General features: G+C 63.3%; 48 protein-coding genes and 3 pseudogenes (2 of these 51 cut by a window edge). 22 read left to right on the top strand and 29 right to left on the bottom strand.

The features are described 5' to 3' along the window. Together CCOS864_RS25070 and speA are read left to right on the top strand one after the other, a co-directional pair. On the top strand, positions 1-227 hold the 3' portion of the coding sequence (locus CCOS864_RS25070; protein ID WP_010221702.1) for a translation initiation factor Sui1. The gene continues 145 nt to the left of window position 1, outside the view; only the last 227 of its 372 coding nucleotides appear in the window; its start codon lies beyond the left edge, outside the window; it ends in the stop codon at positions 225-227. A 153-nt stretch (positions 228-380) separates the two neighbouring features. Next, positions 381-2,294: an arginine decarboxylase gene (gene speA, locus CCOS864_RS25065; RefSeq protein ID WP_115088960.1), complete on the top strand. Its 1,914-nt coding sequence runs from the start codon at positions 381-383 to the stop codon at positions 2,292-2,294. Between the two features lie 136 nt (positions 2,295-2,430). Here speA and CCOS864_RS25060 read toward each other — a convergent pair whose 3' ends face one another. Then, a complete protein-coding gene (locus tag CCOS864_RS25060; RefSeq protein WP_115088959.1) occupies positions 2,431-3,771 on the bottom strand; it encodes an MATE family efflux transporter in 1,341 nt (446 codons plus the stop codon). 146 nt (positions 3,772-3,917) lie between these two features. Between CCOS864_RS25060 and CCOS864_RS25055 the strand changes: the two genes are divergently transcribed. After that, entirely contained in the window at positions 3,918-8,879 is a 4,962-nt protein-coding gene (locus tag CCOS864_RS25055; RefSeq protein ID WP_115088958.1) for an alpha-2-macroglobulin family protein, read from the top strand. Positions 8,880-8,958: 79 nt separating this feature from the next. Here the strand turns inward: CCOS864_RS25055 and CCOS864_RS25050 are convergent, their stop codons facing one another. After that, complete coding sequence (locus CCOS864_RS25050) at positions 8,959-9,252, bottom strand: hypothetical protein (protein WP_038997361.1); 294 nt, start codon at positions 9,250-9,252, stop codon at positions 8,959-8,961. A 104-nt stretch (positions 9,253-9,356) separates the two neighbouring features. Between CCOS864_RS25050 and pbpC the strand changes: the two genes are divergently transcribed. Then, complete coding sequence (gene pbpC, locus CCOS864_RS25045; protein WP_166675735.1) at positions 9,357-11,711, top strand: peptidoglycan glycosyltransferase PbpC; 2,355 nt, start codon at positions 9,357-9,359, stop codon at positions 11,709-11,711. A gap of 98 nt (positions 11,712-11,809) precedes the next feature. Beyond that, positions 11,810-13,477 carry a ShlB/FhaC/HecB family hemolysin secretion/activation protein gene (locus tag CCOS864_RS25040; protein ID WP_115088957.1) on the top strand — a complete coding sequence of 556 codons (1,668 nt, stop codon included), beginning with the start codon at positions 11,810-11,812 and terminating at the stop codon, positions 13,475-13,477. A gap of 42 nt (positions 13,478-13,519) precedes the next feature. Here the strand turns inward: CCOS864_RS25040 and CCOS864_RS25035 are convergent, their stop codons facing one another. Both CCOS864_RS25035 and CCOS864_RS25030 read right to left on the bottom strand, forming a co-directional pair. Then, complete coding sequence (locus CCOS864_RS25035; RefSeq protein WP_115088956.1) at positions 13,520-13,927, bottom strand: response regulator; 408 nt, start codon at positions 13,925-13,927, stop codon at positions 13,520-13,522. Positions 13,928-13,988: 61 nt separating this feature from the next. After that, positions 13,989-14,201: a Flp family type IVb pilin gene (locus CCOS864_RS25030; protein ID WP_115088955.1), complete on the bottom strand. Its 213-nt coding sequence runs from the start codon at positions 14,199-14,201 to the stop codon at positions 13,989-13,991. A gap of 316 nt (positions 14,202-14,517) precedes the next feature. Here CCOS864_RS25030 and cpaB point away from each other — a divergent pair, with 316 nt between their 5' ends. Genes cpaB through CCOS864_RS25005 form a run of 6 tightly spaced genes read left to right on the top strand, consistent with a single transcriptional unit; the run spans position 14,518 to position 19,827 of the window. After that, positions 14,518-15,435, top strand: a complete 918-nt coding sequence (cpaB, locus tag CCOS864_RS25025) for a Flp pilus assembly protein CpaB (RefSeq protein WP_115088954.1) — start codon at positions 14,518-14,520, stop codon at positions 15,433-15,435. Between the two features lie 20 nt (positions 15,436-15,455). Continuing rightward, the gene (locus CCOS864_RS28300) at positions 15,456-15,608 is read left to right on the top strand and encodes a hypothetical protein (protein ID WP_166675734.1); all 153 of its coding nucleotides are present in this window, start codon (positions 15,456-15,458) and stop codon (positions 15,606-15,608) included. After that, a complete protein-coding gene (locus CCOS864_RS25020) occupies positions 15,605-16,795 on the top strand; it encodes a CpaE/TadZ family protein (protein ID WP_115088953.1) in 1,191 nt (396 codons plus the stop codon). The genes CCOS864_RS28300 and CCOS864_RS25020 overlap by 4 nt, the downstream gene beginning before the upstream one ends. Then, complete coding sequence (locus CCOS864_RS25015; RefSeq protein WP_010221716.1) at positions 16,792-18,060, top strand: TadA family conjugal transfer-associated ATPase; 1,269 nt, start codon at positions 16,792-16,794, stop codon at positions 18,058-18,060. The genes CCOS864_RS25020 and CCOS864_RS25015 overlap by 4 nt, the downstream gene beginning before the upstream one ends. Then, positions 18,057-18,938, top strand: coding sequence for a type II secretion system F family protein (locus tag CCOS864_RS25010; protein WP_115088952.1), 882 nt, complete (start codon positions 18,057-18,059; stop codon positions 18,936-18,938). Before CCOS864_RS25015 ends, CCOS864_RS25010 begins: the two co-directional genes overlap by 4 nt. 1 nt (position 18,939) lies before the next feature. Continuing rightward, complete coding sequence (locus CCOS864_RS25005) at positions 18,940-19,827, top strand: type II secretion system F family protein (protein ID WP_115088951.1); 888 nt, start codon at positions 18,940-18,942, stop codon at positions 19,825-19,827. Between the two features lie 87 nt (positions 19,828-19,914). Here the strand turns inward: CCOS864_RS25005 and CCOS864_RS25000 are convergent, their stop codons facing one another. Both CCOS864_RS25000 and CCOS864_RS24995 read right to left on the bottom strand, forming a co-directional pair. Beyond that, positions 19,915-20,697 carry a response regulator transcription factor gene (locus tag CCOS864_RS25000; RefSeq protein ID WP_115088950.1) on the bottom strand — a complete coding sequence of 261 codons (783 nt, stop codon included), beginning with the start codon at positions 20,695-20,697 and terminating at the stop codon, positions 19,915-19,917. A 134-nt stretch (positions 20,698-20,831) separates the two neighbouring features. Continuing rightward, positions 20,832-21,302, bottom strand: a complete 471-nt coding sequence (locus tag CCOS864_RS24995; RefSeq protein ID WP_115088949.1) for an A24 family peptidase — start codon at positions 21,300-21,302, stop codon at positions 20,832-20,834. 75 nt (positions 21,303-21,377) lie between these two features. Here CCOS864_RS24995 and CCOS864_RS24990 point away from each other — a divergent pair, with 75 nt between their 5' ends. Both CCOS864_RS24990 and CCOS864_RS24985 read left to right on the top strand, forming a co-directional pair. Continuing rightward, the gene (locus CCOS864_RS24990) at positions 21,378-21,821 is read left to right on the top strand and encodes a TadE/TadG family type IV pilus assembly protein (protein ID WP_115088948.1); all 444 of its coding nucleotides are present in this window, start codon (positions 21,378-21,380) and stop codon (positions 21,819-21,821) included. Then, positions 21,818-24,517 carry a PAS domain-containing sensor histidine kinase gene (locus CCOS864_RS24985; RefSeq protein ID WP_115088947.1) on the top strand — a complete coding sequence of 900 codons (2,700 nt, stop codon included), beginning with the start codon at positions 21,818-21,820 and terminating at the stop codon, positions 24,515-24,517. The genes CCOS864_RS24990 and CCOS864_RS24985 overlap by 4 nt, the downstream gene beginning before the upstream one ends. Here CCOS864_RS24985 and CCOS864_RS24980 read toward each other — a convergent pair. The 7 genes from CCOS864_RS24980 to CCOS864_RS24950 all read right to left on the bottom strand — a co-directional run bounded on the left by CCOS864_RS24980 (position 24,502) and on the right by CCOS864_RS24950 (position 30,886). Then, on the bottom strand, positions 24,502-26,226 hold the full coding sequence (locus CCOS864_RS24980; protein WP_244211951.1) for a pilus assembly protein TadG-related protein: 1,725 nt from the start codon (positions 26,224-26,226) through the stop codon (positions 24,502-24,504). The two genes, CCOS864_RS24985 and CCOS864_RS24980, sit on opposite strands and share 16 nt — an antisense overlap. 99 nt (positions 26,227-26,325) lie before the next feature. Next, complete coding sequence (locus tag CCOS864_RS24975; protein WP_115088946.1) at positions 26,326-26,886, bottom strand: DUF4136 domain-containing protein; 561 nt, start codon at positions 26,884-26,886, stop codon at positions 26,326-26,328. 19 nt (positions 26,887-26,905) lie between these two features. After that, complete coding sequence (locus CCOS864_RS24970; protein WP_115088945.1) at positions 26,906-27,541, bottom strand: DUF4136 domain-containing protein; 636 nt, start codon at positions 27,539-27,541, stop codon at positions 26,906-26,908. Between the two features lie 23 nt (positions 27,542-27,564). Continuing rightward, positions 27,565-28,314, bottom strand: coding sequence for a methyltransferase domain-containing protein (locus CCOS864_RS24965; RefSeq protein ID WP_115088944.1), 750 nt, complete (start codon positions 28,312-28,314; stop codon positions 27,565-27,567). Continuing rightward, entirely contained in the window at positions 28,311-28,616 is a 306-nt protein-coding gene (locus tag CCOS864_RS24960) for a MazG-like family protein (protein ID WP_115088943.1), read from the bottom strand. Before CCOS864_RS24960 ends, CCOS864_RS24965 begins: the two co-directional genes overlap by 4 nt. Positions 28,617-28,676: 60 nt before the next feature. Then, positions 28,677-29,531 (bottom strand): MaoC family dehydratase, encoded by an 855-nt coding sequence (locus CCOS864_RS24955; RefSeq protein ID WP_115088942.1) that lies wholly within the window; start codon positions 29,529-29,531, stop codon positions 28,677-28,679. Positions 29,532-29,533: 2 nt separating this feature from the next. After that, positions 29,534-30,886 (bottom strand): 3-oxoacyl-ACP reductase, encoded by a 1,353-nt coding sequence (locus CCOS864_RS24950; protein ID WP_115088941.1) that lies wholly within the window; start codon positions 30,884-30,886, stop codon positions 29,534-29,536. 117 nt (positions 30,887-31,003) lie between these two features. Between CCOS864_RS24950 and CCOS864_RS24945 the strand changes: the two genes are divergently transcribed. Next, the gene (locus tag CCOS864_RS24945; protein WP_115088940.1) at positions 31,004-32,281 is read left to right on the top strand and encodes an acetyl-CoA C-acetyltransferase; all 1,278 of its coding nucleotides are present in this window, start codon (positions 31,004-31,006) and stop codon (positions 32,279-32,281) included. A gap of 100 nt (positions 32,282-32,381) precedes the next feature. Further along, positions 32,382-32,456 (top strand): annotated as a pseudogene (locus CCOS864_RS28555) (hypothetical protein); the annotation flags it as partial. 3 nt (positions 32,457-32,459) lie between these two features. On the opposite strand, the gene CCOS864_RS28855 reads toward CCOS864_RS28555, so the two are convergent. Together CCOS864_RS28855 and CCOS864_RS28850 are read right to left on the bottom strand one after the other, a co-directional pair. After that, positions 32,460-33,188 (bottom strand): methyl-accepting chemotaxis protein, encoded by a 729-nt coding sequence (locus CCOS864_RS28855; RefSeq protein ID WP_371857248.1) that lies wholly within the window; start codon positions 33,186-33,188, stop codon positions 32,460-32,462. 129 nt (positions 33,189-33,317) lie between these two features. After that, a pseudogene (locus CCOS864_RS28850) lies at positions 33,318-34,406 on the bottom strand (HAMP domain-containing protein); the annotation flags it as partial. A 280-nt stretch (positions 34,407-34,686) separates the two neighbouring features. On the opposite strand from CCOS864_RS28850, the gene CCOS864_RS24930 reads away from it, so the two are divergent. Further along, positions 34,687-35,580 carry a PA4780 family RIO1-like protein kinase gene (locus CCOS864_RS24930; protein ID WP_115088934.1) on the top strand — a complete coding sequence of 298 codons (894 nt, stop codon included), beginning with the start codon at positions 34,687-34,689 and terminating at the stop codon, positions 35,578-35,580. 6 nt (positions 35,581-35,586) lie between these two features. On the opposite strand, the gene cueR is transcribed toward CCOS864_RS24930, so the two are convergent. Genes cueR through CCOS864_RS24915 form a run of 3 tightly spaced genes read right to left on the bottom strand, consistent with a single transcriptional unit; the run spans position 35,587 to position 38,831 of the window. Then, positions 35,587-35,991 carry a Cu(I)-responsive transcriptional regulator gene (gene cueR, locus CCOS864_RS24925; RefSeq protein WP_115088932.1) on the bottom strand — a complete coding sequence of 135 codons (405 nt, stop codon included), beginning with the start codon at positions 35,989-35,991 and terminating at the stop codon, positions 35,587-35,589. Beyond that, complete coding sequence (locus tag CCOS864_RS24920) at positions 35,988-38,390, bottom strand: heavy metal translocating P-type ATPase (RefSeq protein WP_115088930.1); 2,403 nt, start codon at positions 38,388-38,390, stop codon at positions 35,988-35,990. Before CCOS864_RS24920 ends, cueR begins: the two co-directional genes overlap by 4 nt. A 54-nt stretch (positions 38,391-38,444) precedes the next feature. Then, positions 38,445-38,831, bottom strand: coding sequence for a hypothetical protein (locus CCOS864_RS24915; protein WP_115089510.1), 387 nt, complete (start codon positions 38,829-38,831; stop codon positions 38,445-38,447). A 147-nt stretch (positions 38,832-38,978) separates the two neighbouring features. On the opposite strand from CCOS864_RS24915, the gene CCOS864_RS24910 reads away from it, so the two are divergent. Further along, positions 38,979-39,176, top strand: coding sequence for a heavy-metal-associated domain-containing protein (locus CCOS864_RS24910; protein WP_115088928.1), 198 nt, complete (start codon positions 38,979-38,981; stop codon positions 39,174-39,176). A 114-nt stretch (positions 39,177-39,290) separates the two neighbouring features. Beyond that, positions 39,291-40,472 carry a multidrug effflux MFS transporter gene (locus CCOS864_RS24905; protein ID WP_115088927.1) on the top strand — a complete coding sequence of 394 codons (1,182 nt, stop codon included), beginning with the start codon at positions 39,291-39,293 and terminating at the stop codon, positions 40,470-40,472. On the opposite strand, the gene CCOS864_RS28295 is transcribed toward CCOS864_RS24905, so the two are convergent. After that, positions 40,456-40,620, bottom strand: coding sequence for a hypothetical protein (locus CCOS864_RS28295; protein ID WP_166675732.1), 165 nt, complete (start codon positions 40,618-40,620; stop codon positions 40,456-40,458). The genes CCOS864_RS24905 and CCOS864_RS28295 overlap by 17 nt on opposite strands. Positions 40,621-40,745: 125 nt before the next feature. Then, complete coding sequence (locus CCOS864_RS24900; RefSeq protein ID WP_115088925.1) at positions 40,746-41,759, bottom strand: zinc-binding alcohol dehydrogenase family protein; 1,014 nt, start codon at positions 41,757-41,759, stop codon at positions 40,746-40,748. A gap of 116 nt (positions 41,760-41,875) precedes the next feature. Here CCOS864_RS24900 and CCOS864_RS24895 point away from each other — a divergent pair, with 116 nt between their 5' ends. After that, on the top strand, positions 41,876-42,784 hold the full coding sequence (locus CCOS864_RS24895) for a LysR family transcriptional regulator (RefSeq protein WP_115089509.1): 909 nt from the start codon (positions 41,876-41,878) through the stop codon (positions 42,782-42,784). A gap of 537 nt (positions 42,785-43,321) precedes the next feature. After that, positions 43,322-44,037, top strand: a pseudogene (locus tag CCOS864_RS24890) (ArsR/SmtB family transcription factor). A 318-nt stretch (positions 44,038-44,355) separates the two neighbouring features. Here the strand turns inward: CCOS864_RS24890 and CCOS864_RS24880 are convergent. The 9 genes from CCOS864_RS24880 to CCOS864_RS24840 all read right to left on the bottom strand — a co-directional run bounded on the left by CCOS864_RS24880 (position 44,356) and on the right by CCOS864_RS24840 (position 54,068). After that, positions 44,356-45,309 carry an adenosine deaminase gene (locus tag CCOS864_RS24880; RefSeq protein WP_115088922.1) on the bottom strand — a complete coding sequence of 318 codons (954 nt, stop codon included), beginning with the start codon at positions 45,307-45,309 and terminating at the stop codon, positions 44,356-44,358. 188 nt (positions 45,310-45,497) lie between these two features. Continuing rightward, on the bottom strand, positions 45,498-46,853 hold the full coding sequence (locus CCOS864_RS24875) for an 8-oxoguanine deaminase (protein ID WP_115088919.1): 1,356 nt from the start codon (positions 46,851-46,853) through the stop codon (positions 45,498-45,500). 115 nt (positions 46,854-46,968) lie between these two features. Further along, positions 46,969-47,655, bottom strand: a complete 687-nt coding sequence (locus CCOS864_RS24870; RefSeq protein WP_115088917.1) for an SDR family oxidoreductase — start codon at positions 47,653-47,655, stop codon at positions 46,969-46,971. A gap of 337 nt (positions 47,656-47,992) precedes the next feature. After that, positions 47,993-48,577 carry an IMPACT family protein gene (locus tag CCOS864_RS24865; RefSeq protein ID WP_115088916.1) on the bottom strand — a complete coding sequence of 195 codons (585 nt, stop codon included), beginning with the start codon at positions 48,575-48,577 and terminating at the stop codon, positions 47,993-47,995. 9 nt (positions 48,578-48,586) lie between these two features. After that, positions 48,587-49,249 carry a TetR/AcrR family transcriptional regulator gene (locus CCOS864_RS24860; protein ID WP_115088914.1) on the bottom strand — a complete coding sequence of 221 codons (663 nt, stop codon included), beginning with the start codon at positions 49,247-49,249 and terminating at the stop codon, positions 48,587-48,589. Between the two features lie 62 nt (positions 49,250-49,311). Continuing rightward, entirely contained in the window at positions 49,312-50,226 is a 915-nt protein-coding gene (locus CCOS864_RS24855) for a LysR family transcriptional regulator (RefSeq protein WP_115088912.1), read from the bottom strand. Between the two features lie 48 nt (positions 50,227-50,274). Beyond that, positions 50,275-51,294: an AbrB family transcriptional regulator gene (locus tag CCOS864_RS24850; RefSeq protein ID WP_115088910.1), complete on the bottom strand. Its 1,020-nt coding sequence runs from the start codon at positions 51,292-51,294 to the stop codon at positions 50,275-50,277. Positions 51,295-51,298: 4 nt separating this feature from the next. Beyond that, positions 51,299-52,663 (bottom strand): FAD/NAD(P)-binding protein, encoded by a 1,365-nt coding sequence (locus CCOS864_RS24845; protein ID WP_115088908.1) that lies wholly within the window; start codon positions 52,661-52,663, stop codon positions 51,299-51,301. Between the two features lie 178 nt (positions 52,664-52,841). Next, the gene (locus CCOS864_RS24840) at positions 52,842-54,068 is read right to left on the bottom strand and encodes an ATP-grasp domain-containing protein (protein ID WP_115088906.1); all 1,227 of its coding nucleotides are present in this window, start codon (positions 54,066-54,068) and stop codon (positions 52,842-52,844) included. A 458-nt stretch (positions 54,069-54,526) separates the two neighbouring features. Between CCOS864_RS24840 and aptA the strand changes: the two genes are divergently transcribed. Both aptA and CCOS864_RS24830 read left to right on the top strand, forming a co-directional pair. After that, positions 54,527-55,873 carry an omega-aminotransferase AptA gene (aptA, locus tag CCOS864_RS24835; RefSeq protein WP_038997314.1) on the top strand — a complete coding sequence of 449 codons (1,347 nt, stop codon included), beginning with the start codon at positions 54,527-54,529 and terminating at the stop codon, positions 55,871-55,873. 72 nt (positions 55,874-55,945) lie between these two features. Beyond that, positions 55,946-57,091, top strand: the 5' portion of a protein-coding gene (locus CCOS864_RS24830) for a CoA-acylating methylmalonate-semialdehyde dehydrogenase (protein ID WP_115088904.1). The gene runs 348 nt beyond the window's last position; 1,146 of the gene's 1,494 nt are visible here — the first part of the coding sequence; it begins with the start codon at positions 55,946-55,948; its stop codon lies beyond the right edge, outside the window.

Here is a 57,091-nt window from a genome sequence, read left to right as displayed (position 1 = left end):
GCGTGCGCCGCGAAAGCAAGGGCCGTGGCGGCAAGACGGTGACGACCATCAGCGGCGTGCCGCTGCCCCTGGAACAGCTAAAGGATCTGGCCAGCACGCTCAAGCGCCGCTGCGGAACCGGCGGCGCGTTGAAAGACGGGGTCATCGAAATCCAGGGCGATCATGTCGAGCTGTTACTGGCCGAGCTGATCAAACAGGGCTTCAAAGCGAAAAAGTCCGGCGGCTGAAGACTGCATCGCGATTTTTTGCAATTCGCTTTCTAAACTCGTTCCCGTAGGAAGGGTCTATCCCTGAACACGGATAATCGTCACTTTCAGGTTTTACACTGCGCCCGCCCCATGCCGGCCAGTGTTTTTCGACTTTCTATATAGGGGACTTCAATGTCCGTACGACGCACACGCAAAGACGATGGCAGCCAATGGACAGTTGCGGACAGCCGCAGTGTTTACGGCATTCGCCATTGGGGGGCCGGTTACTTCGCAATCAACGAGGCCGGGCGCGTCGAAGTCCGCCCGAATGGGCCAGAGAGTGCGCCGATCGACCTGTTCGAACAGGTCGACGAGCTGCGCAAGAGCGGCCTGTCGCTGCCATTGCTGGTACGTTTCCCGGACATCCTCCAGGACCGCGTGCGCCAGCTGACCGGCGCTTTTGACGCCAATATCGCGCGACTGGAATACCAGAGCCAGTACACCGCGCTGTACCCGATTAAGGTCAACCAGCAAGAAGCGGTGGTGGAAAACATCATCGCCACCCAGAACGTCTCCATTGGCCTTGAAGCCGGCTCCAAGCCCGAGCTGCTGGCCGTGTTGGCGCTGGCGCCGAAAGGCGGCACCATCGTCTGCAACGGTTACAAGGACCGCGAGTTCATCCGCCTGGCATTGATGGGCCAGAAGCTGGGCCACAACGTCTTCATCGTCATCGAGAAAGAGTCGGAAGTGGCCCTGGTGATCGAAGAAGCCGCCGAGCTCAAGGTCAAGCCGCAGGTCGGCCTGCGCGTGCGCCTGTCGTCGCTGGCCTCGAGCAAGTGGGCCGATACCGGTGGCGAGAAGTCCAAGTTCGGTCTTTCGGCGGCGCAACTGATTTCGGTGGTGCAGCGCTTCCGCGATGCCGGCCTGGACCAGGGTATCCGCTTGCTGCACTTCCACATGGGCTCGCAGATCGCCAACCTGGCCGACTACCAGCACGGTTTCAAGGAAGCCATCCGTTACTACGGCGAGCTGCGCGCGCTGAACCTGCCGGTCGATCACATCGACGTCGGCGGCGGCCTGGGCGTTGACTACGACGGCACCCACTCGCGCAACGCCAGCTCGATCAACTACGACATGGATGACTACGCCGGTGTCGTGGTCGGCATGCTCAAGGAGTTCTGCGATGCCCAGGGCCTGCCGCATCCGCACATCTTCTCGGAAAGCGGCCGCTCGCTGACCGCACACCATGCCATGTTGGTGGTGCAGGTGACCGATGTCGAGAAGCACAACGACGAAGTGCCGCTGATCGAGAACAAGGAAAACCTGCCCGAGACCGTACAGTGGCTGGCCGACCTGCTGGGCCCGACCGATATCGAGATGGTCACCGAGACCTACTGGCGCGCCACTCACTACATGAGCGATGTCGCCGCCCAGTACGCCGACGGCAAGATCACCCTGGCCGAAAAAGCCCTGGCCGAGCAGTGCTACTTTGCCGTTTGCCGGCGCCTGCACAACTCGCTCAAGGCCCGTCAGCGTTCGCACCGCCAGGTGCTGGACGAGCTCAACGACAAGCTGGCCGACAAGTACATCTGCAACTTCTCGGTGTTCCAGAGCCTGCCGGACACCTGGGCGATCGGCCAGGTGCTGCCAATCCTGCCGCTGCATCGCCTGGATGAAGAGCCGCTGCGCCGCGCCGTGCTGCAGGACCTGACCTGCGACTCGGATGGCAAGATCAACCAGTACGTCGACGAGCAGAGCATCGAGACCAGCCTGCCGGTGCACGCGATCAACGAGGGTGAAGACTACCTGCTGGGTATCTTCCTGGTGGGTGCCTACCAGGAGATCCTGGGGGACATGCACAACCTGTTCGGTGATACCGACTCGGTGAACATCTACCAGAACCCGAACGGCAGCGTGTACCACGCCGGTATCGAGACCCACGACACCATCGAAGACATGTTGCGTTATGTGCACCTGTCGCCGGAGGAGTTGATGACTCATTACCGCGACAAGTGCGCCAGCGCCAAGATCACTGCCCGTGAGAAGACCCAGTTCCTCGACGCGCTGCGTCTGGGGCTGACCCGCTCGTCGTACCTGTCGAGCTGATCAGTGGTGCGGGTCGCGTGCAGTCGCTGGCTGCGCGTCGACCCCATCGCCGGCAAGTCCGGCTCCCACAGGTGCAGTGCCGCACTCTTGTGGGAGCTGGCCTTGCCAGCGATGGGCTGCGCAGCAGACCCAGAAACTACCGCACAAACCACCCATCCCGCCGCTGCAACCGCCAGCCCATCACCCCCAGCGTCACCCCGCGCAAGGCCATGAACAGCAGAAACCCCAACCACAAGCCGTGGTTGCCCAGGTCGCGGGCGACATAGGCGACCGGCAGGGCGATGAGTACGCTGAGCAGCATGCCGTTGCGCATCTCCCGCGCCCGCGTGGCGCCGATGAACAAGCCATCAAGCAGATAGCTCCACACCGCAATCAACGGCAGCAGTGCCAGGTACGGCAGGTACTGGTAGGCGGTTTCGCGTACGTTGGCGATGTCGGTCTGCATGTTGATGAACAGATGTCCGCCCAACAGAAACAATACGGCAAAGCCGGAACTGGCCAGCAACGACCAGCCGCAGGCAACGGTGAGCGAGCGCCTTAATGCCTGGCGATCGCCGGCACCGATGGCGTGCCCGCACAGCGCCTCGACCGCATGGGCCAGACCATCGAGGGCATAGGCGGTGAGCAACAGGCCATTGAGCAGCAGGGCGTTGGCCGCCACTGTCGCTTCACCCAGCCGCGTGCCTTGTACGGTGATCAGGAAGAACACCGCCTGCAGCGCCAGGCTGCGGATGAAGATGTCGCGGTTGACGCTGAGCAGCGGCCGCCAGCTCTGCCAGCGCGCCAGCAGCGCCCAGGCGATCTGCCCAGGGTAGGCGCGCAGGGCCGGCCGGGTCAGGGCCAGGCCGAGCAGGGCGGCGCTCCATTCGGCAATCACCGAGGCGCGGGCCGAACCGATCACGCCCCAGTCCAGGCCGAGCACGAACCACAGATTGAGGGCGATGTTGAGCAGGTTGGTAGTCAACAGGATCGCCAGCGGCGCCTTGGCGTTCTGGGTGCCGAGGAACCAGCCGACCAGGGCGAAGCTGGCCAGCGCCGCCGGCAGCCCGAGCAGGCGAGTCTGGAAGAAGTCGTGGGTCGATTGCTCCAGCGCCGCCGTCGGTTGCATCAATTGCAGGGCCAGGTGGCTGAACGGCAGGGCCAGCAAGCCTAGCAACAGGGAAAAAAGCAGCGCCAGCAGCAGGCCTTGCAGCAACACCTGGCGTAATGCCGCACCGTCGGCACGGCCCGCAGCCTGGGCGGCGAAACCGGTCGAACCCATGCGCAGAAAGCCCATGACCCAGGCCAGGAAGGTGTACAGGCTGGCGCCCACCGCCACCGCACCCAGTTGATGGGCATGGGGCAGGTGGCCGATTACGGCGCTGTCGACCAGGGCCACCAATGGTACGGAAATATTCGAAAGTATCATCGGCGCGGCCAGCGCCCAGACCTTGATATGGGTCGGGCGGTCGCGCCAGTCGGTCAGCAAACGGGACATGGAGGCTCCTGGCAAGCCGGCATTGTAGCCGCTGTGCTAGTAAATCGTGCGAAGGCCGTCTCACATCCGCTCGCCGTATCACCGTTGCTGCGCGGTTGATATATAGTGCACGCCTAAGATTCCGCTGCCCGAGAGTTACTACTCCCATGCTCAACAAAGGATTGTTGCTGGCCTGCGCGCTGGCCTTGCTCAGTGCCTGCGATTCGTCTGCCCCGGATAAACCGGCTTCGGCGCCGGCCACACCGCCAGCGCAGACGCAGGATCAACCCGCGGCGCCAGCCCCGGCCCCGGCAGCTGCCCCCGCAGCGCAGCCGGAAGCGGAAAAAACCGCTCCGGCCAAGGAAGATGCCTCAACCCTGGCCAAGCGTTATGCCGGCCGCGAGCTGAGCGTGGTGGATGTCTCGGAAGTGCAGGTCGATGGTGCCAGCGCGCTGTCCCTGACCTTTTCGATTCCCCTGGATGACCAGCAGAACTTCGCCGACAAGGTGCACCTGGTCGATACCGTCAAAGGCAAGGTCGACGGTGCCTGGGAGCTCTCCGCGAACAAGATGGAGTTGCGCCTGCGCCACCTGGAGCCGCAGCGCAAGCTGGTGCTGACCATCGACGCCGGCCTGCTCGCGGTCAACGGCAAGCGCCTGCCCGGCGAGTCGATCAGCCGCCTGGAAACCCGCGACATGCAATCGACCATCGGCTTCGCCAGCCGTGGCTCGCTGCTGCCGACCCGCCTGGCCGAAGGCCTGCCGGTGATCGCCTTGAACGTCAACAAGGTCGATGTCGAGTTCTTCCGCATCAAGTCGGACAAACTGTCGCCGTTCCTGGCCACCTGGGGCCGCAACAGCAGCTTGTACTACTACACGTCCAAAGAAATCCTGGACATGACCGATCTGGTCTACAGCGGCCGCTTCGACCTCAACCCGGCGAAGAACACCCGCGAGACCGTGCTGCTGCCGATTGCCGGGATCAAGCCGCTGCAAGAGCCAGGCGTGTACATGGCGGTGATGCGCGCCTCCGGTACCTACGACTACACACAACCGGCAACGCTGTTCACCCTCAGTGACATCGGCGTCTCGGCGCACCGTTACCAGAACCGCCTGGACGTCTTCACCCAGGGCCTGGAAGGCGGCAAGGCGCTAAGCGGCGTCGAACTGGAACTGCTCGACGGCGAAGGCCGCGTGCTGGCCCAGGCCAAGACCGACAGCGACGGCCACGCCCAGTTGCCGACGCCACCCAAGGCCGAAACCCTGCTGGCCCACCAGGGCGTGCACACCACCATGCTGCGCCTGAACAGCGCAGCCCTGGACCTGGCCGAATTCGACATCACCGGCCCCCAGGCCAACCCGCTGCAGTTCTTCGTGTTCGGCCCGCGCGACCTGTATCGCCCGGGTGAAACCGTGTTGCTCAACGGCCTGTTGCGTGACCAGGACGGCCGTCCGCTCAAGCCGCAACCGGTGACGGTGGAAGTACGCCGCCCGGATGAACAGATCAGCCGCAAGTTCGTCTGGGAGGCCGATGCCAATGGCTTCTATCAGTACCAGTTGCAACTGGCCGACGAAGCGCCGACCGGGCGCTGGCAGTTGCTGTTCGACCTCGGCGGCAAGAAGCAGGTGTTCGAGTTCCTTGTCGAAGACTTCCTGCCCGAGCGCCTGGCCCTGGAACTGAAGGGCAGCGACAAACCGCTGAGCCCGGATCAAACCGCGCAGATCAAGGTCAATGGCCGTTACCTGTACGGCGCCCCGGCGTCGGGCAATCGCCTCAGCGGCCAGGCCTATGTGCGCCCGTTGCGTGAAGCGGTGCCGGCACTGCCGGGCTACCAGTTCGGTTCGATCACCGAGGAGGAACTGAGCCAGGACCTGGAGCTGGACGAAGTCACCCTGGACAGCGCCGGCAAAACCACCCTGAACATCGAAAGCAAATGGTCCGAGGCCCGTTCGCCGCTGCAACTGACCGTGCAGGCCAGCCTGCAGGAGTCCGGTGGCCGGCCGATCACCCGGCGCCTGGAACAACCGATCTGGCCGGCCGGGCGCCTGCCTGGCTTGCGCGGTCTGTTCGAGGGTGAGGAGGCCGACGAAGGCCCGGTGGAATTCGAAGTGCTGGTGGCCGACCCCCAAGGCAACAAGCTGGCGGTCAACAACCTCAAGGTGCGCCTGGTCCGCGAGCGCCGGGACTACTACTGGAACTACTCGCAGAGCGACGGCTGGAGCTACAACTACAACGAGAAATTCCTGATCCAGAACGAAGAGACGGTCAACGTCAAGGCCGGCTCCACCGCGCGGGTGAACTTCCTGGTCGACTGGGGCCCGTACCGTGTCGAGGTCGAAGACCCGCAGACCGGCCTGGTGTCGAGCGCGCGCTTCTGGGCCGGCTACCGCGCCCAGGACAACGCCGATGGCGGCGCCGTGCGTCCGGACCAGGTCAAGCTGGCCCTGGACAAACCGTCGTATAGCGATGGCGCCACTGCCAACATCACTGTCACCCCGCCTGCCGCAGGCACCGGCTACCTGATGGTCGAGTCCAGCGAAGGTCCGCTGTGGTGGGAAGAAATCGACGTGCCGGCCGAAGGCAAGAGTTTTGCCGTCAAACTCGATCCGAAGTGGGCGCGCCACGACCTGTATGTCAGTGCCCTGGTGATCCGCCCGGGCGAGCGCAAGGTCAACGCCACACCGAAACGCGCCGTGGGTGTACTGCACCTGCCGCTCGATCGCCACGAGCGCAAGCTGGCGGTGACCCTCACTGCCCCGGAAAAAATGCGCCCCAAGCAGCCGCTGACCGTCAAGGTGCAAGCGCGCAACGCCGACGGCAGCGTGCCCAAGCAGGTGCATGTACTGCTGGCAGCGGTGGACGTGGGTATCCTCAACATCACCGAGTTCGAAACGCCTGACCCGTTCACCGGCATGTTCGGCCGCAAGGCCTATGGTGCTGACCAACTGGATATCTACGGCCAGTTGATCGAAGCCGGGCAGGGCCGTCTGGCCAGCCTGGCCTTCGGTGGTGACGCGGCCATGGCCAAGGGCGGCAAGCGCCCGAACACCACGGTGACCATTGTTGCCAAGCAAAGCGCCCCGGTGACCCTCAATGACAAGGGCGAGGGTGAAGCGACGGTCGATATCCCCGACTTCAACGGTGAGCTGCGGCTGATGGCCCAGGCTTGGACCGACGAGCGCTACGGCATGGCCGAAGGCAAAACCGTGGTCGCCGCGCCGTTGATTGCCGAGCTCTCGGCGCCGCGCTTCCTCGCCGGTGGCGACCGCACGACCCTGGCCCTGGACCTTTCCAACCTGTCGGGCAAGGCGCAGAACCTGACCGTGCGCCTGAGCACCGAAGGCCAGTTGAACCTGCTCGGCGCCGCCGAACAGACCCTGAGCCTCACCGAAGGCAAGCGCGTCACCCTGCTGGTGCCGGTGCAGGCCAGCGGTGGCCTGGGCCAGGGCAAGGTCAAGGTCGAGGTGCAGGGCCTGCAACTGCCGGGCGAGTCGGCCACAGCCTTCAGCCGCGACTGGACCCTGGGCATTCGCCCGGCCTACCCGGCGATGCTGCAGCACTATCGTGTTGCCCTCAAAGACCAACCCTGGACCCTGCCGGAAGCTGACCTGGCGCTGTTCGAGCCGTCGGGCCTGGAAGCCTCACTGGCACTGTCGAGCCGCCCGCCGCTGAACCTGGCCGAGCAGATCCGCGCCCTCGAAGCCTACCCGTACGGCTGCCTGGAACAGACCACCAGTGGCCTGTATCCGTCGCTGTACGCCGATGCCGCGACGCTCAAGCGCCTGGGTATCAAGGGTGAGCCGGCCGACGTGCGCAAGCGCAAGATCGAGATGGGCGTCGAGCACCTGCTGGGCATGCAGCGCTACAACGGCAGCTTTGGCCTGTGGAGCTCTGATGACCAGGAAGAATTCTGGCTGACCGCCTACGTCACCGACTTCCTCCTGCGTGCCCGCGAGCAGGGTTACGCGGTACCGCCCGAGGCCCTGAAAAAGGCCAGCGAGCGACTGCTGCGTTACCTGCAGGAGCGCAACCTGATCGAGGTCAACTACAGCCAGAACGCCGAGCACAGCCGCTTCGCCGTGCAGTCTTATGCGGCCCTGGTGCTGGCGCGTACCCAGCAAGCGCCGCTGGGTGCCCTGCGCAGCCTGTTCGAGCGGCGCAGCGATGCGCGTTCCGGCCTGCCGTTGGTGCAGTTGGCCATCGCCCTCGACAAGATGGGCGACAAGCCGCGTGCGCAACAGGCACTGCAGGCCGGCCTGGCCGTCACCCGCAACGAGAACACCTGGCTGGGCGACTACGGCAGCCCAGTGCGTGACCAGGCGCTGATCCTGTCGCTGCTCACTGAGAACAACCTGGCCAGCGACAAGCTCGATGCACGGCTGTTCGAGCTCTCCGACCAGATGGCGGGTAACCGCTGGCTGTCGACCCAGGAGCGCAACGCACTGTTCCTTGCCGGTCGTGGCCTGCTGCGCAAGCCTGAAGGCAACTGGTCGGCACGCCTGGACAGCGCCGGTGAGGTGCGCGAATTCAACAACGAGCAATCGGGGATGAAACTCGAAGGCGCGCTGCTGGCCTCACCGCTGACCATCCAGAATGAAGGCAGCGAGACGCTGTTCCAGCAACTGACCCTGTCCGGTTATCCGCGCCAGGCCCCGGTTGCCCGCGGCAGTGGCATGACCATCCGCCGCGAGTTCCTTGGCATGAATGGCCAGGCCCTGGATATCAAAGCGCTCAAGAGCGGTGACCTGGTGCTGGTGCACCTGGCGGTAACCGCCAACACCCAGGTGCCGGACGCCCTGGTGGTCGACCTGCTGCCGGCGGGCCTGGAGCTGGAAAACCAGAACCTGGCGCAAAGCGCGGCAAGCCTCGAGAACGCCAGCAGTGCGGTGAAGGAATGGCGCGAGTCGATGCAGAACGCCGCTGTCGTGCATCAGGAGTTTCGTGATGACCGCTACGTGGCGGCGCTGAACATCGACCAATACGCCACCACCCACCTGCTGTACCTGGCCCGTGCGGTGACCCCGGGGACCTACAAGGTACCGCCACCGCAGGTCGAGTCGATGTACCGGCCGAACTACAACGCGGTGGGCGAGTCGCCTGCCGAACTGGTGGTCAAGGGCCGCCTGTAGGAGCGGGCTTGACCCGCGATAGGGCCACACTGGCCCTATCGTGGGACAGGTCGACTCCTCGCACCGCCGCTCCTGCTGCTCAGTGAATGATCCAGCTCAGCACCCACAAACCCAGCACCAGCCAGATGATGCCGAGTATGATCGAAGCGCGCATGAAGGCGCGGATCGCCGAGTACAGCAGCATCAGGCCGATGATCAGGGCGAGGATGCTGACCAGCGAAGTGTCCATGCCCAGGGTGCGTGACAGGCCCTCGATGAAATTGCCGCCGGCGTTGGCCAGCAGGTTGAACAACCCGCTCAGGCCGTCGACGATAAAACGGATCACCGCCCCCAGCGCCTGGCCGAGCCACTCGAAAAAACCTTCTACATGCATAGTTGCTTCCTGATGATCAATTCGGCGAATGCGCCGTTGCCAAGCCTTTGGCCATGCCTTGGCCGGGTCGGTTCCCTGCGTAGCTGTTACGCCAGGAGAGCCTGATGCACATCTTAGCGCGCCTGCGTGGCGCAATCAGAAAACCACTGGGCTTGCTGCTCGCCATCCCGTTGCTGCTGATTGGCCTGTTATGGCTCGCCGACCGCATCTGGCCGTTACCGATGCCGGCGGATGACCTCGCCCGTGTGGTGTTGGCCGAAGACGGCACGCCGCTGTGGCGCTTTGCCGATGCCGATGGTGTGTGGCGCTACCCGGTCAGTGCCGAGCAGGTTTCGCCCTATTACCTGGAGGCGTTGCTGACCTACGAGGACCGTTGGTTCTACCATCACCCCGGGGTCAACCCGCTGGCGCTGACGCGCGCGGCCTGGCAGAACCTGCGCGGTGGCCGGGTGTTGTCCGGTGGCAGCACCTTGTCGATGCAGGTGGCGCGTCTGCTCGATCCGCATTCGCGTACGCTGCCCGGCAAGTTGCGCCAGTTATGGCGTACCGCGCAACTGGAGTGGCACCTGTCGAAAGCGCAGATCCTCGAGATTTACCTCAACCGCGCGCCGTTCGGTGGCACCTTGCAGGGCGTCGCCGCGGCCAGTTGGGCGTATCTTGGCAAGTCGCCGATGCACCTGACACCTTCGGAAGCAGCGTTGCTTGCGGTGTTGCCCCAGGCTCCCAGCCGCCTGCGTCCGGATCGTCACCCTGAACGCGCCCAGGCGGCGCGCGACAAGGTCCTGCAGCGCCTGGCCGAATATCAGGTATGGCCGCAGCAGCGGGTTGCCGAGGCCGCCGAGGAACCGCTGTTGCTGGCACCGCGTCAGGAGCCGGCGCTGGCGCCGCTGTTGGCGCGTCGCCTGAATCGCCCGCACAGCCCGCCGTTGATTCGCACCACCCTCGATGCCTCCTTGCAACGGCGCCTGGAAGACCTGCTGCTGGGTTGGCGCGCCCGGCTGCCAGAACGTACCTCGGCGGCGATCCTGGTGGTCGAGGCGCAGAACATGGCGGTGCGCGCTTACCTGGGTTCGGTTGATCTCAACGACGAGCGCCGCTTTGGCCATGTCGACATGATCAGCGCCCTGCGTTCACCTGGTTCGACCCTCAAACCGTTCCTCTACGGCATGGCCATGGACGACGGTCTGATCCATTCCGAATCCTTGCTTCAGGATGTCCCGCGACGTTACGGCGACTATCGGCCGGGCAACTTTTCCATGGGTTTCAGCGGGCCGGTGGCGGCCAGTTCCGCCCTGGCCCTGTCATTGAACCTGCCTGCGGTGCAACTGCTTGAGGCCTACGGGCCGAAACGCTTTGCCGCGCAGATGCGCAGTGGTGGTGTGCCGTTGATCCTGCCGCCGCTGGCCGAGCCGAACCTGTCGCTGATTCTTGGCGGTGCCGGTAGCCGCCTGGAGGATCTGGTCGGCGGTTATGCGGCGTTTTCCCGCGATGGCCTGAGCGCGCCGATCCGCTTGCAACCGGATGATCCATTGCTTGAGCGGCGTCTGCTCTCGCCGGGCAGTGCCTGGATCATCCGCCGTATTCTCAGCGGCCAGGCACGCCCGGATCGCGACCCTCATGCCGAACTGGTGCAGCGGCCGCAACTGGCCTGGAAGACCGGCACCAGCTATGGCTTTCGTGATGCCTGGTCGATCGGCGTGGGGCCGCGCTACCTGATTGGCATCTGGATCGGCCGCCCCGATGGCACGCCGGTGCCGGGGCAGTTCGGCCTGGCCTCGGCGGCGCCGTTGATGCTGCAGGTGCATGACGTGCTGAGTAACCGCGACAGCCAGCGCGGCATCACCACATCGGTGGCGGCGGTGCCAGCCAACGTGGGGGTGGCGGCGATCTGCTGGCCGCTGGGGCAACCCATGGCCCGCCAGGACCCCAACTGCCGCCGCCAGCGCTTCGCCTGGACCCTGGATGGCACCACGCCGCCGACCCTGCTGGCCCAGGACCAACCCTTGAGCGTCGGCTTGCGCGAGACCGTCTGGGTCAACGCCCAGGGCTTGCGCGTCGATGCCACGTGCGCCGGCGCGCAGGCGCGGGAAATCGCCCTGTGGCCGTCGCCACTGGAACCCTGGCTGCCGCGGGTTGAACGCCGCGAGGCGCGCTTGCCCAAGGTCGATCCGCAGTGCCCACCGCAGGTACCGCCCAGTGCGCCGCCGTTGTCCATCGTCGGTGTGCGTCAGGGCGATCAGTTGCGCCGTCCGGCCACCAGCAGCGAGCCGTTGCGATTCAAGGTCTCGGCCCTTGGCGGTAACGGTCGGCACTGGTGGTTCCTCAACGGCGCGCCGCTGGGCGAAACCAACGGTCAGGAAAACCTCACGGCGAGCTTCGATCAGGCCGGGCGCTTCGAGTTGAGCGCCCTGGATGAAAGCGGTGAAACCGCCCGGGTCGAGTTCCAGGTCAACGAGTGACAGCGCGGATTAGACGATGCCGGGGCCAGCACCTACGCTTGGATTGACGAGGCCGCCGCCCTGGCGGCCTTGTACTGTTCGGGATCATGGAGTGTCCGATGCGTGCGTTGGCTGTCGCGATTGTTGGGTTGTCCTGGACGAGCGTGGCCAGTAGCGAACCCCTGCCGCGCTTTCTCGACAGCCACGAAATCGAACGAAACCTGCCCGCCCCAAACTTGCCGGCCGATGCCTATCGGCCGAGTAACCCGGGGGTTCTGCTGCCCATCCCGGTCACCCAGGCCCAGCCGTTGCTGCGCGGCAGTCGGATCATCTTGCGCAAGGTGCGTTTCGAAGGCGGCAGCATCTATCCGTTGAGTGACCTGCGCGATAACTATCAGGGCCTGATCAACCGTGAAGTCAGCCTGGGCGAACTGATCGACGCCACCCAGCGGCTGACCCAGCGCTACCAGCAGGACGGCTACCTGCTGTCCCATGCTTATCTGCCCGCGCAGGACTTCGCCGATGGTCGGGTGCGGGTGGTCCTGGTCGAAGGTTACATCGACAATTTCGAGCTGCACGGCGACGTTGGCCCGGCGGCGGCCTATGTGGAAAAACTGGTGGGCAGGCTCAAAGCCGAGCGGCCGCTGACCCGCGCGACCTTCGAGCGCTATGTCGCCCTGATGAGTCGCCTGCCGGGCTTCAGCGTACAGGCGCGGTTGTCGCCGGCAGATGCCGGCAGTGGCACCAGCCAGCTGATCGTCGAGGCCACGCGTCGGCCTTTGAGCGGCACCCTGACCGTCACCGATGGCACCCGTGATGATCCCCAGGCGTTACTCGCCGTGAGCAGCAACGCGCAGACGGCGCTCGCTGAACAGTTCAGTTTCACGACCCTGGCGCCGCGTGGGGAGGATCACGAAAGCTATTTCCGCCTGGATTATTCCCAATACCTGGACGATCAGGGCAGCCAGCTGCACCTGTCGGCGTCGCGTTACGAAAGCGACCCCAGTGCCCAGGTGCTGCTCGGCGATGGCACCCAACTCAAGGCCCATCGCGAGAATGACCGTTTCTCGGCCGGCCTGAGCCAGGTGCTACTGGCCGCGCCCGGTGAATCGCTCAACGTTGCTGCGCGCTTTTACATGGTCAATGACGATGTCGTGTATCGCGCGGTCGGTGCGCCCCTGCGGCTCAGCAATCGCACCGATGTGCGCGCCCTGGGGTTTGAAGGTGAGTGGCGCAAGGCCGATGCCGGCCAGCTGCGGATTGTCAGTGGCGGTGCCTATCAGGGCCTCGATTACTTGGGGGCGAAAACCAACAGCGACTTTGACCTGGATTTCCTCCGCTTGCGCCTGTCCGGGTTGCAGAGCGACCGCTTGTTCGGCAACTGGCAGGGGGTGGCGTCGGCGGCCTTGTACTGGAGTGGTGACAGCCTGCCCGACAGCGAGCGGGTGGTGTTCGGCGGGCAGAGCTTCGCCCGTGGTTACCCCGCCGACCAGGCCTTGGGCGACAAAGGCTGGGGCCTGGCGTATGAGGTTAACTACAGCTTCAACGGGGATGGTCGCTGGGTGAGGCTGCTGCAACCTTACGGCGTGCTGGATACCGCGCGCACCTGGTTCAATGAAGTGGACCTGCGCGATGCGCACCTGTCATCAGTGGCAGTGGGGCTGCGCATCGGTGATGGGCGTTTCTACAACATGGCGCTGGAACTGGCCAAGCCGCTGTCGGACGTCGCCCTCGACAGCTTTGACCGGGAACCGCGGGTGAGTTTGAGTTTCAGTTTTCAGCTGTAGGCCGTTCCTACTTTGTGGGAGCGGGCTTGACCCGCGATGCTTCTACTGCACCAGTTGCATCCGCGGCTTGGGGAACAGGTTGTCCAGGGTTTCCAGCAGGCGGGTGTGGTAGATCGGCTTGCGGAACAGGTCCAGCACCTGCAGGCGCAACAGGTCGCTGACGTCGTCCATGTCGGCATGCCCGGAGGTGACGATCACCGGCAGGTGCTGGCGCGCGGTGTGTTCGCGCAAGCGCTTGATCAGTGATATGCCGCTTTCCTCGGGCATGCGCAGGTCGGTGATGACCAGGGCCACGTCCGGGTGGCGGGTGAGCTGTTGCAGGGCGAGTTTGACCGAGGTAGCCGTGTGACAGCAAAACCCCTCACCCTCCAGCAATTCGGCAAGCTCCAGCAAGGCGTCCTCTTCGTCATCCACCAGGAGCAACTGTTGACGGGGGGAAGAGGTAGGCATAAGGCAGTCCTGTGATGGAGGCGTTGTTCAGTACGTTAGCGTGAACCCATGAATCCATTCGTCAATTGCTACCACTGCTGCTCGAAGCTGGTGGGGCTTTTAGCGCATTTTCAACCTTGGTCATGACTCCAGTGACATTGGTGGAAATAGGCGTAATGAACGCCGTCAACGCTACCGCGACCATTGCCGCGATAATCGCGTACTCAATGCCGGAGGCGCCATCCTTGCGGTAGAAGAATTCTTTGCAGCTTTTGAGGACACGGGAAAGAGGCATGGCATTTCTCCTTGCGCCGCAGGCGCAGGTGGCAGGGGTATTGGATGATTCCCCTTTGCCATCACAGCATCGTCAACGGGTCATACTTCGGCAAATGTAAGAAGGGATTAATACTAAAGTTATAACCAGATGTCGGCGCCAATAAGCTGTTGTTTTATGGTGCTGCCGGTTTTGCGACGGAAAAAAATCTGACGGGTAATGGCATTTTGTCCTAGCTACGCTACCGTCAAATAGCGAAATAGTTGTTTCCGACTGCAGTGCTGTGGGCCATTTCACATAAAGGGCCGAAAGAACGCTGAGGGGAAGGAGGACCGGCATGAGCAGTCGCATTACCATCATCCTCGCAGGCTTTTTTCTGCTCGGTGCGTTGCTGGCCGGTTACTGGGGCCTGGCCCTTAGCCGCTCACCCAGTGAACCGCTTGCCGCCCCTGTACCGACGCCCGTTGAGCAAGTGGCACAAGACGCCGCTGACGAACTGCGCAAGCCGGTGGTGGTGTTGCGTCGCGATGTTGCCGCGTATGTGCCGCTGACGGCAGACGACCTAGTGGTAGAACGCTTGCAGGTGGCGCCGCCCGGCAGTTTCCAGACCCCTGAGCAAGTGCTCGGGCGCAGCAGTTGGCGCGCGTTGAGTGCTGGAACCTGGCTGGAGCAGGGCAGCTTTGACGCCGGTGGCCCGCTGGCACGGATGATCCACCCCCATGAGCGCGCGCTGGCGGTAGCTGTGGATGAGGTGGTGGGTGTCGCCGGGCAGTTGAGTCCGGGCGACTATGTCGATGTCTTGCTGTTTCTGCGCGAAGAGACCCGCAACCCGCAAGCGTCGGCTCAGGTGATACTGCCTGCACTGCGTCTGCTCAGTGTCGGCGAACAGTTGGGCCTGACCAATGACGGCAAGCCCGCGCAGCCGCCAGTGAATGAAAAGAGCCAGCCGCAGCAACCGTCACAGGCTACGCGCACGGTAGTGCTTGCCGTTCCCGAGGCACTGGCCAGCCGCTTGTTGCTTGCCGCCCAGGCCGGCAGTTTGCGCCTGGCCGTACGCAGCGCCGAAGAGAAGCGCCTGGCCCGCTACTGGGCGGACCCCAAAGCCGGCGGCAAGGAAGTCGATAGCGCCAATCGCAAACTCTATCGCTTCAGTCAGCTTGCCCAGGCACCAGCCGCCCAGCCGGTGGCCAGCGTCGCGCCGTCGCGCGGCATAGAAATCATCCGCGGAAATCAAGCCAGACAGCCCACTCCCTGACCAAGCAAGGATGCCCTTCAATGAGCAGTCGTTCCGAGCGGGTAATCAAGCAGATGCTCTGTGCCTTGCCGTGCACTGCGCCGCAGGTGCCAATGGCGCACGACCCGATCCGGGGCCGGCTGGTGTTCCTCGAAAACAGCGATTTCGAACGTCGCAGCGGGTTATCCCTATGAGTGAAAACCTGAGCCAGACCTTCCTTGCCATTACCCGCAACGATGGCGACTTGCAGTGGTTGCAAGGTGCGCTGGCGCCCTTGGGGCAGGTGGTGGGCGCCGGCAGCGGCAGCCTTGACGAGTTGCTGGCGCTGGTCGATGTCACCTTTGCCAGTTTGGTGTTCGTGGGGCTGGATCGTGAGCAGGTGGTCAATCAGTGCGCACTGATCGAGGGGGTGCTGGAAGCCAAACCGATGTTGGCAATCGTCGCCCTGGGCGATGGCATGGACAACCAGTTGGTGCTCAATGCCATGCGTGCCGGGGCGCGGGACTTTGTCGCCTATGGCTCGCGCTCCAGTGAGGTCGCAGGGTTGGTGCGGCGCTTGAGCAAACGCCTGCCGCCAGTAACCAGCAACCCCAGCCTTGGGGGGCTGACGGTACTCTATGGCGCCCAGTGCACCGCAGATGGCGCCTTGCTGACCACCCATATGGCGCGGGTGGTGCAAACCAGCGGCCAGCAAACGTTGCTGCTGGACCTTGGCGTGCCTCGTGGTGACAGCCTGGCATTGCTCGGCCTGGAAGCCTCGTTTCATTTCGGCGATGCCCTGCGCCACCTGCGCCGGCTCGACAATACCCTGATCGACAGCGCCTTCACGCGTGAAAGCTCGGGCCTGCGCCTGCTGGCCTACGCCGAGACCGACGAACCGCTGGAGCGCACCAGCGCGGCGGAGCTGTACATGCTGCTCAGCGCCTTGCGCCAGCATTTCCAGCACATCGTCGTGAACCTGACCGGGCAGGCTGACAGCGAAGCCCTGCGCACCTTCGTCAGCCATTGCGACAAGCTGATCTGGTACACCGACCAGAACGTCCTCGATTGCCGGCGCAACCTGGAGGTACTGACCCAATGGCGCGAGAAGGGCATGAAGCTCGAACACGCCAGCCTGCTGGTCGACCGCTACCTGCGCGGCGTCGCACCGGACTCCGAAGCCCTGGGCAAGCGCTATGGCTTGCCGGTTCTGCGGGTCTTGCCCTACAGCCCAGAGGTGCGCCTGAATGCCAAGAACCAGGGCCTGACCTTGTTCGAACTGGCGCCGCGCGAGCAGCTCACCCAACATTTGAAAGCGCTCGGTGAACGGCTGGCGCGCCGCTCCGAGGGCAACCCTGTGGTCAGCGCCAACTGGCTCAATCGGTTATGGGGGCATAAATGAGCGGTGACGAACTGTTCGGCGGCCCGCGGCACAATCTGGGGGCCGACCCGCAAGGGCTCAAGCGTGCCTTGCATCGTTACATCATCGACGCCATCGAGGACAGCGGGCGCAACCTGCTCGAAGGCTCGCGCCCGGCCCTGGCGCAATTCGTGGTGGAGCAGGTCGGCGACTATATCGCCCGATTGCACCTGGCCCTGTCGCGCTACGAGATGGAACGCCTGGCCGAGGAAATCGTCGACGAACTGACCGGCTTCGGTCCGCTTGAAGTGCTGTTGCGCGATGCCAGCGTCACCGAAATCCTGGTCAACGGCCCGCACCGGGTGTTCATCGAGCGGGCCGGCCTGTTGCAGCAGACGGATCTGCGCTTTATCGATGCCCACCATGTCGAGCGGGTCATGCAACGGATTCTCGCGCCCTTGGGCAGGCGCCTGGATGAATCGTCACCCATGGTCGATGCGCGCATGCCCGACGGCAGCCGGGTCAATGCGATCATTCCGCCGGTGGCGCTGGACGGCCCGTGCCTGTCGATCCGCAAGTTTCGCAAGGACATGCTCAAGAGCGCCGACCTGCTGGCCACCCGGACCATCGACCAGGGCATTCTCGACTTCATCCAGTTGGCGGTGGCACGGCGCTGCAACATCCTGGTCAGTGGCGGCACCGGCACCGGCAAGACCACCATGCTGAATATCCTCAGCCAGTTGATTACGCCCCGCGAGCGCCTGGTGACCATCGAAGACGTGGCCGAGCTGCAGCTCGATCACCCTCACGTGGTGCGTCTGGAAACCCGTCCGCCGAATGCCGAGGGGCATGGCGAGATCAAGGCCAGCGAGCTGATCCGCAACGCCTTGAGGATGCGCCCCGACCGCATTCTGCTCGGCGAGATCCGTGGCGTCGAAGTGCTCGATGTGCTCACCGCGATGAACACCGGTCACGACGGCTCAATGAGTACCGTACATGCCAACACCGCCCAGGACGCCTTGCTGCGTCTGGAAACCCTGGTCGGCCTGACCGGCCGCCAAGTGGCCGAGAAAACCCTGCGGCAAATGATCTGCGCCGCACTGGATGTGGTCATTCAATTGACCCGTCTGGCCGATGGCCGCCGCTGTGTCAGCGAGGTGTTGGAGGTAGTCGGGGTGCGCGATGATGTGTACGTCACCAATACCCTGTTCCGTCTCGATCGGCACAACGGCGAGGGTTTCTTGCGGGAGGCGCCGAACCCTGCCGGCGACAAGCTGCGCCGCGACTATTCGGAACTGCAGCCGTGATTGCCGCAGTACTTGGCTTGATCTGCCTGGCCTTGCTGGGGGTATCGGTGCGCTTGTTCTACAGCGGCATGCGCAAGTCGGGTGAGGAGCGGATCCTGCAGCGTCTTGGCCAGGTTCAGGAGTCCTCGGCGCTTTCGCCCAGTCGCCGCGACTGGCTGGACCGCCTGTTGCAGCGTGCCGGTATCGAGCGGCGCAATGACCGGCTGCTGATATGGCTGGCGATCGGCCTGCTGACAGCGCTGCTGTGTGGCCGGATCCTGGGGTGGGCTGCAGGCGTCGGGCTGGTGCTGCTTGCGCCGTTGCTGATCTGGTTGTACCTGGGCTGGCGCTATCGTCGACGGGTGCAGCGGATGATCGAACAGTTGCCGGTGTTGCTCGATCACAGTGTGCGCAGCCTCAAGGCCGGACGAACCTTGAACGATGCCGTGCTGGGGGCCATCGATGCGTCGCGTGATCCTTTGCATGGCGCTCTGCAGCGGGTGCGGCGCAATGTGCAGATGGGCGTCAGCCTGGACGATGCCATGAGCGACCTGGCCGAACTGTATGAACAGGATGAGCTGCGCCTGTTCGCGTTGGGCCTGCGTATCAATCATCGCTACGGCGGCAACGCCAGCGAGCTGCTGGAGAACCTGATCAAGCTGATTCGCGAGCGCGAGCAGGGTAGCCGTCAACTGCGCGCCATGACCGGTGAAACCCGCATGACTGCGACTGTCCTGGGCCTGTTGCCGGTGGGTATGGCCGGCTATTTCCTGATCAGCAACCCCAACTATTTGCTGGCTATGTGGCAGGACGGCAACGGTCAGTTCCTGCTGCTCGGCGCGTTTATCCTGCAAGTGGTGGGCTGCCTGGTGTTGTGGCGCATGTTACGGAGTATCTGAAATGGCTTGGTTGCTCTGTGCCCTGATGTTCTTCGCCGCATTTGTCTTGCTGGCAGGCCAGTTGCTGCACCAGCGTCGTCGCCAGCGCCTGGTTGCTCGGCGTCTGCAGGGCCAGCTTGGCAGTGAGAACCGCTTGGGCAACTGGCTGCAACAGATCGGTAGCAGCCGGCTGGGCCAGCGTTCGCTGAATCTGGATAGTGAGACCCGTCTGCTGCTTGACCGCATGGGCTGGCGGCGGAGTCGGCAACGGGCGCTGTTTGCCGCTTGCCAGGTTGGCGTGCCGTTCCTCGCCCTGGGGTTGGGCGTAGCGCTGCAGGAGAGCCTGTACCGCGATAGCCAGTTACCGTGGCTGGTAGTGCCGTTTTGCGCCATGGGCGTGGGCTATCTGCTGCCCAAACGCCTGCTGGCGCGGGCCGCTGTGCGTCGCCAGCAACAGGTCGCCGGCGAAGTCTCGACCTTCATACCCTTGCTGAGGATTCTCTTCGAGTCGGGCCTGGCGGTGGAGCAAACCTTGCGTGTCCTGAGTCAGGAGTCGCGACAACTGTTGCCAGTGTTGAGCGAGGAGTTGCGGGCGATTCTGCTGCGGGTCGACTCCGGTTTGGCCTTGGCTGCGGAGCTTGAGAAAACCGCGCAGTTGCTCAGCGTCGACGAGTTCAGCGACACCTGCGTGATTCTCCAGCAATTGCTGACCCAGGGCGGTGGCGCAATGAAGTCGCTGTTGGCGCTCAAGCAACTGCTCGATGACCGTCGGCTGACACGCATGCAGGAACGGATTTCGAAGATGTCCGGGAAGATGTCGATGGTGATGATGGTGTTTCTGTTTCCGGCCTTGCTGATCGTGTTGGCCGGTCCCGGCCTTAGCGCCTTGGGCAGGGCATTGGGTTCATGAGCGGGAGCAAGGCACGAAGGCAGCGACGACAACCTCCTGGCGCAGGTCAACCTGGTGAGCCGCCTGCGTCTGACACCGGCGCTGCACTCAGTGCGCCGTGACACGTTGATGAAGGGGCGAGGTGCTGGGAGACAGCGCCAGCGCGAGTTGGGTGCGGTTGTGCATGTGGGTCAGGCGCAGCACCTGGGACACGTAGAGCTTGACGGTATTTTCGGTGATGCCCAGCTCGCAGGCGATCTGGTAGTTGGTCTTGCCCTTGCTGACCAGCCGCGCCACATCCAGCTGGCGCGGTGACAGCTTGTTGAACAGGGTTGGCAGGTTGTCGGGTTCCACTTCGGGGTCGACGTCGGTGGCGCGGCGGTGGGCGCCGAGCCCGCGGGCCTTGTCCAGGTCCTGGTAGAGGTCGTCGATCGAGTCGGCCAAAAACTGCAGCTTCTGGTTCAGGTCACCCAGGTGCTGGTAGCTTCTGCGTCGTTCCAGCACGGCAGCCTCCTGGCGTTGCACGCCTTCGAGCAGCTCGCTGAGGTCGACCGGTTTCTGGTAGTAATCGGCAAAGCCTTCGCGCAGCGCCTTGATCACGTCCTGCTTGTTGGCGCGGCCGGTGAGCATGATCGCTTCGAACAGCCGCTGCGGCCCGGCAATGGCCTTGAGCGCACGCATCAGTTCCAGGCCATCGTAGTCGGGCATATGCAGATCACACACCACCAGCGCGATCTCCTGATCGGCACTGAACTGTTCGATGGCCTGGGTACTGGAGTGGCAGGGCACGCAATGGTATCCACTGCTCTGGAGAAATTCGCACAACTCTTCGACGATCAGTGGCAGGTCGTCCACCACCAGCACCTTTAATTCACTGACTGATTTGTTCACATGCAACTCCCTGCTGTTCGCCTCTATGTTCCCTCAACCAGGCTGAGCCTGGATCCATCCGGCACACACTAGAAAGTAGTCGCACTTTTGGGCTATGTACAAGGTGGGCGCATCCATTTGCACGCAGCATTCGACTAATGGATCCATACCGCAGCCAGTAAAAAACCGACCAGCAGGAACGGCGCGAAAGGCTGTTTTTTTGACGACTCTTCGCTCAGTTGCTTCAGGCGGTTCTTAACCTTCTGACTTAAAAGGGACCACAGCCAGCGACGGCCAAGCAGCCAGGCAACGACGGCTACACCGGCACCGATAAACGTGCCCAGCAGGTGCATGCGATCGGTGGCCAGGCCCAGGGCACCGAGCAATTTCACGTCGCCGGCGCCCAGGCGGCCGAGCATGTAGCCGGGGAGGGTCAGGAGCATGACGATGGCCAGCGCCCAGCCACCTTCACTGGCATCGGCGCCGATCCAGGTGTGTCCGGTAACGAACAGGTAGATCAGCGCACACGCCGCGGCGCCGAGGGTCAGGGTATTGGCGATCTGACGTTCGCGCAGATCTTGTTCAGAGCACAAGGCAAGCCACAGCAGCAGAACAATGCTTTGCATTGGCGAAAGGCCATCCCTTTGTGGTGAATGATTCTATGCTGTCTTTCAGGTGTCACTGTCAGGGTAGACGCGATCATGCAAGCAAGCCTGTGCAAGCGGCAAAAAGGTGCGGCAGCCCTCGAGTTCGTCGCGGTATTCGTGATCTTTTTCGCGGCCTTCTATGGGGTGGTCAGCTACGGCTTGCCAATGTTGATGTTGCAATCGTTCAACCAGGCCAGCAGCGAAGCGGTGCGCCGTTGCGTGGCGCTGGACCCCGCCAGCGCGACCCACAGCGCTGACGTCAACACGCTGGCCAAGCGCGTGCTCGGTGAGCAACTGGCGTGGATGCCGGCGTCGTTGAATTTCCAGGTGAACAGCGATGCCAGTGTCACGCTCACCTCCGGCAAGCTGCTGACAGTGAAGATCGATTACGCCAAAGCCAAGCTGACCTCGGTGTTGCCGGTGCTGGACCTGCCGGGGATCGGTGAAGTACCGCGCTTGCCCGCCAGCCTCAAGGCCGAAGCGAGCCTGCAGCTGTGAGTGGCGGGCATAGCCTGTTCGAGCGCTGGCGCGGGCGCGCCGCGCCAGCCGAGGAGCCAGTGCCGCAACCGGCCGATGTGCCTGCCGTGGGCCTGCAACTCTGGTTGGATGGTTCCGCCCGCGTGCTACGCCTGGCAGGCCCGCTGCGCTCGGTGCTGGCGTTGCCGACCCAGGCCGGCGTGCGTCTGCACGACTACGTGCAGCCCTACAGCCTGCTGGTGCTCGAAGGCGAGCCGCCAGACTGGCAGGGCCAACCACTGGAACTGGATTTCAAGGCGGCTGGCGGGCGTACCTTGCACACCCGCGGCTGGTTGCTGGCGCAAAGCGGTGGCTGGTTGCTGCAACTGTTCGACATTGGCGACCTGTTGCAGCACCGCCAGCAAGCCCTGGCTGCCGAGCGCCAGCAGCACCTGACCGCGCACCTGGCCTGCGCCTTGCGCACCTGCACTATCGAGCGCCTGCAGGTGGTGGCCGAAGAGCAGCTCAACTGGCTGGTACGGCACTGGCGGGCCAGGGGCGCGCGGGTGCTGGTGCAAACGGATCAGGGCTGGCAAACCTACGCTTGCAGTGGCGACGCGTTGCACTGGCCGCGTGATGAACAGCTTGCGCCTGTGCTGGATCGTCAACTGCCCGCCAGTATGATCAGCAGCGCCACTGAGCCTGGCCTGCAGGACTTGCTGCCGGGGCTGTCGACCTATCTGCTGGCCTATGCGCAAGGGCAGGTCAATCAGGCTTGGCTGATCTGTGTCGAGCCGCAAGAGGTCCTGCAAGCGCTGGATGCATTACTGGTTGCCGCTGCTTTTGTCGAGCCGCTACTCGGTCGTCTGGCTGCGCATCAACTGGATCAGCAAAGCGAGCGCCTGGACAGCCTGCAGCTGCAACTGGGGGCTGGCTGGTGGCAGTGGCGTCTGGATGAGCCGCAGTTGCACCTGGACCCGGCGCTGGCCGAGAGCCTGGGCATTCCGCCAGCGCTGACGGTCAATCAATGGCTGAGCCGCGTGCACCCGGCAGACCGGGAAGCGACTCAGCTGGCCTTTGGCGACCTGCAACGCCAGGGCTGCGCCGTGCAACTGAACCTGCGCCTGCTCGACCACAACGCCCAGGCGCAGCCGCGCTGGTACCGGGTGTGCGGCCAGGTGCACGGCAGCGGCGGTAACCGGCGGGTGCAGGGCTTCATGCTCGACATCAGCGATATCAAGACGCAGCAGCTGCAGGCCAGCGCTGCCCAGGCGCGCCTGGAAAACCTGATCGCCAGTTCACCGGCGGTCATCTACGTCCAGCGTTACCACGAGGGGGCGTTGCTGTCGGAATTCTTCAGTGCCAGCCTGGAGCCGCTGCTCGGTTGGCAGCCCCGGGCGGACGAGCCTCTGCAACCTGGCCAGTGGTTGCATCCCGACGATCAGCCACTGTGGCTGGAGCGTACCCGCATTCTGTTACGCGAAGGCTCTAGTCGCAGTCGCTATCGCCTGCGTGACCATCAAGGGGGCTATCACTGGGTACTCGATGAAGCGCGTCTGCTGCGTGATGACCTGGGCCTGCCGGTCGAGGTGGTGGGCATCTGGCTGGATGTCAGCGAGGCGACCGCCGCTGCGGAAAAAGTGCGTCAGAGCGAGGAACGCTATCGGGTGCTGGTCGAGGACTCCCCGGCGATGATCTGTCGCTACCGGCCCGACCTGAGCCTGGTGTTCGGCAACCAGCCGCTGGCCGATTACCTGGAGTGTTCACCCGCGCAGCTGGCTGGCTTGAACCTTGGCCAATGGCTGTCCGAGGCGCAGCGCCAGGCCTTTGTCGAGCGCCTGGCCGGGCTGACGCCAGAGCAACCGGTCAGCAACGCAGAGATTTGCCTGCAATTACCGGGGCGCGAGCATGCCTGGTGGGTGTGGTCCGATCGCGGGTTGTTCGACGAGCATGGCCAGTTACAGGAAATCCAGGCGGTGGGCCGCGACAACACACAAGTCAGGCGCACCCAGCAGCAACTGCTGCAAAGCGCGAAAATGGCCACCCTCGGTGAAATGGCCACCGGGCTTGCCCACGAGATCAACCAACCGCTCAACGTGATGCGCATGGCCGTGGTCAATGCGCTCAAGCGCCTGGAAAACGGCGAGGTCCAGGTCGACTACCTGCAAGACAAGCTCAAACGCATCGATGCCCAGGTGCTGCGCGCCTCGAAGGTGGTCGACCATATGCGCGTGTTCGGTCGGCGCTCGGAAGTCGAACAGCAACTGTTCGCGCCCTGGCAGGCCGTTGAGGGGGCGTTGTCGTTGCTAGCTGACGGCTTGCGCGGCAAGGGTGTGGAACTGCGCGTGCAGCCTCCTGAGCACGACGCGCAGGTCACTGGCCATCAGGATCAGTTGGAGCAGGTGCTGATCAACCTGCTGGTCAACGCCCGCGATGCCCTGCTGGCCCGGCGGGAGCAGCAACGCGACGTGCAGCCGTGGATTGCCCTGGGTCTTGAGTGCGATGCGCGGCAGGTGCGGCTACTGGTCGAGGATAACGGCGGCGGCATCGAACCGCGTTTGCTCGAACGCATCTTCGAGCCGTTCTTCACCACCAAGCCGGTGGGCGTCGGTACCGGGCTGGGGCTGTCGGTGAGCTACGGCATCGTTGACACCATGGGCGGCTGCCTGAGCGTCGAGAATGGTGAGCTGGGTGCGCGGTTCTGCATCGAGCTGCCACGGGCTCAGATCATCAGTTGAGCGCGACCGCTGTGGCAGCTGAGGTTGGCACCAATCTCCACCTGGTTCAGGTCGATACCCAGGAGCATCAGCAGGTTGTTGATGATCGGGTCGAGCAGCGAACCGAGCAAAGTGCCAATCAAGCCTGAAACGGTGTTGAGCAACAGGCTGACCAGCGGGATCTGCGGGGTCAGCTCCAGGCCCTGCAGGGTACTGCGCACACTGGCAACGATATTCTTCGAGCTGAGCAGGTGGTTGGCCGAGTCTTGTTCGAGCTCAGGTGGCTTGAGGTAGGTGAAAGATTCGCCCTGGCTGAACAGCGGTGAGTTTGCGCCCAGGCCGATGTCGATTCCCAGCACCTTCAGCAGCACCAGCGGGCTGGCGTCGACCGGCTTGACCGATGAGAAGAAGTTGCTGCTGTTGATTGTGCCGATCAGCACTTTCACCGCTGCTGCCTCGTTGCGCACGGTCAGGCTCTTGCTGGCGGCCGAGGCGCAGTTATAGCCGGTGACATGGCTGCTGGCGCTGCCGACCGCCAAGCCCACGTCGAGGCTGGGGTTGGGCAATACCTGGATGATCCCCAGGTTGATGCCTCCGAGCAGCGGTCCCAGGTCGACCTTGATCAGGATGCGCGTCTGGGCGGTGCGAACATAGATCTGCTCGGGATCTTTTGGGTCTGCCGTGGCCTTGGCCGGATTGCCCAGGGCGGAAAACTGCGGCGGCTCGATGATTTTTACCCGGGTCGAGATATTGGCCAGGCCCAGCAGGTTGACCGGCAGGCTGACCTCGGCACCATGGGCGCTGTTGGCCAGTTGCACCATGCCCTGGACCAATTGCAGGGCTTGCAGTTTTGCGTCCAGCCCGGCACTCGAGCCGCCATTCTGGATATCGAGCAAATCGCCCAGGACAATGCCCCCTGCATTCCCGGCCTGCACACCGAGCTGGGTCAGGCCGCTGACATCCACCAGCGGATTGTTCTGCGCCGCCACCGTGGCCATGACCTTCAGGGCTTCACCGACATTGAGGGTCTTGCCCAGCAGTTCGGTGTAGTTGCCTGCGCTGACCTGGGTCTTGATCGCCAGGGCATCGAGGTAGTTGAGCAGATTGACGTCGGCCTGCAACAAGCCCTGCCACTGGGCCAGGCTCAAATTGACCTGGCTGCCCAGCAATGTGCTCATCAGTGTATTGAGCAGCGCCGAACGTGACGAGTCGATGTTCAGCAAGGTACTGCGAATGTTCAGGCGGGCCAGCGGCGGACCGGGCTGGGCCGCGGTTGCCTGGGCGCTGAGGCGGGTGCTGGGGTCAAAGGTGGCGGAGGCCACCAGCGAGCGGATACCGGCGGCAATACTGGTCTCCAGGGTAATGCCGGCCGTCACCCGGACCGCATCGGCCTTGGTGGAATCGGCAGTGAACACGCGCAAGCTGCCGGCACCGGTCTGCAGGCTGCCACATTCCACCTGCAGGCTGTGATTGGCGCCTGGGGCATGGTCATTGCGGGTCGCTGCCCGCACTGCCAGCGTCTGTGCGCTGGGACCTGTCGGCAGGCAAGTGCCCTTGCCATTGACGGCCTCAAGTGCCGCCATGTCGGCTACCCGCTGCAATTTGCGCTGCTCCAGGAACAGCCTGCCGGTGTCAACCACCATCAGCACGAACACCAGGGCCATGCCCAGGGTCAGGGCAGCCAACAGCCCGATAGCGCCACGTTGCCGTGCTGGAAAGCGAGAAGACACGAGCACTCCTTTGCCGGCCCATGGCCGCGCGGGGCAGCAGTGCGAGAAGTGTAGTCAACATAATGGCCAGTCGCCTGCATGGCGACTGGCGGGTGAGGCTCAACGTGGCGGGTAGTTGCCCATCAGTTTGGCGACGGTGTTCTGGATCGCCGTGTTGCGTTCTTCCGGGCTTGGCGGGTAATTGTTCATGATCTGTTCGGCACTGCCGCGCCACACCAGCTTGCCATCGCGGGCATCGAACAGGTCGACCTGGATGGTTGCCACCTTGTAGTCGACGCTGCGGGTTTCGTTGTACATCGGCCCACCCCAGTAGCCGCCCCAGTAGCCACCCCAACCGCCGCCGTAGTTGGTGGTGATTTGTTGCTGACGGTTTTCGACGATCAGGTAGGCCTGGACCTTGAGGTCACCGCGGCTGTTGCCCGGGGCCGGGCGCAGGCCGCGCTGGTCGAGTTGGCCGGCCACCGCCTGGCGGATGCGTTGTTCGGTGAGGTCGCTCTTGATCCGCGGATCGTCCGGGCGGTACTGCAGCCCCGGCTCCTGCCAGACCCAGCTGCGGTAGGCGGCAAAGTCACGGCTGGCATCGAAGTCCTGGGTAACGTTGCCGCTCTGGCAGGCGCCGAGCAACAGCACTAACGAGAGTAAAGCGAGACGGCGCAACATGATGGTTCTCCGATTGCCTTTAACTGGGAGGATAGCTGGCCAGAGCCTTTTGCACCGACTCACGCAAGGCATCGGCGCGCTTGCCCTGGGAATCCTGGCTGGCGGTTTCGGCGCTGGCGCTCCATACCGGCTGGCCGTCGCGGGCGTCATACAGGTCAACGCGCACCACCATTACTTCGACCTCGTAGGTACGCACCAGCGGGACACTGCCGTAGACCCCGTAGCCGTTGTGGTAGCGGCCGTAACTGCCGTAGCCAGCGTAACCGCCATAAGGGTAGGCGTCATAGGGGTAGTAGTCTTCGCGAACCTGGCGCAGGCGCCGTTCCAGGCGCAGGTCGGCACTGACCCGCAAATCCCCGCCTTGTCCGTTGCGTGCCGGGCGCAGGCCGCGCTGGTCGAGGGCATTGCTCACGGCATCGGCCAGCTGGGCGGGTTCTGCATAGGTGCTGCCAGCCGGCAACTGGCCGTCGCGCCAGGCCCAGCTGCGGTAGCGGGCATAGTCGCGCGGCGCGGCGGGGTAGGCACTGGCATCGAAGGTGTTGGCCGCGTGTGCCGGCGCCGGCGGCAATGGCCGGGAACTGGCGACGTAGGGGTTGCTGCCCTGGCAGGCGGCGAGGGCCAGGCACAGCAGGCCCAGGGTCAAACGGTACGGCATGTCACCCTCCCGGCGGGCGCGGTTCAGCGCGGTCGACAGATCCAGTGCAGGTAGCGGCCCAGCCCGGCGAAAGCCGGATGACGACGATGCGCCAACTCCATCTCCAGCAGGTCGAGCAGTTCGGCCTTGGCCTGGAAGTCGCGGGGCATGTAGTCGTGGAAAACCCGTACACCACTTTCACTTTCGACCTTCCACAAGTCTTCAAGTTGCGCCTTGAGCGTGCGTGGATCAAGTGGTTTTTGCGGGGTCAGGCTCTGCTTTTCACCGGCCAGTTCATTGCTGCGCAGTTTGCGGAAATGGCCCTTGAGCAGGTTGCGGTACACCAGCGCGTCGCGGTTGTAGAACGCCAGCGACAGCCAGCCATCGGCACGGGTCAGTTGATGCAGCACCGGCAGGATGGCCTCGGGTTCGGCCAACCATTCCAGCACCGCATGGCACAGTACCAGGTCATAGGGTTCAGTCAGCTGGCCGAGCAGGTCCTGCCAGGGGGCCTGAATGAAAGTGGCCTGTTGGCCGGCTTCGGCAAAGCGTTCGCGGGCACCGTCGAGCATCGGTGCGGCGGGTTCGGCCAGGGTAACCTGATGTCCGCGTTGCGCCAGCCACAGAGACATATGGCCCAGGCCCGCGCCGATATCCAGCACCCGCAGCGGGCGCTCGGGCAGGGCTTCGGCCAGGTCGGCCTGAAGCACCGCGAGGCGGATCGCACCCTTGGCACCCCCGTAGATTTTCTCGGCGAAACGGGTGGCCAGTTCATCGAAATGACGGTCGTTCATTTGGCAAAACGCCTTTCGCTGTCGGCCAGTTTGCTTTTGACTACCTGCTCCATGTCCAGGCCCAGCTCGCTGCACAGCAGCAACAGGTAAAGGACGATATCGCCGACTTCCTGCCCGGCGTGCTCAAGTTGCTCGGGCGGCAGCTGGCGCGACTGGTCTTCAGTCAGCCACTGGAAGATTTCCACCAGTTCGGCCATCTCGACGCTGGCGGCCATGGCCAGGTTCTTTGGGCTGTGAAAGCCGCGCCAGTCGTTGTTGTCGCGGATGCGGTGCAGGCGTTGGGTCAGTTCTTGCAGGTTCATCGGGGCTCTCCTCAAGCGGCATAGCTTCAGGCGGGCGCCGTCGCAACGCAAGGGGGGCTGTCAGCTCAATGGCCGCCAGGCCCCGCGCATGTGCACCAGCTCGCCATGGCCGTCGAGTTGCAACTGGCCCTCGGCCGCCGTCGGGCTGGCATTGAGGATCACCTCGCTGGGCAGGCGCACCGGTTTAAGGAAGTCCACCTCGATCTCATATCCACTGACCGGCAGATGCCCGCGCAAGGCTGCCAGGGCCATGGCCTTGCTCCACATGCCATGGGCAATGGCGGTGGGGAAACCGAACAGCCTGGCGCTGGCGGCGCTCAGGTGGATCGGGTTGTAGTCGCCGCAAACCTTGGCGTAGCGCCGGCCGATATCGCTGTCGGCATACCATCGGGTCAGTTCGCTCAAGGGCAGGGCTTCAGGCGCTTCGACCGCGGCCGGTTCGCCGGCCGGTTTCAAACCCCGGCAGAGCATGCGGCTGGTCTCGGACCAGAGCAGGCCAAGGCTGTCTTCGGCTTCGGTGATCAGCTCGAAGGTGCCGCCTTTCTCGTGGGGCTGCAGGTTGTCCACATGCACGCTGAAACGCAGGCGACTGATGCCGCCCAGGGGCCGCACGACGCGAATGCTGTTGTGCAGGTGCACCAGCCCCAGCAACGGGAAGGGAAAGTCCTTGGCCGTCAGCAACTGCATTTGCAGGGCGAAGGCCATGACATGCGGGAAGGTGGGCGGCAGGCGCCCGTCGTCGCTGAAGTGACAAAGTTTGCGGTAGGCCTGCAACTGCTGCGGATCGACGTTCAGGTGGCAACGCAAGCCAGTGGCGGGCAGGCTGTCGCCGCTGATCTTGCGTTTGCGCGCGGCGCGCAGGTACAGCCCGGAAAGCGCCGCAGTGTTGCCCAGCTCAATCCATTTTCGGGTCATGTTCAGGCCCCCATCACGGCTTGGCCGCAGACCCGCAGCACCTGGCCATTGACCGCGCCGCTGCCCGGCTGCACCAGCCAGGCCACCGCTTCGGCGACATCCTGGGGCAAGCCGCCCTGGCCCAGCGAACTCATGCGCCGCCCGGCCTCGCGCAGGGCGAAAGGGATGGCCGCGGTCATGCGCGTTTCGATAAACCCGGGGGCCACGGCGTTGATGCTGGCGCCGCGTTCGGCCAGCTTCGGCGCCCAGGCCTGGGCCAGGCCGATCAGCCCGGCCTTGCTGGCGGCGTAGTTGGCCTGGCCACGGTTGCCGGCGATGCCGCTGATCGAGGCCAGCAGCACGATGCGCGCGTTGTCGTGCAGGGCGCCGCTGTCGAACAGTGCCTGGGTCAGTAATTGCGGGGCCTTGAGGTTGACCGCCAGCACCGAGTCCCAGAACTCCGGGGTCATGTTGGCCAGGGTCTTGTCGCGGGTGATGCCGGCGTTGTGCACGACGATGTCGATGCCGTCGGGCAGACCTTCGAGCAACTGCGCCGGGGCGTCCGCCGCGCAGATGTCCAGGGCCAGGCTGCGCCCGCCCAAACGCGCGGCCAGGGCCTCGAGGTCGGCCTTGGCCGGTGGCACATCGAGCAGGATCACCTCGGCGCCATCGCGGGCCAGGGTTTCGGCAATCGCCGCACCGATGCCCCGGGCCGCGCCAGTGACCAGTGCCTTGCGCCCCGCCAGCGGCCGGCTCCAGTCCTGCACCGCTGTGCCGCAGGCCTCCAGGCGCAGTACCTGGCCGGAGATGAACGCGCTTTTCGGTGAAAGAAAGAAACGCAGGGCGCCTTCAAGCTGGTCCTCGGCCGCTTCGTTCACATACAGCAGTTGCAGGGTGCCGCCGGCGCGCAGCTCCTTGGCCAGGGAGCGGCTGAAGCCTTCGAGGGCACGCTGGGCAACGCGCGCCAGCGGGTCGTCGAGCTGTTCCGGGGCGCGGCCGAGGATGACGATATGAGCGCTGGGCGCCAGGCTGCGCAGCAGCGGCTGAAAGAACTCGCGCAGTTGCTTGAGCTGGTCGATATCGTCCAGTTCACTGGCATCGAACACCACCGCCTTGAGCTTGGGCCCGAGCCCGGCCACCCACTCGTTGGCCTCAAGTTCAGGGCTGGCAAAGCTGTATAGCTCGTCGGTCAGGCGCTTGGCGAAGGCTTCGATGGTCTTCGCCAGAGGCCCGCCACCCAGCAGCAGCGCGCCTTCGATCGGCCGCAGACGGCCGGCTTCCCAGCGCTCCAGGCGGGCCGGGCTGGGCAGGCCGACGGCACCTACCAGGCGGCGTCCAAGGTCGGAGTTGGCGAAGTCGATATAGCGGTCGCTCATGTGCGGTTCTCCCTGAAATAGCTTCAAAGTGTGGACCATGATTGGCCATTGGTCGTTCGACCGCAGAAAAAACACCTACGCTGTAGCGGACCATTAGGGAAAAAGAGGACATCACGCATGCGCTCACTGCGCCGGGTCGCCATCATTGGCGGCAATCGCATTCCCTTCGCCCGTTCCAACGGCCCTTACGCCACCGCCAGCAACCAGGCAATGTTCACTGCCGCGCTTGAGGGCCTGATCGAACGCTACAGCCTGCATGGCCTGCGCCTGGGCGAAGTGGCGGCGGGAGCGGTGCTCAAGCATTCTCGCGACATGAACCTGACCCGCGAAAGCGTGCTCGGCTCGCGACTGTCAGCGCAAACGCCGGCTTACGATCTGCAGCAGGCCTGTGGCACCGGGTTGGAAACGGCATTGCTGGTAGCCAACAAAATCGCCTTGGGGCAGATCGACTGCGGCATTGCCGGTGGCGTTGATACCACCTCCGATGCGCCGATCGCGGTGAGCGAAGGCTTGCGCCGGATCCTGCTCCAGGCCAACCGTGGCAAGACTACCGTCGACAAGCTCAAGGCCTTCCTCAAACTGCGCCCCGGTCACCTCAAACCCGAGTTGCCGCGCAACGGCGAGCCGCGCACCGGCCTGTCCATGGGCGAGCATTGCGAGCAGATGGCCAAGACCTGGCAGATCCCACGCCAGGAGCAGGATGAGCTGGCCCTGCGCAGCCACCAGAACATGGCCGCTGCCTTTGCCGACGGCTGGCATGACGATCTGCTTACTCCCTTCCTGGGGCTGACCCGCGACAACAACCTGCGCCCGGACCTGACCCTGGAGAAACTCGCCAGCCTCAAGCCGGTGTTCGACCGCAGCGGGCAGGGCACGCTGACCGCAGGTAATTCCACGCCGTTGACCGATGGCGCCTCGGTGGTGCTGCTGGGCAGCGAAGACTGGGCCCGTGAGCGTGGCTTGCCGGTGCTGGCCTATCTGGTCGATGGCGAGACCGCCGCGGTGGATTTCGTCAAAGGTCACGAAGGGTTGTTGATGGCCCCGGCCTACGCCGTGCCGCGCTTGTTGGCGCGCAATGGCCTGACCCTGCAGGACTTCGATTACTACGAAATCCACGAGGCCTTCGCCGCGCAAGTGCTGTGCACCCTCAAGGCCTGGGAAGACCCCGAGTACTGCAAAACCCGCCTGGGCCTGGCCGCGCCACTGGGTGCAATCGACCGCAGCAAGCTCAACGTCAAGGGCAGCTCACTGGCCGCCGGGCATCCCTTCGCGGCCACCGGGGGGCGCATTCTGGCCAACATGGCCAAGTTGCTGGCCACCGCCGGCAAGGGCCGTGGCCTGGTCTCGATTTGCGCCGCTGGCGGTCAGGGCGTGACGGCGATCATCGAGCGTTGACCCGTACCGACTGGCTGGCCACCGGGGCCGGGCGGTTGGCGTAGTGCTCGGCCATGATCGAGCAGACGATCAGTTGGAACGGGTGGTCGATGGCTGCGCTTACGACGCCTCTTCGGCCTACATCGCTGCCTTCAAGGGCCTGTTCGGCTTCACCCCGGGCGAGCTGCGCCTGTAGCCGTCAGGTACGGAAGCGCCGTACCAGCGCATCCAGTTCATTGGACAAACCGGCCAGGCTCTGCGAGTCCTGCCGCGCCGAGTTGGCCAGCTCGGCCACCAGCTGCGCATCGCCGTGGATCTGGCTGATATGGCGGTTGATGTCTTCGGCCACCTGGTGCTGTTCTTCGGCGGCGGTGGCGATCTGGGTGTTCATGTCGCGGATGATGTCCACCGACTCGCGAATTTGCCCGAAACTGCTGCGCGCCAGGCCGATGCGGCTGACCGACTGTTGCGACACTTCCAGGCTCGCGTGCATCTGCTGGGCCACTTCACTGGTGCGGTTGGCCAGGTTGCCGAGCAGGTTGTCGATCTCGGCCGTTGAGTCGGCGGTGCGCTTGGCCAGGGCCCGCACCTCGTCGGCGACCACGGCAAAACCACGGCCCTGCTCACCGGCGCGGGCGGCTTCGATGGCCGCATTGAGGGCCAGCAGGTTGGTCTGCTCGGCAATCGAGCGGATGGTGCCGAGGATCGACTGGATCGCATTGCTATCGCGTTCGAGTTGCTGCATCGACTGCGCCGACTGTTCGATCTCCTGGCTCAGGCGATCGACGCTCTGCACTGCCGCATCGATCTGCTGCTGGCCTTCGCGGGCCTGTTGCTGGCCACTGTCGGCCGAGTCGGCGGCCTGGCTGCAGGAGCGCGCGACTTCGTTGGCGGTGGCGACCATTTCGTGAAAGGCGGTCGACACCATGTCCACCGCTTCACGCTGGCGCCCGGCGGCTTCGGCCATGTCATTGGAGACCTGGGTCGAGCTGCTGGAGGTGGCGAGGATCTTGTTCGCCGCCTGGCCGATGCTCTGGATCAGGTTGCGGATCGCCGCGAGGAACTGGTTGAACCAGCTGGCCAGTTGCGCGGTTTCGTCACGTCCGCGTACTTCCAGGCTGCGGGTCAGGTCGCCTTCACCCTGAGCGATGCCTTCCAGGCCGCTGGTAACGCTGTGGATCGGGCGCACGATGAGCTTGGCAAAGGTGGCACCGACCAGGGCAAATACCGCCGCCAGCACGATGGCGAGGGCGGCGACCAGCCAGGTCAGCTGGGTGGCAGTGTGCATCACTTCGTCATGACGGATCAGGCCGATGAAGTTCCAGCCCAGTTGCTCCGAGGGCCAGACGTTGGCCATGTAGCGTTCGCCATCCAGCTCGACCTCGACCAGGCCCTTGCCGGCCTTGGCCAGTTGCGCATAGCCCTCGCCGAGGCTGCCCAGCGGCTTGAAGTTGTGCGCCGGATCGCGCGGGTCGACCAGCACGCTGCCGTTGTCTTCAAGCAGCATCAGGTAGCCGCTTTCGCCGAGCTTGATCTGCTTGACGATCTCGGTCAGCTGCTTGAGCGACACGTCGATGTTGACCACGCCACCGGGGTTGCCGAGCTGGTTGGGCACGGCGCGCACGGTGCTGACCAGCACCGCGTCATCGCCCGCCCAGTAATAGGCGTCGGTGCGCAGGGTCTTGCCCGGGTTGGCCATGGCCGCCTGGTACCAGGGGCGTTGGCGCGGGTCGTAGTTGGCCATTTTCGCGTCGCCCGGCCAGAAGGCGTAACCGCCGTCGCTCAGGCCGTAGGACACGTAGGAGTAAGCGGGATGGCTGGCGGCGAGGCTGGCGAAGAAGTCGTAGAGTTTCTTGTCCTGTTCGCCCAGGGCAATTTGTGGAGCATCTGCGCCCAGGTACTTTTTCACGTCGTTGCCGGTAGCGCTGACCAGCGGCTGGGCGGCCAGGTAGTCGACGTTCTGGCTGATGCCTTCGAAGAACAGTTGCATGGCGTTGGCCACCTGGCGGATCTCGCGGCTGCTGCCGTCGACGAAGCCTTCGCGGGCTTCACTGCGCAGGTTGAGGACCACCAGGGTGGCGACCAGGATCACCGGCAAACCGGCGATCACGGCGAAGGCCCAGGTCAGTTTTTGTTTTATGTTCATCCGCGCTCCAGTATTTTTCTTGTAAACGTACGAGGCTGCTGCAGACTACATCGGCCATGGGCGCTGGAAATAAAGTGTTACTTGCGTAATTAACCCCGTATTTATTGGTGTTTGGCGATTTTTGTGACCGATTGGTCGCGCTCGGGCAGAAAAAGAATGGCAAGTCAGGCAGATTGCCGTTACAACGCAGTGCGGTCTTGATTCAGCGACAAGCAGGTTCCAAGACCTGTGACCTATAACAATCACGTGTTTGGCCAGACAGGACCCCCGACAGAAACCGATGAAGACTCCAAAACGCATTGAACCGCTGGTTGAAGATGGACTGGTCGACGAAGTACTGCGACCGCTGATGAGTGGCAAGGAGGCTGCGGTGTATGTGGTCCGCTGCGGTCGGGAGCTACGGTGCGCCAAGGTCTATAAAGAAGCCAACAAGCGCAGTTTCCGCCAGGCCGCCGAGTACCAGGAAGGCCGCAAGGTGCGCAACAGCCGCCAGGCCCGGGCCATGGCCAAGGGCTCAAAGTTCGGCCGCAAGGAGGCCGAAGACGCCTGGCAGAACGCCGAAGTGGCGGCGCTGTTTCGCCTGGCCAATGCCGGTGTGCGGGTGCCCAAGCCTTATGATTTTCTCGATGGCGTGCTGCTCATGGAGCTGGTGGCCGACGAGCACGGTGATGCTGCGCCGCGTCTGAACGACGTGCACCTGGAGCCTGAGCAGGCCCGGGACTACCACGCCTTCGTGATTCGCCAGATCGTGCTGATGCTCTGCACCGGCCTGGTCCATGGCGACCTCTCGGAGTTCAACGTGCTGCTCGGGCCTGACGGGCCGGTGATCATCGACCTGCCGCAAGCGGTGGACGCCGCCGGCAACAACCACGCGTTCAGCATGCTCGAACGCGATGTCGGCAACATGGCCGCGTACTTCGGGCGCTTTGCCCCGGAGCTCAAGCAGACCCGCTACGCCCGCGAGATGTGGGCCTTGTACCAGGCCGGCGATTTGCTCCCGGAAAGCCCGCTGACCGGTGTGTTCGCCGACGACGAGCACAGCGCCGATGTTGATGGGGTGATGCGCGAAATCGACGCGGCGCGCATCGATGACGCCCGCCGGCGCGCGGCCAGGGCCGACGCCGAACGGGGGGCGGTCAAGGACGAAGAACCGGCGCCGCCCTGGCTTCAGTAAGCGCCGTTACTGACAGCAACTGCCGCCGGCTGCCAGGTCCTTGAGGATCGGGCAGTCCGGACGGTCGTCGCCCTGGCAGTGGGCAACCAGCTCGCTCAAGGTGTCACGCAAGCTCACCAACTCTTCGATGCGCCGGTTGAGGTCGTCAATGTGCTGGCTGGCCAGGGCCTTGACGTCGGCACTGGCGCGCTGACGGTCCTGCCACAGGGTCAGCAGGCGGGCGACTTCTTCCAGGGAAAACCCCAGGTCCCGCGAGCGCTTGATGAAGGCCAGCTGGTGCAGGTCTTCCTGCTGGTACAGGCGATAGCCGCTGTCGCTGCGCAGGGCCGGCTTGAGCAGGCCGATCGACTCGTAGTAGCGGATCATCTTTGCGCTCAAGCCTGAGCGGCGGGCGGCTTGGCCGATATTCATTGGGCATCGTCCTCAGGCGGGGTGGCGGGTTTCCAGGTTTTCAGCAACAACGCGTTGCTGACCACACTGACGCTCGACAGGGCCATGGCTGCGCCGGCCAGCACCGGGTTGAGCATGCCGAAGGCGGCCAGGGGAATACCGATCAGGTTGTAGATAAACGCCCAGAACAGGTTCTGGCGGATCTTGGCGTAGGTCTTGCGGCTGATCTCCAGGGCTGCCGGCACCAGGCGCGGATCGCCGCGCATCAGGGTGATCCCCGCCGCCTGCATGGCCACGTCGGTGCCGCCGCCCATGGCGATGCCGATGTCCGCAGCGGCCAGCGCCGGGGCATCGTTGATGCCGTCACCGACCATGGCCACCACGCCGGACTGCTTGAGCACGGCGACGGTTGCGGCCTTGTCGGCAGGCAGCACTTCGGCGTGCACGTCAGTGATGCCCAGAGCTTCGGCCACCACCTTGGCGCTGCCGCGGTTGTCGCCGGTCAGCAGGTGGCTGCTGATGCCTTGCCCGGCCAGTTGCCGCACTGCTTGCCCGGCACCGGTCTTGAGGCTGTCACCGAAGGCGAACAGGCCCAGCACCCGCGCCTGCGGGCTGCGCTCGATCAACCACGACAGGGTACGGCCTTCGGCTTCCCAGGCCTGGGCGCTGCTGGCCAGCTCGCCCGCTTGCAGGCCACTTTCATCCAGCAGGCGCCGGTTGCCCAGGGCCAGCTCGCGGCCATCGAGGCTGCCGGCGATACCGCGGCCGGTCAGCGACTGGCTGTTGTTGATGTCGGCCACCGCCAGGCCCTGTTCTTCACAGGCATCCAGCACCGCCTTGGCCAGCGGGTGCTCGCTGCCGCGCTGCAGGGCGCCGGCCAGTTGCAGCAACTGCGCCTGGTCACCCACTACCGCACGGCTGTGGACAATGCGCGGGCTGCCGGAGGTCAGGGTACCGGTCTTGTCGAACACCACGCGGTTGACCGCATGGGCGCGCTCCAGGGCTTCGGCGTCCTTGATCAGGATGCCGTGGCGGGCGGCGACGCCGGTGCCGGCCATGATCGCTGTCGGTGTGGCCAGGCCCAGGGCGCACGGGCAGGCGATCACCAGCACGGCTACGGCATTGATCAGCGCGTATTCCATTGGCGCGCCGGTGAGCAGCCAGCCGACCAGGGTCAGCAGCGCCAGCACCAGTACGGCCGGGACGAACACCTGACTGACCCGGTCAACCAGTTTCTGGATCGGCGCCTTGGCGGCCTGGGCGTCTTCGACCAGGCGGATGATCCGTGCCAGCACGGTTTCCGTGCCCAGCGCCAGGGTGCGTACCAACAGACGGCCTTCACCGTTGATCGCGCCGCCGGTGACCTTGTCGCCAGGCTGTTTCGGCACCGGCAGGCTTTCGCCGCTGATCAAGGCTTCGTCGGCGTGGCTCTGGCCTTCGATCACTTCACCGTCAACCGGGAAGCGCTCGCCAGGCTTGACCAGCACCAGGTCATGCAGGCGCAGTTCGCTGATGGCGACATCGCGCTCCTGGCCGTCGACCAGCAACAGCGCGCGTTCCGGGCGCAAGGCTTCCAGCGCCCGGATGGCACTGGCGGTCTGGCGTTTGGCACGGCTTTCCAGGTATTTGCCGAGCAGGATCAGGGCAATCACCACGGCCGAGGCTTCGAAGTACAGGTGCGGCATGATGCCGTCCGTGGCCGTGGCCCATTCGTAGAGACTCAGGCCGTAGCCGGCGCTGGTGCCGATGGCCACCAGCAGGTCCATGTTGCCGGCGCCGGCGCGTACGGCTTTCCACGCAGCGACATAAAAACGCGCACCGAGAATGAACTGCACCGGGGTGGCCAGGACAAACTGCGCCCAGGCCGGCAGCATCCAGTGGATGCCAAAGGGCTGCAGCAGCATCGGCAGCACCAGCGGCAAGGCCAGCAGCACCGCCAGGGCCACCGACCAGCGCTCCTTGCGCAGGCGGCGTTCGGCATCGGCCTGGTTGACTTTGGCACTTTGCGGCAGGCTTGCCGAGTAGCCGGCATGACTGACGGCATCGATCAGCACGCTGCTGTCGACCTGGCCAAACAGCTGCAAGTGCGCGCGTTCGTTGGCCAGGTTGACGGTTACCTGCTGCACGCCCGGAACCTTGGCCAGGGCGCGTTCGACGCGCCCGGCGCAGGAGGCGCAGGTCATGCCGCCGATCTGCAGCTCGAGGGTCTGGGATGGCACGCTGTAGCCGGCTTGCTCAACGGCTTCGACCAGCGCTGGCAGGCTGTCGGCCGGGGCCTGGACCCGGGCCTGTTCGGTGGCCAGGTTGACACTGACCTGTTCGGCACCAACGACCTTGCGCAGGGCGCGCTCGACCCGGCCAGCACAGCTGGCGCAGGTCATGCCGGCAATCGGCAGGTCGAACGTGGTAGATGCGGACATGGGGCACTCCTCCTTGGACAGGCCTCAAGCATCAACCTTGCCATGCGGGGAAGGTCAATAGCCCAGGCCGGCCCTGATCAGCTTGAGGCCATTCTGATCCACGGCAATGCGGTATTTATTGATCTCGCCGGCCCTCAATGTCAGTTGCTGGCTGCGCTGGTTCTCCAGGCCGTTCTGGCAGCCCGGCATCTGTGCCGGCAACAGGCGCAGACGCACCGCGACCTGGCCCGGCGGCAGGTTGAACGAGGTCGACTGCTCCTGAAACAGCCGCGCCGAAAGCTGGTTATCCAGGTACACGCCGATCTCGCACGAGGTCGCCACTTCCAGGCGCTCGCGAGAAATGGTCAATATGCTGTAATCGGCATTGCCCTCGGCGCTGGCCTGGGGGACCAGGCTCAATACTCCCAGCAGGCCGAATAGGCCCAAAGCTGCCCTGCGCATGAATTCAAACTCCTGCAAACCAATCGTCAGGCATGCAGCTTGGCGGAGCGGCGCGCTGATTTCCAGCCCGGCAGGCAATCAACGAACTTGACCTTGCCCCGATGGCAAGCTTGAAACTGCGTTCAAACCCCACAGGAGGCTGTTGCAATGCAAGTATTCACTGTTCAAGGAATGACCTGCGGCCATTGCGTCAAGGCTGTCACTCGCGCGGTTCGGGCCCAGGATGAGGAGGCTGTGGTCGAGGTCGATCTGGCTCACAAGCAGGTAAAAGTGCAGAGTGAATTGTCGGCAGAAGATATTCTCACGGCGATTCGCGACGAGGGTTACGCGGCCGAAGCCGTCTGACCGCTGACGCTTGCGCGGTGGATAAAAGATTCATCGCGCAGGCGTAAGTCTGTCAGCGAAACCCCGGCAGGACGGTTAGACTAGCGGACTTGCTTAGCCTGCTACGGATTTCCGATGAACCTGCGAACCATCCTGATTCTCGGCGCCTTGAGTGCATTCGGGCCCCTGGCGATCGACTTCTACCTGCCCGGTTTCCCGGCCATGGCACTGGCCTTCGGCACCGACGAGAAGCACATCCAGACCACCCTTGCGGCGTACTTTCTCGGCCTGTCGCTTGGCCAGCTGGCCTATGGGCCGGTGGCCGACCGCTTTGGCCGGCGCATACCGCTGTTGGTCGGGGTGACGCTGTTCACTGTGGCGTCACTGGCCTGCGCTTTCGCCCCGACCCTCGATGCGCTGATTCTGGCGCGCTTCGTCCAGGCCCTCGGTGGCTGTGCCGGGATGGTGCTGTCGCGGGCGATCGTCAGCGACAAGTGCGATGCCGTGGGTTCGGCCAAGGTTTTCTCGCAACTGATGCTGGTCATGGGCCTGGCGCCGATCCTCGCACCGATGCTCGGTGGTGTGATGGTCAATCTGTATGGCTGGCAGTCGATCTTCATTGCCCTGACCCTGTTCAGTGCCCTGTGCACCCTGGCCGTGGCCCTGGGCCTGCCTGAAAGCCTGCCGGCCAATCAGCCGCGCCCGCCCTTGTCAGGCTCCCTGCGCCAATACGGTAGGCTGTTCAAGGACCGGATCTTTCTCGGCCACGCCTTGACCGGCGGCATCGCCATTGCCGGGATGTTCGCCTACATCGCCGGTTCACCGTTCGTGTTCATCAAGCTCTATGGGGTGCCAGCCGAGCACTATGGCTGGCTGTTCGGCAGTAACGCGGCGGGGTTCATTCTGGTGGCGCAGGTCAATGCGCGGCTGCTGGCCAAGCGTGGCCCGGCCTTTTTGCTGGCGCGTGCAGTGTGGGTTTACCTGGCGGCAGGACTGACCCTGCTCGGGATCAGCGCCTTGCACCCGGCGGCGCTGTGGCCATTGCTGATTCCGCTGTTCATCTGTATCGCCAGCCTCGGTTGCATCATCCCCAATGCCTCGGCCTGCGCCATGAGCGGGCAGGGTGCCCGGGCCGGCAGCGCTTCAGCGCTGCTGGGTTGCCTGCAGTTCAGTGTGGCTGCCGGTGCCGCAGCGCTGGTGGGAGTGCTGCATGACGGCACGGCGGTGCCGATGTCCATGGTCATCAGCCTGTGCGGCCTGGCGGTGGTGAGCGTGGCGATGCTGACCCGGCGGCTGAGCCTCAGCCGTTGCGTTTGAGCGGGTGCGGCGCCTGTAGCCGGGCTTGCAGGGTGTTGACGAAGGCACGGGCCTCAGCCTCGCTGCGAAAGCTCACCACATGCTGGTCGAGCTGAACCTGCCATGGGCAGCCGGGCTTTTTTACTGATGCACTGACCTGGATATTCATATCTGCATACCTGAGGTTGGCGTTGGCTGATGCATTGTAGCGCCGGCCACGGGCAGCGGAATGACCTGGGTCAGTTGTCGGACTGACGGTCACGCCCACCCCGCAAGCGAGGTGGGCGCGTCATTTCAGAAGCCTTCCAGGACGATCTTGCCCTTGGCCGCGCCGCTTTCCAGCAGGGCATGGGCGCGGCGCAGGTTGGCGGCGTTGATGGTGCCGAAGTGCTCGCCCACGGTGGTCTTGAGCGTGCCGTTGTCGATCAGTTCGGCAACCCGGTTCAGCAGTTTGTGCTGCTCGATGATGTCGGCGGTTTCGAACAGCGAGCGTGTGTACATGAACTCCCAGTGCAGCGACAGGCTCTTGCGCTTGAGCTTGGTGACGTCCAGCTGCTTGGGGTCATCGATCAGCGCCAGTTTGCCTTGCGGCGCCAGGGCTTCGACCAGTTGATCGAGGTGCTGGTCGGTCTGGGTCAGGCTGGCCACGTGAGTCACCTGGTCGATGCCCTGGGCCTTGAGTGCGGCGGCCAACGGCTGGCGGTGATCGACCACCTGATCGGCACCCAGTTCACGTACCCAGTCCTGGGTTTGTGGGCGCGAGGCGCTGCCAATCACCGTGAGGCCGGTCAGCTTGCTCGCCAGTTGAGTGAGGATCGAGCCGACTCCACCGGCCGCGCCAACGATCAGCAGGCTCTGGCCGAGGTCTTGCTCGCCTTCGGCGATCTGCAAACGCTCGAACAGCAGCTCCCAGGCGGTGATAGCGGTCAACGGCAGTGCCGCCGCTTCGGCAAAGCCCAGGGTTTTCGGCATGTGCCCGACGATCCGCTCATCTACTACGTGCAGTTCACTGTTGCCGCCAGCGCGGGCGATGGAGCCTGCGTAGTAAACCTGGTCGCCCGGCTGGAACAGGCTGACCTCGCCGCCCACCGCCTTGACCACACCGGCCACATCCCAGCCCAGCACCTTGGCGGCGCCACCTTCAGGCTGCACGTTCTGGCGAACCTTGGTGTCGACCGGGTTCACCGAGATTGCCCGTACCTCCACCAGCAGGTCGCGTGGGCCTGGCTCGGGGGCTGGCAGTTCGATGTCGTGCAGGGCTGCCGCGTCGGTGATGGGCAGGGAGTGATAATAGGCAACGGCTTTCATGGAGAGTCCTCGGAGGGTCGTCAATGAGGGCCATGATTGGTGCTTTCACTTGCAGTTAAAAGCCGTTAAAACTACAGAATCTTTCAATAAAATTTTGATAATGGCGGGTGAATCAGGTGCGTATCGACGACCTGCAACTGTTCGTACGGGCCGCTGAGCTGGGCAGCCTGTCTGCCGCCGCCCGCCTGCTTGATCTATCGCCGGCGGTAGCCAGCGCATCGCTCAAACGTCTGGAGCAGCAACTGGGTGTGCGCCTGCTGGCGCGCTCGACCCGCAACCTGCGCCTGACTGCCGAGGGCGAGGGTTTCTTGCAGCACGCCCGTTCCGCCCTGGCGAGCCTCGAGGAGGGGCGGCGGATCCTGGCCCATGGTCAGGATCAGGTCAGCGGTACCTTGCTGTTGTCGGCACCGTCCGATTTCGGCCGTAATGTGCTGCTGCCCTGGCTCGATGAACTGCAGTACGAACACCCGCAACTGAATGTGCGCCTGCTGCTGGGCGACCGCAACGCCGACCTGTTTCGCCAGGCGGCCGACATCGCCCTGCGCTACGGCGCGCCGGAAGACTCGAGCCTGGTGGCCTTGCCGCTGTGCCCGGAGAACCGCCGGGTGCTGTGTGCCTCACCCGCCTATCTGGCCCGCCACGGTGCGCCGGCCGAAGTGGCACAACTGGCCCAGCACAATTGCCTGCTGTATCAGCTTGGCAGCCGCGTGCATGACCACTGGCGCTTTGGCGAGGGCGCCAGTGAGGTGGGTGTGAGCGTGAGCGGCGATCGCTTCTGTGACGATGCCGATGTGGTCCGGCGCTGGGCATTGGCGGGTGCCGGTATCGCTTACAAGTCCTGGCTGGATGTGGCCAACGATGTGCAGGCCGGACGCCTCAAGTTGCTAATGCCGCAACTGCGCGGTGAAGCGGCCCCGCTGAACCTGATGTGCACCCATCGGGCGCAGTTGGGCAAGCCCGTGCAGTTGTTGCGAAATATGCTTCGAGTGCGTTGTCAGGCAATGCTCGAGAAATTGCTGGGTTGAACTGCCCAAGACATTGCTATTACGTGTTACTCCTACATGGTATGCATGTAGTTCTTGTGGGTTGCAGTAAAATTTGTTGTAGGTTTTATCGGGTGGTTTGAACTTGATAATAATCCGTCAATTGCTAGCAACATATGTAACATGGGGGCTTGGGTATACATGTCCAAACGTATCTTCAATCTTGCGCCAGGCCGCCGTTGCTGAGGTTGCCAATACCTTGGGAATTGACCGGATTTCCTTGGCGCTACGCGGCTTATAATGGATCCAGCAGTCATTTCCAGCGAGAGATACTTCCATGTCCAGGCCGGCAAGTATTGCCTCTTACTCAGACATTGCCTGGCCCTGGCCCGGGCTGACTGCCGGTGAGGTGCTTGACCGCAAGTAGCCTGAATAACTTTTGTATGTTCGTGTTTCAGGAGGAACACGATGACTAGATAACTTCCGCTTCCTGCCTTTCTGGCATCGGAACCTCGCAGTAAATGCTGCCGACATGGTTAATCAATCGATATCAGACGTGATCTCGCAGGGAGTTGAGATATGAAACCAGTAACGAGTATCAGCCAGATCGCCAGCTTGTTGGCCGACCCGAAACGCAGTGCAATGTTATGGGCCCTGATCGATGGCATGGCGCGACCTTCCGATGAGCTCGCCAGTTTGGCTGGGCTGACGCCTTCTTCGGCCTGTGCTCATCTGGCCAGGTTGTCGGCCAGCGGCTTGCTGAAGCTGGAGCCGCGTGGGCGCAAGCGTTATTTCAGGCTGGCCGCGCCAGAGGTCGGGGCGGCTGTCGAAGCGCTGGCCAGTGTCCAGGTGAAAACCCCTGAAGACAGCGGCGAGCGGGAGGTGGGGGTATCCCGCTGTCCATGCGCCGGGCAAGAGTGTGTGGCGATCACCTGGGCGGCGAACTGGCGGCGGATTTGTACCAGCGCTTTTTCGATGCCGGCTGGCTGGAAGGCAGCGAGCGGGACATCGAAGTAACCCAGCACGGCCGTACCCAGTTTGCCGCTTACGGGATTTTCATCGAGGCCTTGGCCCAGCATCAACGTCGAAGTTTCAGCAGTTGCCGTTGCTGCAGCGAATGGAGCGACCATCGCCCGCATCTGGGCGGAGCGCTGGGCAGCAGCTTGCTCAAGTTGTTCCTGCAGTCTGGCTGGATTCGCGAGAGTGAAACCTCGCGCATGCTGCAAATCAGTGCAAGCGGCTTGTCACATATCAACCGCATGGCCCAGCTTCAGGTGTTGAAGACGGCAGGCTGAACCGGAGGCGCCTGCGTAGCGGGCGTCGTTGCGGTGTCTGGCAAGGTCGTTGCTGACAATTCGCCCGAAGGCAGATGCCGTGACACTCGGAGTTGGCACAACTCCCGGCGTCTGGAGTGCTTGCCGATCAGTGGTTATCACCGACTGATTTTAATCATCATTGCCCTGCGGTGTTCGGCATCGAGACGCGGGGCAAGACTCTGGAGGAGTTGAGCGAGATTGAGGATTAACCTGTAGGAGCGGGCTTGCCCCGCGATGAGGCCAGTGCAGCCAGCACCCCGATCGCGGGGCAAGCCCGCTCCTACAGGTCCAGCACTGTCAGGGTTTGACCAGCCTCGCATCCAGGCTGTTCTGCGCCAGGCGCCGCGCCTGGTCCTGGGTCATGCCCAGGTGCTCATGCAGGGCCTGGAAGTTTTCGGTGACATAACCACCAAAGTACGCCGGGTCATCGGAGTTGACCGTGACCTTCACGCCACGCTCGAGCATGTCGAGGATGTTGTGCTGGCTCATGTGATCGAACACGCACAGCTTGGTGTTGGACAGCGGGCAGACGGTCAGTGGGATCTGCTCGTCGATGATCCGCTGCATCAGGCGCTCGTCTTCGATAGCGCGCACGCCGTGGTCGATACGCTGGATCTTCAGCAGGTCGATGGCTTCCCAGATGTATTCGGGCGGGCCTTCTTCGCCAGCATGGGCGACGGTCAGGAAGCCTTCGCTGCGGGCGCGGTCGAACACCCGTTGGAACTTGCTCGGTGGATGGCCCATTTCCGAGCTGTCGAGGCCGACGGCGATGAAGGCATCACGAAACGGCATGGCCTGGTCGAGGGTCTTGTGTGCTTCCTCTTCACTGAGGTGGCGCAGGAAGCTGAGAATCAGGCCGCTGCTGATGCCCAGTTGCTGCTGGCCATCCTTGAGTGCCGCTCTGATGCCATTGACCACAACCTCGAAAGGGATGCCGCGATCGGTGTGGGTCTGCGGGTCGAAGAACGGCTCGGTGTGAATCACGTTCTGCGCCTTGCAACGCTGCAGGTACGCCCAGGTCAGGTCGTAGAAATCCTGCTCGGTGCGCAGGACATCGGCGCCCTGGTAGTAGAGGTCGAGAAACTCCTGCAGGTTGTTGAACGCGTAGGCGCTGCGCAGGGCCTCGACGTCGTTCCAGGGCAGGGCGATCTTGTTGCGCTCGGCCAGGGCGAACAGCAACTCGGGCTCCAGCGATCCTTCCAGGTGCAGGTGCAATTCTGCCTTGGGCAGAGCGTTAAGCCAGTCGTACATAGTGGTGGCGTCTCATCAGGTGCGGTTGCCGCCATTCTACAGAGGTTGCGCTGTCTACGCGGAGAAAGCTGACCAGGCGGTTACCCCGGGAAACCTTCAACGATGGCGAAACCAACGGGATCGAGGGCATGACCCTCTTCGTGCGGTTCGCCACCGTCATCATGTTGGCATTGCTCGCCTTTGAGCTATCAGCCCGCGATCAGTTGTGCGGCGGCCTGACGGTGATCGGCGATCAACGCCTGCACATCCAGGCCTTCGATCTGGCCATCAACGACGCGCCACTGGCCACCGACCATGACCCGGTCAGCGCGGTCGGCGCCGCACAGCAGCAGGGCCGAAAGCGGATCGTGGCTGCCGGAGAAGCGCAGCTCATCAAGCTTGAACAGCGCCAGGTCTGCCTGTTTGCCCACCGCCAGCTCGCCAATATCGCTGCGCCCCAGCAGTTGCGCCGAGCCGCGGGTGGCCCAGCCCAAAACCAGTTCCGGCGTGATCGCTTCGGCGCCGTAGCGCAGGCGCTGCAGGTACAGGGCCTGGCGCGCTTCGAGGATCATGTTGGAAGCATCGTTGGAGGCCGAGCCGTCAACGCCCAGGCCCACCGGTGCCCCGGCCCGGGTCAGTTCCAGGGTTGGGCAGATGCCCGAGGCCAGGCGCATGTTCGAGCTCGGGCAATGGCAGATGCCAGTGCCGGCGGCGCCCAGGCGGGCGATTTCGTCCGGATTGAAATGGATGCCATGGGCCAGCCAGGTGCGCGGGCCGAGCCAACCGACGCTGTCGAGGTAGTCGACCGTGCGCAGGCCGAAGCGCTGCAGGCAGAAGTCTTCTTCATCGAGGGTTTCGGCCAGGTGGGTGTGCAGGCGTACGTCCAGCTCTTCGGCCAGATCGGCGCTGGCGCGCATGATCTCCGGCGTGACCGAGAACGGCGAGCAGGGTGCCAGGGCGATCTGTATTTGCGCGCCATCGCCGCGCTCGTGGTAGCTGTGGATAAGTCGCTGGCTGTCGGCCAGGATCACTTCGCCCTGCTGTACCGTCTGTTGCGGTGGCAGGCCACCGTCGGCTTCGCCCAGGCTCATGGAACCGCGGGTGAGCATGGCGCGCATGCCCAGTTTGCGTACCGCTTCGACTTGCACGTCGATGGCGTTTTCCAGGCCATCGGGGAACAGGTAATGGTGGTCGGCGGCGGTGGTGCAGCCCGACAGCAACAGCTCGGCCAGGGCCACGCGGGTCGCCAGCTCAAGCTTGGCCGGAGTCAGCCGGGCCCATACCGGGTACAGGGTTTTCAGCCAGGGGAACAGCGGCTGGTTGACCACCGGCGCCCAGGCGCGGGTCAGGGTCTGGTAGAAGTGGTGGTGGGTGTTGATAAGTCCGGGCAGCACCACATGCTCGCGGGCGTCAAAGACTTGTCCACAGGGGCTGGCCGGGCTTTGGCCAAGGCCGAGTACTTGCTGGATACGGCCGTCTTCAATGACCAGGCCGCCACGGGCGTCGAGGCTGTTGGCAGTGAAGATGGCGAGGGGGTTTTTCAACCAGATACGGGTCGCAGGCATGGTGCCGGCTCCTCTGAAAGTGGGTTCAGGTTAGCCAGCTCAGTGTTGCCCTGTCTGCTGATCCAGGTCCGCCGCGGTGGGCGAGGTGTCGAGTCTACACCCACCGCGCGCGGTTTCACCAGATCAGGCTTTCGCCTTTGTAATTGATGAATTGCAGACCGCCTTTGCCGCTGTTGGCGTGAACCTGATCGAGCATGCCGCGGGTGCTGGTGGCCACATCGATATCGGCGCCTTCACCGCCCATGTCGGTCTTGACCCAGCCCGGATGCATGGCCAGCACGGTCGGCTGCGGCTCGCCCAGTTGCGCCACGAAGCTGTTGATCATCGAGTTCAGCGCCGCTTTGCTGGCCTTGTACAGGCACAGTTCCGGCGCGTCGGGAATACTCACACTGCCCAGTACCGAGCTCATGAAGGCAATCACCCCGGTGTTCTTGCGCAGTTGCGGGGCGAAACGCTGGGCCACGCGAATCGGCGCCACGCTGTTGGTCATGAACAGCTCGCCGACATCGGCCAGCTTGGCCTGCTCCGGGTTCTGTTCTTCCGGGCCCTTGACCCCGGCGTTGACGAACAGCAGGTCGAAAGTCTGCGCGCCGAGGCGTTCCTGTAGTGCGTCGAGCTGGCGGGCGCTGTTCATCTCCAAGGTTTCTACCTGCACCCGCGGCAGGGCGCTGAGGGTGTCAGCCCTGGCCGGGTCGCGCACGGTGGCGATCACATTCCAGCCGTCTTCTACCAGGCGTTGCACCAGGCCAAGGCCCAGGCCGCGTGAGGCACCAATGATCAGGGCGGTTTTGTTGATGGACATGGGGGACTCCTTTCAAGGGGGTATCGATCTTTGATCAAAGAATAACCAGTCTAGTCAAACCGTGGCCCTACAAGCTGTTGGCGCAGGGGTGCACGGCTTATCCACAGCTTGCTCCACAGTAATTGTGTGCAAGCACTCAAGGTGGATATAAGCCCGTCAGAGCCCGGTCCGAAACCAATAACTGGGGATAACTTGCTGATTTTTCGTCAGTTGATGCACTGTCATCAAAACTTGATCAAAATATGATCGTTCGTCTGCAGGCTAGGTAAATCAAGGCGCGCAGGCGAATGCTAAGAGCTTATCCACAGCCGGGCCCACAGTGAATGTGGGCAATTGTTCAGGGGCGTTCCAGCAGGATGCGGCCACGGCTGAGGTCGGCCAACTGGCGTTGCAGGGGTTCGATCTGCTCCTCGCCCAGGGCCAGGCGCAGATCGACGCCGTTGGCGGTGAATTGTTCGTCCAGCACCAGGCCGTCGGCTTCAGCCACGCGCAGTTTCAGCAGCGCCAGTTCGCTGAAGCTGCAGCTGCAGGTGAGTTCGCTGCGGCTGACCAGCAAGCGTTTTTCGGCCTGCTGCAGGCACTTGTTGGCGCCACCGCCGTAAGCGCGGGCCAGGCCCCCGGTGCCCAACTGGATGCCACCGTACCAGCGGATCACCAGCACCACCACCTGGTCACAATCCTGGGCCTCGATGGCCGCGAGGATCGGCCGCCCAGCGGTGCCGCCGGGTTCGCCGTCGTCGCTGCTGCGGTATTGCCCGCCAAGCTTCCAGGCCCAGCAGTTGTGGGTGGCGGCGAGGTCGCTATGGCTTTCGATGAAGTTCATGGCTTCGGCCGGGCTGCTGATTGGCGCAGCCAGGGTGATGAAGCGGCTCTTGCGAATCTCTTCGCGAAACTCGCAGGTGTCGAGCAGGGTAAAAGGCATAAGGCAGGTTCAGTCGCGAGGTGTCAGGCCACAGCCTTTGAGAATGATGTGGATAAGATTGTTGCTGGCATCTTCCATGTCCTGCTTGGTCAGGCGGCTGCGGCCGGTGACCTGGCAGATCTGGGTGGCGAAGTCGGCATAGTGCTGGGTACTGCCCCACAGTAGGAAGATCAGGTGTACCGGGTCGACCGGGTCCATCTTGCCGGCGTCGATCCAGGCCTGGAACACCGCGGCACGGCCCTTGAACCAGGCGCGGTAGTCTTCGCTGAAATAGTCGCTCAGGCACTGGCCGCCGCTGATGATCTCCATGGCGAAGATCCGCGATGCCTGCGGGTTGCGCCGGGAAAACTCCATCTTGGTGCGGATGTAGCTGCTCAAGGCCTGGGCTGGGTCATCGTCGACAGTCAGGGCGTTGAAAGTGCTGTCCCACAGCTCGATGATGTTGCTCAACACTGCCACATACAGGCCGAGCTTGTTGGTGAAGTAATAGTGCAGGTTGGCCTTGGGCAACCCGGCCTTGAGGGCGATGGTGTTCATGCTGGTGCCCTTGAAACCGTGGCGGGCGAACTCGTCCTCGGCGGCCTGGATGATGGCCTGCTCGTTCTTCTGACGAATGCGGCCGGCGGGCTTGCCCGAGGCTTGGGGGCGATGCGCAGGGACTTCAAAGGTCATGAACGATTCCAGACAAGGCAATGGGTATCTCTTATGACTGGCTAACCTACCAGCATTAGTCCTCAGCGAGTAGCCGCCAGGCTTTCGAGGAAGCTTTCCAGCACCAGGTGCGGGCGCCGGCCTTTGCGCGTCACCCAGCACAGGCTCAGGTCATAGAAGCGCTCGGTGGGCTTGAGTGCACGCAGCCGGCCTTGTTGTACCCAGAAGGATGCATAGTGGTCCGGCAGGTAGCCAATGTAGCGCCCGGTCAGAATCAGGAAGGCCATGCCTTCGCGGTCCGAGGCGCTGGCGGTGCAGTTCAGCGCCTGGTAATGGGCCTGGATGTCCGCGGGTAGGCGGAAAGTCGGGGCAATGGCGTCCTGGCTGTTGAGACGCTCGTCGTCCAATTGCCGGTCGTCGGCGTAGAACAGCGGGTGGCCGACCGCGCAGTAGAGCAGCGAACGTTCGCTGTACAGCGGCTGGTACTCAAGGCCCGATAGCGGGCTGGTTTGCGGAACCACGCCAACATGCAGGCTGCCATCGAGCACGCCCTGTTCGACCTGGCTGGGGGCAATCATGCGGATCTGGATGCGCACGTCCGGGCCGCGGTCCTTGAGCTGCGCCAGGGCATGGGTAATGCGCATGTGCGGCAGGGTCACCAGGTTGTCGGTCAGGCCGATGTTCAGTTCGCCGCGCAAATGCTGGTGCAGGCCGTTGACCTCGGTGCGAAAGCTTTCCAGAGCGCTAAGCAATTGCAACGCCGACTGATACACCTCGCGGCCTTCCTCGGTCAGCGAAAAACCGGCGCGCCCGCGCTGGCACAGGCGCAGGCCCAGGCGCTGCTCGAGGTCGCTCATCTGCTGGCTGATGGCCGAACGGCCGATACCCAGCACGTTCTCGGCGGCCGAAAAGCCGCCGCACTCCACCACGCTGCGGTAGATTTTCAACAGGCGGATATCGAAATCGCTGACCTGGGCCAGGGGTTGTGGACGTTTCACGCGATGCCTTTGCACTGGAGGGGAGTGAAGGCTCACAACATACCCTCATCAGACATTCTCGCGCCAGCGACGGGCCTGAACGAGCAGGGCCGGGGCGAAGTGCAGCACGACCATCCGCAGCAGGTGATGCGTCAGGATGAATACCACATTCAGCCCGCCGCTGAAGGCGACGATGGCGATGGTCTCGATGGCGCCGGGCATGTACGCCAGCCATAAGGCAAAAGGGTCGTTGTCCAGCACCCGGGCGGCGACCCCGGCAAAGGCAGCGGCGACCAGCAGCATCAGGCCCACGGACATCAGTCCGGCCCGACCGTGACGAACAAGTTCTGCCAGGCTGATCTCCCTGAACCTGGCGCCAATCATCACGCCGAGGATCAGCGCGGCGCCATCGACGCTCCATTGCGGCATGTGGAAAGCATGCAACAGCCCAAGCTTCACATAGATCCCCGAGGCGATGATCGCGGTCAGCATGAAAGGTGCGGGAACACCGACTTTCAACAGCAGGCGGCCAAGCACAATGCACAGAGCGATCAGCGACAGCAGGGTCAACGCGGTAATGAACGTCAATGGACTGCTCGCGCTTACGTGCGCTCCGGCACTTGCCGGTATGCACAGGCTCACCAGCAGCGTGATCGACAGCAGTCGTACCAGGTGCACAACGATCACCTTGCTGGATGCGCGTTCAGACTCAAGCAGATCGAACACCGCCGCCAAGGCGCCCGGGTAGACGGCAAGGAGTGAATCCTTGAGGTTCCATGCCGAGACTTTCAGCAACCACAGTGCAGCCACGGCAATCTGCGTTGTCAGGCACAGAAGTAACAAGCCGAGGCTCGGCAGCATGGTTGCCACTGTCTGGTTGTCCCAGGCCTCGAACATCAGGCCGGTGGCAATGCCCAGGACGATCTGCACATAGCCGAGGCCGAAGCGCAGCCGGGGAGCCACATTGAACCTGCTGACGACAATTGCCGTCGCCACTATCGAGCCCAGTAGCAGGCCATGGGGCACGCCAGCGTACTGCAGGGCGGTACCAGTCAACGCAGCGATCAGCAAACACACGAAGGTTTTCATAGGCTCAAGTGCTCAATGCACGAAGGTTGCGGTAGATGGTTTCAGCCTGCATCTGCAAGACGTCGATATTGCTGACGGCATAGAACACACCCGTGGTCGGAGCGCCAATGGCAAAGATATTAGACGGCCCCTGGTGGTTGATGACGCGACAATCGTCATAACGCACGTCGATCCCACCGTATTGATGCTGGATACAGATACCGGATGCAGCCAGATTCTTGTAGAGCGCACCTTGCATCGCATCGCCAGCGCCCGTGGCATTGACCACGTTGGAGAACCTGCAATTGAAATCACGCCCGCGTGCCATAAAGCCGCCTTGTGTCACGCTGACATCGGATAATCCGGTTCGACAAGCCAAGCGTCCCGAATGCATATGTTGGTGAATCTTGATCCAGTTTTCCTTGGGGATGGGAACCCGCAATTGCCTCCAGGCACCCCGGAAGCGTCCGACGAATACCTTCCTTTCGCGCTCGGAGAGCAGGTTCCAGATCATCGGCACGATCAGGTTGGTCGAAGAGAACACCGAGTAGATATCCTCGCGGGCCACCGAGGCCTGGGTGTGATCGCGCATGAGGTCATCGAGGGTGGCGTCGATGCCCTGCGCCTCCAGCTCTTCGTCGAACATCGCCCGCACCGTCTTCAATGCCGAGCCACCAAAGCGCAGGCGATGCCTGATGGCGTGTTCAGTCAGTACCTTGAGTGCTCGCGGCTGATAGCTTTCGCTGTAGTTGGGAATCTTGCTGCTGCGGGTCAACATGGTCACATGATTGCCAGGGTCGGCATCGAGCAGGGTCAGTGCGACGTCGATGGCTGACAGTTGATTGCCGAGCACGCCGATACTGTCGGAGCGAATCTCGGCAAGGCGAGTCGTCGGGTAGGGGTTGTTGATGTATCCCGGGGCCCCCTTTAGCCGATAAAAGTCGGTCGGCTCGGCATTGCCGGTTGCCAGCACGACGGCCTTGTATCCCGGGCGTTCACCCGATGCGGTGCTGAGATCATAGCGCCCCCGGGACGAAGTCATTCCGGTGATATGTTCACGGTAGTACTGAATCGATGAGTGCTCGCGCAGCGAAGACTGCACTGATTCTTCGATGAACTTGCCGAACACCGGGCGCGGTTGATAACCATTGGACTGGGCCATGCCACGGGTCTGCAACCACTGCTTGAAGTCGCCCTGCTCGCGCAGATACATCAAATTGGCGGGGCGGTTGACCAGGTTGCTCAAAATATCTTGCTGATAAGCCTGGCCCGATCCGCTACTACCGGCAGTATCGAACACATCAATGCTGAGTGCTGGCGTCAGGTGCTTCAACCGTTCCAGAATGATCGCACCGCTATAGCCCAGCCCAACGACTGCTACCTTGCCCATATCCAATCCTTTAGATGTGGTTTTGCTGCGGGCGCGATAACGCCCGTTGCCTGGTATCGACCTGCCAGGTCATGACAGGTGACAAAGACCGGCTGGCGGGGTATCCGTCAGTCGGCGTCCGATTACAGGCAAGCGCCGGTGGGCGCTGCCTGATGTCGTTGTTCAAAGGGATACCGGCTTACGCCCAGACGAAGGTATCCCTGACCCAGCTGTCGAACTGGGCGAGATGGTCGCTGACTTCTTTCTCACTGTTGCCCTCGACAATCGCCGAGACGATTTCGCCATTGGTCATTTGCATTCCGGAATAATCCGTGCCCTTTTTTGCAGTGACCGTGTAATAGCGAATGAAGGGCAAGTCGATAGATGCCGGGAAGTCGATCAGCTTGCCTGTGCGCGGCGGTACGTTCAGTTGGCCGAGCAAGTGGCGCGGTGGCAGCAGCGACTTCAACGACGCCGACTTGCCGCCACGCTCGGCATCGATCAGGGTCAGACGCGGATTCAACCCGTAGGCTTCGGTCAATTCCTGATTGATGCAGCAGCCTCCCAGGCGACAGGCGATTTCGCAGACGATGAGGTCGTCGCCGTCGAGAAACACTTCAAGGTGGAACAGCAGGGTGCCCAGGTTTGGCAATGCCTGCTCGATGATGCTTCGGGTCAGCTTCACGCACTGCGCATGCAGCGGATTGCTTTCGGCCAGCATCTGGAAACCGAGGCTTTGTCCGTCAAGAAAGTCCAGGCAGGTAATCGTCGAGCGTACCGGGGAAATAATCACCGGGTTGCCGTTGATGTAGAGCCCATTAACGTTCAGCAACGGTGCATCGAGGTACTTTTCGACCATCAGATTGTGCAGCGTTGTGCCGTCCTGCTGTTGCAGGTAGTCGCGCAAGCCGTCGACGTCGCGTAGCACCCGTACGCCCCCCGAACCTCGTCCATCACGAGGCTTGACCACCACCGGGTAGCCGTACTGCTCGATGAAATCGTTGATTTCGCACGCCGAGCCGACCATCGCCATGGGATTGATGCGAATGCCATGCTCTGCGAGCCTCTGCTTCATGAGGAATTTGTCACGGTACAGCAGAGTCATGGCCTCATAGCGTGTACGCGAACCATTGAGACGGTCCTTGATGCGCGCCACACGCAGCAAGTCGACTTCTGCCAGCGCAACTACCGTGTGAGTGCCTAGCGCTCTCGCCGCCGCCAGGGCATCGAGTTCGACTAGCGCTGATTCATTGAAGTTGGGGTAAAGCCTGAAAGACTCGCTCAGGGTGGGGAACTGCTGGTCCAGCGCTGCTTTGGCTGACAAGTCGCTGTAAATCAGCGAATTGTTGCCCAGCACGTTCAACCATTCTTGTTCCGAGTGCTGCAGGAGGATTTTCGCGGGCGAGAACAGGATTACAGGGTTCAAAGGATTTCCTTATCGTGATTGTTCATGGCGTAGCACATGCGCAAGGCAGTCCATGGTGCGCGTGTTGTTGCAGCGACCGGCCGAAGGGCGCGTTCATACGCTCCTGTAGTGGAACTATCAGAAGTTGCCTGTACGTGAGCGCTGTAGGTCTTAGGAAATACTGGGAGGCGCGATGGCTTCGAACAAGAGAGGTTCTGCGACAGATAGAGTGAGACTCCTCTATCGTGGCTGTAAGTAAATGCACATCGCCGCACGGCGGTTTTTCGCAACTAATTGATTGGTGAGGGAATTTTCGGAGTCGCTCAGTCGACCGGCATTCAACATGACGCCAGGCGGTAAATGTTTAGCGAAAGGCAAACCAAAGATCGGAAAAGCAGGATTTTCCAGACCTTACGGCCATGCCAATTTAGTCGCAACAACACTTGTCGCTGCCCAATTGCCTTGCGAGGACTTGTCCGATGAATCTGCCTGAAAACGCTCCTGTCGGTCTGGCCAGCCAGCTCAAGCTGGACGCCCACTGGATGCCCTACACCGCCAACCGCAATTTTCAGCGCGATCCCCGGCTGATCGTCGCCGCCGAAGGCAGCTACCTGACCGACGACAAGGGTCGCAAGATCTATGACGCACTGTCCGGCCTGTGGACTTGCGGTGCCGGTCACACCCGCAAGCAGATCCAGGAAGCCGTATCACGCCAGTTGGGCGTGCTCGATTATTCGCCGGCCTTCCAGTTCGGTCACCCGCTGTCGTTCCAGCTGGCCGAGAAGATCACCGACCTGACCCCGGGCAACCTCAATCACGTCTTCTATACCAACTCCGGTTCCGAGTGCGCTGACACTGCGGTCAAGATGGTCCGTGCCTACTGGCGCCTGAAAGGCCAGGCCACCAAGACCAAGCTGATCGGCCGTGCCCGTGGCTATCACGGAGTGAACATCGCCGGTACCAGCCTGGGTGGCGTCAACGGCAACCGCAAGCTGTTCGGCCAGTTGCTCGACGTCGATCACATCCCGCACACCCTGCTGCCTGGCAATGCCTTCACCAAGGGCATGCCGGAAGAGGGCGGTATCGCCCTGGCCGATGAAATGCTCAAACTGATCGAGCTGCACGATGCTTCGAACATCGCCGCGCTGATCGTCGAGCCGCTGGCCGGTTCCGCTGGTGTATTGCCGCCGCCGAAGGGTTACCTGAAACGCCTGCGGGAAATCTGCGACCAGCACAACATCCTGCTGATCTTCGACGAAGTCATTACCGGCTTCGGCCGCATGGGCTCGATGTTCGGTGCCGATGCCTTCGGCGTTACCCCGGACCTGATGTGCATCGCCAAGCAGGTCACCAACGGCGCCATCCCGATGGGCGCGGTGATCGCCAGCAGCGAGATCTACCAGACCTTCATGAACCAGCCGACCCCGGAATACGCGGTGGAATTCCCCCACGGCTACACCTACTCGGCACACCCGGTCGCCTGCGCCGCCGGTATTGCCGCGCTGGACCTGCTGGAGAAGGAAAACCTGGTGCAATCGGCCGCCGAACTGTCGCCGCACTTCGAGAAGGTGCTGCACGGGGTCAAGGGGGCGAAGAACATCATCGACATCCGTAACTACGGCCTGGCCGGTGCGATCCAGATTGCCGCCCGTGACGGCGATGCCATCGTGCGTCCGTACGAGATTGCCATGAAGCTGTGGAAAGCCGGCTTCTATGTGCGCTTCGGCGGCGACACCCTGCAGTTCGGCCCGACCTTCAACAGCCAGCCGCAGGAACTGGATCGTCTGTTCGATGCGGTCGGCGAAGCCATCAACCAGGTCGACTGATCGTCCCTCTATATATAAGAAGCGGGCGCGAGTGATCTCGCGCCCAGGCATACCCTCTTTCTGGAGTTCTGCATGAGCACTGTTCAACACCTGATCAACGGCGAGCTGGTGGCTGCCGACGTACGCACCGCCGATGTCTTCAATCCGTCCACTGGCCAGGCTATCCACAAGGTCGCCCTGGCCAGCAAGCAAACCGTGCAGCAGGCCATCGACTCGGCCAAGGCCGCTTTCCCGGCCTGGCGCAACACGCCACCGGCCAAGCGTGCCCAGGTGATGTTCCGCTTCAAGCAACTGCTGGAGCAGAACGAAGCGCGTATCTCCCAACTGATTAGCGAAGAGCACGGCAAGACCGTGGAAGACGCCGCCGGTGAACTCAAGCGCGGTATCGAGAACGTCGAGTTCGCCTGCGCCGCCCCGGAAGTGCTCAAGGGTGAGTACAGCCGCAACGTCGGCCCGAACATCGATGCCTGGTCCGACTTCCAGCCGCTGGGGGTGGTGGCCGGTATCACGCCGTTCAACTTCCCGGCCATGGTGCCGCTGTGGATGTATCCGCTGGCCATTGCCTGCGGTAACTGCTTCATCCTCAAGCCATCGGAGCGTGACCCGAGCTCGACCCTGCTGATCGCCCAACTGCTGCACGAAGCCGGCCTGCCTAAAGGCGTGCTCAACGTGGTGCACGGTGACAAGGAAGCGGTTGATGCGCTGATCGAGGCCCCTGAGGTCAAGGCCCTGAGTTTTGTCGGCTCGACGCCGATCGCCGAATACATCTATGCCGAAGGCACCAAGCGCGGCAAGCGCGTCCAGGCGCTGGGCGGGGCGAAGAACCATGCGGTGCTGATGCCTGATGCCGATCTGGACAATGCCGTCAGCGCGCTGATGGGTGCAGCCTACGGTTCTTGCGGTGAGCGTTGCATGGCGATCTCCGTGGCCGTGTGCGTTGGCGACCAGGTGGCCGATGCGCTGATCGCCAAGCTCGAGCCGCAGATCAAGGCGCTGAAGATTGGTGCCGGCACTTCCTGTGGCCTGGACATGGGCCCGCTGGTTACCGCGGCAGCCCGTGACAAGGTGGTGGGCTACATCGACGATGGCGTGGCTGCCGGTGCGCAACTGGTGGTCGACGGTCGTGGCTACCGGGTTGCCGGTAACGAAGACGGTTACTTTGTCGGCGGCACTCTGTTCGACCGTGTGACTCCCGAGATGCGCATCTATAAAGAAGAG

Source organism: Pseudomonas wadenswilerensis (assembly GCF_900497695.1).
GTDB classification, from domain to species: domain Bacteria; phylum Pseudomonadota; class Gammaproteobacteria; order Pseudomonadales; family Pseudomonadaceae; genus Aquipseudomonas; species Aquipseudomonas wadenswilerensis.
The sequence above is the reverse complement of the archived record's forward strand: the minus strand, read 5'-3'. Positions and strand labels throughout refer to the sequence as shown.

Coding starts and splice junctions, on each gene's coding strand:
- CCOS864_RS28295 (WP_166675732.1), bottom strand. CDS start 40,620: ATGAATATCCAGGTCAGTGCATCAGTAAAAAAGCCCGGCTGCCCATGG.
- CCOS864_RS25030 (WP_115088955.1), bottom strand. CDS start 14,201: ATGCCTCTTTCCCGTGTCCTCAAAAGCTGCAAAGAATTCTTCTACCGC.
- CCOS864_RS25005 (WP_115088951.1), top strand. CDS start 18,940: ATGGCTTGGTTGCTCTGTGCCCTGATGTTCTTCGCCGCATTTGTCTTG.
- CCOS864_RS25055 (WP_115088958.1), top strand. CDS start 3,918: ATGCTCAACAAAGGATTGTTGCTGGCCTGCGCGCTGGCCTTGCTCAGT.
- CCOS864_RS25020 (WP_115088953.1), top strand. CDS start 15,605: ATGAGTGAAAACCTGAGCCAGACCTTCCTTGCCATTACCCGCAACGAT.
- CCOS864_RS24990 (WP_115088948.1), top strand. CDS start 21,378: ATGCAAGCAAGCCTGTGCAAGCGGCAAAAAGGTGCGGCAGCCCTCGAG.
- CCOS864_RS24845 (WP_115088908.1), bottom strand. CDS start 52,663: ATGGGCAAGGTAGCAGTCGTTGGGCTGGGCTATAGCGGTGCGATCATT.
- CCOS864_RS25040 (WP_115088957.1), top strand. CDS start 11,810: ATGCGTGCGTTGGCTGTCGCGATTGTTGGGTTGTCCTGGACGAGCGTG.
- CCOS864_RS24945 (WP_115088940.1), top strand. CDS start 31,004: ATGCGCTCACTGCGCCGGGTCGCCATCATTGGCGGCAATCGCATTCCC.
- aptA (WP_038997314.1), top strand. CDS start 54,527: ATGAATCTGCCTGAAAACGCTCCTGTCGGTCTGGCCAGCCAGCTCAAG.
- pbpC (WP_166675735.1), top strand. CDS start 9,357: ATGCACATCTTAGCGCGCCTGCGTGGCGCAATCAGAAAACCACTGGGC.
- CCOS864_RS28855 (WP_371857248.1), bottom strand. CDS start 33,188: ATGGTGTCGACCGCCTTTCACGAAATGGTCGCCACCGCCAACGAAGTC.
- CCOS864_RS24900 (WP_115088925.1), bottom strand. CDS start 41,759: ATGAAAGCCGTTGCCTATTATCACTCCCTGCCCATCACCGACGCGGCA.
- CCOS864_RS25060 (WP_115088959.1), bottom strand. CDS start 3,771: ATGTCCCGTTTGCTGACCGACTGGCGCGACCGCCCGACCCATATCAAG.
- CCOS864_RS25035 (WP_115088956.1), bottom strand. CDS start 13,927: ATGCCTACCTCTTCCCCCCGTCAACAGTTGCTCCTGGTGGATGACGAA.
- CCOS864_RS24870 (WP_115088917.1), bottom strand. CDS start 47,655: ATGTCCATCAACAAAACCGCCCTGATCATTGGTGCCTCACGCGGCCTG.
- CCOS864_RS24850 (WP_115088910.1), bottom strand. CDS start 51,294: ATGAAAACCTTCGTGTGTTTGCTGATCGCTGCGTTGACTGGTACCGCC.
- CCOS864_RS24970 (WP_115088945.1), bottom strand. CDS start 27,541: ATGCCGTACCGTTTGACCCTGGGCCTGCTGTGCCTGGCCCTCGCCGCC.
- CCOS864_RS24955 (WP_115088942.1), bottom strand. CDS start 29,531: ATGACCCGAAAATGGATTGAGCTGGGCAACACTGCGGCGCTTTCCGGG.
- cueR (WP_115088932.1), bottom strand. CDS start 35,991: ATGAATATCGGCCAAGCCGCCCGCCGCTCAGGCTTGAGCGCAAAGATG.
- CCOS864_RS24910 (WP_115088928.1), top strand. CDS start 38,979: ATGCAAGTATTCACTGTTCAAGGAATGACCTGCGGCCATTGCGTCAAG.
- CCOS864_RS25015 (WP_010221716.1), top strand. CDS start 16,792: ATGAGCGGTGACGAACTGTTCGGCGGCCCGCGGCACAATCTGGGGGCC.
- CCOS864_RS24920 (WP_115088930.1), bottom strand. CDS start 38,390: ATGTCCGCATCTACCACGTTCGACCTGCCGATTGCCGGCATGACCTGC.
- CCOS864_RS24975 (WP_115088946.1), bottom strand. CDS start 26,886: ATGTTGCGCCGTCTCGCTTTACTCTCGTTAGTGCTGTTGCTCGGCGCC.
- CCOS864_RS24875 (WP_115088919.1), bottom strand. CDS start 46,853: ATGCCTGCGACCCGTATCTGGTTGAAAAACCCCCTCGCCATCTTCACT.
- CCOS864_RS24860 (WP_115088914.1), bottom strand. CDS start 49,249: ATGACCTTTGAAGTCCCTGCGCATCGCCCCCAAGCCTCGGGCAAGCCC.
- CCOS864_RS24880 (WP_115088922.1), bottom strand. CDS start 45,309: ATGTACGACTGGCTTAACGCTCTGCCCAAGGCAGAATTGCACCTGCAC.
- CCOS864_RS24930 (WP_115088934.1), top strand. CDS start 34,687: ATGAAGACTCCAAAACGCATTGAACCGCTGGTTGAAGATGGACTGGTC.
- CCOS864_RS24865 (WP_115088916.1), bottom strand. CDS start 48,577: ATGCCTTTTACCCTGCTCGACACCTGCGAGTTTCGCGAAGAGATTCGC.
- CCOS864_RS24915 (WP_115089510.1), bottom strand. CDS start 38,831: ATGCGCAGGGCAGCTTTGGGCCTATTCGGCCTGCTGGGAGTATTGAGC.
- CCOS864_RS24950 (WP_115088941.1), bottom strand. CDS start 30,886: ATGAGCGACCGCTATATCGACTTCGCCAACTCCGACCTTGGACGCCGC.
- CCOS864_RS24960 (WP_115088943.1), bottom strand. CDS start 28,616: ATGAACCTGCAAGAACTGACCCAACGCCTGCACCGCATCCGCGACAAC.
- CCOS864_RS25050 (WP_038997361.1), bottom strand. CDS start 9,252: ATGCATGTAGAAGGTTTTTTCGAGTGGCTCGGCCAGGCGCTGGGGGCG.
- CCOS864_RS24905 (WP_115088927.1), top strand. CDS start 39,291: ATGAACCTGCGAACCATCCTGATTCTCGGCGCCTTGAGTGCATTCGGG.
- speA (WP_115088960.1), top strand. CDS start 381: ATGTCCGTACGACGCACACGCAAAGACGATGGCAGCCAATGGACAGTT.
- cpaB (WP_115088954.1), top strand. CDS start 14,518: ATGAGCAGTCGCATTACCATCATCCTCGCAGGCTTTTTTCTGCTCGGT.
- CCOS864_RS28300 (WP_166675734.1), top strand. CDS start 15,456: ATGAGCAGTCGTTCCGAGCGGGTAATCAAGCAGATGCTCTGTGCCTTG.
- CCOS864_RS24965 (WP_115088944.1), bottom strand. CDS start 28,314: ATGAACGACCGTCATTTCGATGAACTGGCCACCCGTTTCGCCGAGAAA.
- CCOS864_RS24995 (WP_115088949.1), bottom strand. CDS start 21,302: ATGCAAAGCATTGTTCTGCTGCTGTGGCTTGCCTTGTGCTCTGAACAA.